55 protein-coding genes, 1 tRNA gene and 1 riboswitch (2 of these 57 only partly in view) are annotated in these 56,445 nt (G+C 66.7%); of the genes, 17 read left to right on the forward strand and 39 right to left on the reverse strand.

From position 1 onward, the window contains the following. The 9 genes in view from CVV68_RS10230 to CVV68_RS10270 are tightly spaced (at most 57 nt apart) and all read left to right on the forward strand, a layout consistent with a single transcriptional unit that may run on beyond the window. Positions 1 to 405 carry the 3' portion of a TetR family transcriptional regulator C-terminal domain-containing protein gene (locus tag CVV68_RS10230; RefSeq protein WP_110500906.1) on the forward strand. Its footprint begins 459 nt before the window's first position, so 405 of the gene's 864 nt are visible here — the last part of the coding sequence; the start codon falls outside the window, past its left edge; its stop codon occupies positions 403 to 405. 57 nt (positions 406 to 462) lie between these two features. Continuing rightward, a complete protein-coding gene (locus CVV68_RS10235) occupies positions 463 to 1,350 on the forward strand; it encodes a beta-keto acid cleavage family enzyme (RefSeq protein WP_110500907.1) in 888 nt (295 codons plus the stop codon). A gap of 3 nt (positions 1,351 to 1,353) precedes the next feature. After that, entirely contained in the window at positions 1,354 to 2,313 is a 960-nt protein-coding gene (locus CVV68_RS10240; protein WP_110500908.1) for a 3-hydroxyacyl-CoA dehydrogenase NAD-binding domain-containing protein, read from the forward strand. Then, complete coding sequence (locus tag CVV68_RS10245) at positions 2,310 to 2,747, forward strand: thioesterase family protein (RefSeq protein ID WP_211320787.1); 438 nt, start codon at positions 2,310 to 2,312, stop codon at positions 2,745 to 2,747. The genes CVV68_RS10240 and CVV68_RS10245 overlap by 4 nt, the downstream gene beginning before the upstream one ends. A gap of 27 nt (positions 2,748 to 2,774) precedes the next feature. Then, positions 2,775 to 4,373, forward strand: coding sequence for an ABC transporter substrate-binding protein (locus CVV68_RS10250; RefSeq protein ID WP_245933459.1), 1,599 nt, complete (start codon positions 2,775 to 2,777; stop codon positions 4,371 to 4,373). Then, positions 4,373 to 5,329 (forward strand): ABC transporter permease, encoded by a 957-nt coding sequence (locus tag CVV68_RS10255; protein WP_110500966.1) that lies wholly within the window; start codon positions 4,373 to 4,375, stop codon positions 5,327 to 5,329. The genes CVV68_RS10250 and CVV68_RS10255 overlap by 1 nt, the downstream gene beginning before the upstream one ends. Beyond that, on the forward strand, positions 5,326 to 6,213 hold the full coding sequence (locus tag CVV68_RS10260; protein WP_211320788.1) for an ABC transporter permease: 888 nt from the start codon (positions 5,326 to 5,328) through the stop codon (positions 6,211 to 6,213). Before CVV68_RS10255 ends, CVV68_RS10260 begins: the two co-directional genes overlap by 4 nt. After that, the gene (locus CVV68_RS10265; protein WP_110500909.1) at positions 6,210 to 7,934 is read left to right on the forward strand and encodes an ABC transporter ATP-binding protein; all 1,725 of its coding nucleotides are present in this window, start codon (positions 6,210 to 6,212) and stop codon (positions 7,932 to 7,934) included. The genes CVV68_RS10260 and CVV68_RS10265 overlap by 4 nt, the downstream gene beginning before the upstream one ends. Positions 7,935 to 7,942: 8 nt before the next feature. Then, positions 7,943 to 9,118, forward strand: coding sequence for a serine hydrolase domain-containing protein (locus CVV68_RS10270; protein ID WP_110500968.1), 1,176 nt, complete (start codon positions 7,943 to 7,945; stop codon positions 9,116 to 9,118). Positions 9,119 to 9,125: 7 nt separating this feature from the next. Here CVV68_RS10270 and CVV68_RS10275 read toward each other — a convergent pair whose 3' ends face one another. The 4 genes from CVV68_RS10275 to CVV68_RS10290 form a co-directional block, all read right to left on the reverse strand. Further along, entirely contained in the window at positions 9,126 to 9,842 is a 717-nt protein-coding gene (locus CVV68_RS10275) for a lipoate--protein ligase family protein (RefSeq protein ID WP_110500910.1), read from the reverse strand. Continuing rightward, entirely contained in the window at positions 9,839 to 10,651 is an 813-nt protein-coding gene (locus tag CVV68_RS10280) for a thioesterase family protein (RefSeq protein ID WP_110500911.1), read from the reverse strand. Before CVV68_RS10280 ends, CVV68_RS10275 begins: the two co-directional genes overlap by 4 nt. Positions 10,652 to 10,671: 20 nt before the next feature. Then, positions 10,672 to 11,214 carry a DedA family protein gene (locus CVV68_RS10285; RefSeq protein ID WP_110500969.1) on the reverse strand — a complete coding sequence of 181 codons (543 nt, stop codon included), beginning with the start codon at positions 11,212 to 11,214 and terminating at the stop codon, positions 10,672 to 10,674. A 145-nt stretch (positions 11,215 to 11,359) separates the two neighbouring features. Beyond that, entirely contained in the window at positions 11,360 to 11,824 is a 465-nt protein-coding gene (locus CVV68_RS10290; RefSeq protein WP_245933469.1) for a DUF4262 domain-containing protein, read from the reverse strand. 282 nt (positions 11,825 to 12,106) lie between these two features. On the opposite strand from CVV68_RS10290, the gene CVV68_RS10295 reads away from it, so the two are divergent. Next, complete coding sequence (locus tag CVV68_RS10295; RefSeq protein ID WP_110500913.1) at positions 12,107 to 13,357, forward strand: FAD-dependent oxidoreductase; 1,251 nt, start codon at positions 12,107 to 12,109, stop codon at positions 13,355 to 13,357. Positions 13,358 to 13,397: 40 nt separating this feature from the next. After that, positions 13,398 to 15,029 carry an AMP-binding protein gene (locus tag CVV68_RS10300; RefSeq protein ID WP_110500914.1) on the forward strand — a complete coding sequence of 544 codons (1,632 nt, stop codon included), beginning with the start codon at positions 13,398 to 13,400 and terminating at the stop codon, positions 15,027 to 15,029. Between the two features lie 79 nt (positions 15,030 to 15,108). On the opposite strand, the gene CVV68_RS10305 is transcribed toward CVV68_RS10300, so the two are convergent. The 5 genes from CVV68_RS10305 to nrdH form a co-directional block, all read right to left on the reverse strand. Beyond that, the gene (locus tag CVV68_RS10305) at positions 15,109 to 15,627 is read right to left on the reverse strand and encodes an NUDIX domain-containing protein (protein ID WP_211320794.1); all 519 of its coding nucleotides are present in this window, start codon (positions 15,625 to 15,627) and stop codon (positions 15,109 to 15,111) included. 63 nt (positions 15,628 to 15,690) lie between these two features. Then, a complete protein-coding gene (gene nrdF / locus CVV68_RS10310; RefSeq protein ID WP_110500915.1) occupies positions 15,691 to 16,668 on the reverse strand; it encodes a class 1b ribonucleoside-diphosphate reductase subunit beta in 978 nt (325 codons plus the stop codon). Between the two features lie 110 nt (positions 16,669 to 16,778). Next, positions 16,779 to 18,899, reverse strand: coding sequence for a class 1b ribonucleoside-diphosphate reductase subunit alpha (gene nrdE / locus CVV68_RS10315; RefSeq protein WP_110500971.1), 2,121 nt, complete (start codon positions 18,897 to 18,899; stop codon positions 16,779 to 16,781). A gap of 14 nt (positions 18,900 to 18,913) precedes the next feature. Next, the gene (nrdI, locus tag CVV68_RS10320; RefSeq protein ID WP_110500972.1) at positions 18,914 to 19,390 is read right to left on the reverse strand and encodes a class Ib ribonucleoside-diphosphate reductase assembly flavoprotein NrdI; all 477 of its coding nucleotides are present in this window, start codon (positions 19,388 to 19,390) and stop codon (positions 18,914 to 18,916) included. Positions 19,391 to 19,515: 125 nt separating this feature from the next. Further along, complete coding sequence (nrdH, locus tag CVV68_RS10325; protein ID WP_110500973.1) at positions 19,516 to 19,770, reverse strand: glutaredoxin-like protein NrdH; 255 nt, start codon at positions 19,768 to 19,770, stop codon at positions 19,516 to 19,518. Positions 19,771 to 20,293: 523 nt separating this feature from the next. On the opposite strand from nrdH, the gene CVV68_RS10330 reads away from it, so the two are divergent. Continuing rightward, on the forward strand, positions 20,294 to 21,226 hold the full coding sequence (locus CVV68_RS10330) for a LysR family transcriptional regulator (protein ID WP_110500916.1): 933 nt from the start codon (positions 20,294 to 20,296) through the stop codon (positions 21,224 to 21,226). Beyond that, on the forward strand, positions 21,223 to 21,669 hold the full coding sequence (locus CVV68_RS10335; protein WP_110500917.1) for an SRPBCC family protein: 447 nt from the start codon (positions 21,223 to 21,225) through the stop codon (positions 21,667 to 21,669). Before CVV68_RS10330 ends, CVV68_RS10335 begins: the two co-directional genes overlap by 4 nt. A gap of 23 nt (positions 21,670 to 21,692) precedes the next feature. Here the strand turns inward: CVV68_RS10335 and CVV68_RS10340 are convergent, their stop codons facing one another. From CVV68_RS10340 to CVV68_RS10395, 12 genes are all read right to left on the reverse strand, one after another. Next, entirely contained in the window at positions 21,693 to 23,147 is a 1,455-nt protein-coding gene (locus CVV68_RS10340) for an aldehyde dehydrogenase family protein (RefSeq protein WP_110500918.1), read from the reverse strand. Between the two features lie 9 nt (positions 23,148 to 23,156). After that, entirely contained in the window at positions 23,157 to 24,011 is an 855-nt protein-coding gene (locus CVV68_RS10345; protein ID WP_211320789.1) for an HNH endonuclease, read from the reverse strand. Further along, positions 23,948 to 24,538: a DUF222 domain-containing protein gene (locus CVV68_RS10350; RefSeq protein WP_110500920.1), complete on the reverse strand. Its 591-nt coding sequence runs from the start codon at positions 24,536 to 24,538 to the stop codon at positions 23,948 to 23,950. Before CVV68_RS10350 ends, CVV68_RS10345 begins: the two co-directional genes overlap by 64 nt. Then, complete coding sequence (locus tag CVV68_RS10355) at positions 24,502 to 24,804, reverse strand: hypothetical protein (RefSeq protein ID WP_146238866.1); 303 nt, start codon at positions 24,802 to 24,804, stop codon at positions 24,502 to 24,504. Before CVV68_RS10355 ends, CVV68_RS10350 begins: the two co-directional genes overlap by 37 nt. Before the next feature lie 241 nt (positions 24,805 to 25,045). After that, positions 25,046 to 27,361, reverse strand: coding sequence for a 5-methyltetrahydropteroyltriglutamate--homocysteine S-methyltransferase (gene metE, locus CVV68_RS10360; protein ID WP_110500922.1), 2,316 nt, complete (start codon positions 27,359 to 27,361; stop codon positions 25,046 to 25,048). Between the two features lie 58 nt (positions 27,362 to 27,419). Then, positions 27,420 to 28,367, reverse strand: coding sequence for a methylenetetrahydrofolate reductase (locus CVV68_RS10365; RefSeq protein WP_110500923.1), 948 nt, complete (start codon positions 28,365 to 28,367; stop codon positions 27,420 to 27,422). A gap of 350 nt (positions 28,368 to 28,717) precedes the next feature. Beyond that, positions 28,718 to 29,506: a hypothetical protein gene (locus CVV68_RS10370; RefSeq protein ID WP_110500924.1), complete on the reverse strand. Its 789-nt coding sequence runs from the start codon at positions 29,504 to 29,506 to the stop codon at positions 28,718 to 28,720. Beyond that, positions 29,503 to 30,519: a vWA domain-containing protein gene (locus CVV68_RS10375; protein ID WP_110500925.1), complete on the reverse strand. Its 1,017-nt coding sequence runs from the start codon at positions 30,517 to 30,519 to the stop codon at positions 29,503 to 29,505. The genes CVV68_RS10370 and CVV68_RS10375 overlap by 4 nt, the downstream gene beginning before the upstream one ends. Further along, on the reverse strand, positions 30,516 to 31,499 hold the full coding sequence (locus CVV68_RS10380; protein WP_110500926.1) for a VWA domain-containing protein: 984 nt from the start codon (positions 31,497 to 31,499) through the stop codon (positions 30,516 to 30,518). The genes CVV68_RS10375 and CVV68_RS10380 overlap by 4 nt, the downstream gene beginning before the upstream one ends. Continuing rightward, positions 31,490 to 32,032: a hypothetical protein gene (locus CVV68_RS10385; RefSeq protein WP_110500927.1), complete on the reverse strand. Its 543-nt coding sequence runs from the start codon at positions 32,030 to 32,032 to the stop codon at positions 31,490 to 31,492. Before CVV68_RS10385 ends, CVV68_RS10380 begins: the two co-directional genes overlap by 10 nt. Beyond that, the gene (locus tag CVV68_RS10390; RefSeq protein WP_110500928.1) at positions 32,022 to 32,867 is read right to left on the reverse strand and encodes a DUF58 domain-containing protein; all 846 of its coding nucleotides are present in this window, start codon (positions 32,865 to 32,867) and stop codon (positions 32,022 to 32,024) included. The genes CVV68_RS10385 and CVV68_RS10390 overlap by 11 nt, the downstream gene beginning before the upstream one ends. A 39-nt stretch (positions 32,868 to 32,906) precedes the next feature. Next, positions 32,907 to 33,905: an AAA family ATPase gene (locus CVV68_RS10395; RefSeq protein WP_211320790.1), complete on the reverse strand. Its 999-nt coding sequence runs from the start codon at positions 33,903 to 33,905 to the stop codon at positions 32,907 to 32,909. Positions 33,906 to 34,054: 149 nt separating this feature from the next. Between CVV68_RS10395 and CVV68_RS10400 the strand changes: the two genes are divergently transcribed. Continuing rightward, positions 34,055 to 34,252 carry a hypothetical protein gene (locus tag CVV68_RS10400; protein WP_110500930.1) on the forward strand — a complete coding sequence of 66 codons (198 nt, stop codon included), beginning with the start codon at positions 34,055 to 34,057 and terminating at the stop codon, positions 34,250 to 34,252. On the opposite strand, the gene CVV68_RS10405 is transcribed toward CVV68_RS10400, so the two are convergent. Together CVV68_RS10405 and CVV68_RS10410 are read right to left on the reverse strand one after the other, a co-directional pair. Then, the gene (locus CVV68_RS10405) at positions 34,249 to 35,523 is read right to left on the reverse strand and encodes an ROK family protein (RefSeq protein WP_438502629.1); all 1,275 of its coding nucleotides are present in this window, start codon (positions 35,521 to 35,523) and stop codon (positions 34,249 to 34,251) included. The two genes, CVV68_RS10400 and CVV68_RS10405, sit on opposite strands and share 4 nt — an antisense overlap. A gap of 119 nt (positions 35,524 to 35,642) precedes the next feature. Then, the gene (locus tag CVV68_RS10410) at positions 35,643 to 36,818 is read right to left on the reverse strand and encodes a class I SAM-dependent methyltransferase (RefSeq protein ID WP_245933460.1); all 1,176 of its coding nucleotides are present in this window, start codon (positions 36,816 to 36,818) and stop codon (positions 35,643 to 35,645) included. A 189-nt stretch (positions 36,819 to 37,007) separates the two neighbouring features. Between CVV68_RS10410 and CVV68_RS10415 the strand changes: the two genes are divergently transcribed. Further along, a complete protein-coding gene (locus CVV68_RS10415; RefSeq protein ID WP_110500931.1) occupies positions 37,008 to 37,964 on the forward strand; it encodes an MIP/aquaporin family protein in 957 nt (318 codons plus the stop codon). A gap of 14 nt (positions 37,965 to 37,978) precedes the next feature. Here CVV68_RS10415 and CVV68_RS10420 read toward each other — a convergent pair whose 3' ends face one another. Beyond that, a complete protein-coding gene (locus CVV68_RS10420) occupies positions 37,979 to 38,365 on the reverse strand; it encodes a YchJ family protein (protein WP_110500932.1) in 387 nt (128 codons plus the stop codon). Positions 38,366 to 38,539: 174 nt separating this feature from the next. Beyond that, positions 38,540 to 39,151: a TetR/AcrR family transcriptional regulator gene (locus CVV68_RS10425; RefSeq protein ID WP_170133148.1), complete on the reverse strand. Its 612-nt coding sequence runs from the start codon at positions 39,149 to 39,151 to the stop codon at positions 38,540 to 38,542. 87 nt (positions 39,152 to 39,238) lie between these two features. Between CVV68_RS10425 and CVV68_RS10430 the strand changes: the two genes are divergently transcribed. Further along, complete coding sequence (locus CVV68_RS10430) at positions 39,239 to 40,189, forward strand: aldo/keto reductase (RefSeq protein ID WP_110500933.1); 951 nt, start codon at positions 39,239 to 39,241, stop codon at positions 40,187 to 40,189. 102 nt (positions 40,190 to 40,291) lie between these two features. On the opposite strand, the gene CVV68_RS10435 is transcribed toward CVV68_RS10430, so the two are convergent. The 13 genes from CVV68_RS10435 to CVV68_RS10495 all read right to left on the reverse strand — a co-directional run bounded on the left by CVV68_RS10435 (position 40,292) and on the right by CVV68_RS10495 (position 55,055). Beyond that, positions 40,292 to 40,367, reverse strand: a tRNA-Ala gene (locus tag CVV68_RS10435). A 154-nt stretch (positions 40,368 to 40,521) separates the two neighbouring features. Further along, complete coding sequence (locus tag CVV68_RS10440; RefSeq protein WP_245933470.1) at positions 40,522 to 41,301, reverse strand: histidine phosphatase family protein; 780 nt, start codon at positions 41,299 to 41,301, stop codon at positions 40,522 to 40,524. A gap of 35 nt (positions 41,302 to 41,336) precedes the next feature. Further along, entirely contained in the window at positions 41,337 to 41,753 is a 417-nt protein-coding gene (gene rsfS / locus CVV68_RS10445; protein WP_110500934.1) for a ribosome silencing factor, read from the reverse strand. 27 nt (positions 41,754 to 41,780) lie between these two features. Next, positions 41,781 to 43,454, reverse strand: a complete 1,674-nt coding sequence (locus CVV68_RS23465; RefSeq protein ID WP_170133144.1) for a hypothetical protein — start codon at positions 43,452 to 43,454, stop codon at positions 41,781 to 41,783. Positions 43,455 to 43,461: 7 nt separating this feature from the next. Then, positions 43,462 to 44,115 carry a nicotinate-nucleotide adenylyltransferase gene (gene nadD, locus CVV68_RS10455; RefSeq protein WP_281268283.1) on the reverse strand — a complete coding sequence of 218 codons (654 nt, stop codon included), beginning with the start codon at positions 44,113 to 44,115 and terminating at the stop codon, positions 43,462 to 43,464. 13 nt (positions 44,116 to 44,128) lie between these two features. Then, complete coding sequence (locus CVV68_RS10460; protein ID WP_211320791.1) at positions 44,129 to 44,377, reverse strand: hypothetical protein; 249 nt, start codon at positions 44,375 to 44,377, stop codon at positions 44,129 to 44,131. Between the two features lie 209 nt (positions 44,378 to 44,586). Next, on the reverse strand, positions 44,587 to 45,936 hold the full coding sequence (locus CVV68_RS10465; protein ID WP_110500937.1) for a glutamate-5-semialdehyde dehydrogenase: 1,350 nt from the start codon (positions 45,934 to 45,936) through the stop codon (positions 44,587 to 44,589). 30 nt (positions 45,937 to 45,966) lie between these two features. Beyond that, on the reverse strand, positions 45,967 to 47,118 hold the full coding sequence (proB, locus tag CVV68_RS10470; protein WP_110500938.1) for a glutamate 5-kinase: 1,152 nt from the start codon (positions 47,116 to 47,118) through the stop codon (positions 45,967 to 45,969). Further along, a complete protein-coding gene (gene obgE / locus CVV68_RS10475) occupies positions 47,108 to 48,715 on the reverse strand; it encodes a GTPase ObgE (protein ID WP_110500939.1) in 1,608 nt (535 codons plus the stop codon). Before obgE ends, proB begins: the two co-directional genes overlap by 11 nt. Before the next feature lie 105 nt (positions 48,716 to 48,820). Next, positions 48,821 to 49,078, reverse strand: coding sequence for a 50S ribosomal protein L27 (gene rpmA / locus CVV68_RS10480; RefSeq protein WP_082357843.1), 258 nt, complete (start codon positions 49,076 to 49,078; stop codon positions 48,821 to 48,823). A 62-nt stretch (positions 49,079 to 49,140) separates the two neighbouring features. Further along, entirely contained in the window at positions 49,141 to 49,449 is a 309-nt protein-coding gene (gene rplU, locus CVV68_RS10485; protein WP_110500940.1) for a 50S ribosomal protein L21, read from the reverse strand. Positions 49,450 to 49,764: 315 nt separating this feature from the next. Then, positions 49,765 to 51,366, reverse strand: coding sequence for a bifunctional hydroxymethylpyrimidine kinase/phosphomethylpyrimidine kinase (locus CVV68_RS10490; RefSeq protein ID WP_110500941.1), 1,602 nt, complete (start codon positions 51,364 to 51,366; stop codon positions 49,765 to 49,767). Further along, a riboswitch (TPP riboswitch) is annotated at positions 51,356 to 51,454 on the reverse strand. It overlaps the preceding gene by 11 nt. 112 nt (positions 51,455 to 51,566) lie before the next feature. Beyond that, on the reverse strand, positions 51,567 to 55,055 hold the full coding sequence (locus CVV68_RS10495) for an Rne/Rng family ribonuclease (RefSeq protein ID WP_245933461.1): 3,489 nt from the start codon (positions 55,053 to 55,055) through the stop codon (positions 51,567 to 51,569). A gap of 448 nt (positions 55,056 to 55,503) precedes the next feature. On the opposite strand from CVV68_RS10495, the gene CVV68_RS10500 reads away from it, so the two are divergent. After that, positions 55,504 to 56,136, forward strand: coding sequence for a vitamin K epoxide reductase family protein (locus CVV68_RS10500; protein WP_245933462.1), 633 nt, complete (start codon positions 55,504 to 55,506; stop codon positions 56,134 to 56,136). Positions 56,137 to 56,325: 189 nt separating this feature from the next. Here the strand turns inward: CVV68_RS10500 and ndk are convergent, their stop codons facing one another. Then, positions 56,326 to 56,445, reverse strand: partial view of a nucleoside-diphosphate kinase gene (gene ndk, locus CVV68_RS10505; protein WP_110500944.1) — the 3' end only. 297 nt of this gene lie beyond the right edge of the window; 120 of the gene's 417 nt are visible here — the last part of the coding sequence; its start codon lies beyond the right edge, outside the window; its stop codon occupies positions 56,326 to 56,328.

Genomic DNA, 56,445 nt, shown 5'->3' on the forward strand with positions numbered 1-56,445 from the left:
TATTCGGTCAAGTTGGCCTACGACCGCCAGTCCGCGGAACTGCAGACCATCACCAGCCCGGTGGCGCGGCTCAAGCGACTAATCGAACTTCAGCTGCCGGCCGGCCCGGACGGCCGTGCGGAATGGTCCATCTGGCTTCAGACCTGGTCCGGGCTGGCCGTGGAAGGGGCCGAGCCGGCCTCCCACACCTCCGGCTACGACCGATGGGCCAACACCGTGCACGAGATCGTCCTGGCCGGCCAGGCCGCCGGGGACTTTGTGGCCGTCGAGGCCTGGATTCTCACGGACGAGCTCACTGCCATGGTCGACGGCCTGGGCATCAAGGTCCTGACCGGAATCCTGACTTCGCGTCAGATGCAGGCCCGGGTCAATGGCTTCATCGAACGGACCATGGTCAAGCACTGACCGGGCCGGCACCCCACTGATTTACGGACTTAACACCCACGCATGGAGGAAACTGATATGAACCGCAAAGTCATCGTCACCTGCGCCCTGACCGGGGCCGGAGACACCACCGGCAAGAGCGAACACGTACCGGTCACCCCCGACGATATCGCCGCCGACGCCATTGCCGCAGCCCGCGCCGGCGCCTCCGTCGTCCATATCCACGTCCGCGACGTGGAGACCCGGCAGGGTTCGCGCGACGTCGCGCTGTACCGCGAGGTCGTCCGCCAAATCCGGGAGTCCGACGTCGACCCCGTCATCAACCTCACCGCGGGCATGGGCGGGGACCTGTTCATCGACCCGGCCAACCCCACGGAGCACCTCCCCGGAACCGACCTGGTCAGCGGACTGGAACGCCTGGCCCACGTCGAGGAACTGCGCCCGGAAATCTGCACCATCGACTGCGGCTCGCTGAACTTTGGCGAAGGCAGCCAGCTGTACGTCAGCACGCCGGACATGCTCCGCGAGGGCGCCGCCCGCATCAAGGAGCTCGGCGTCAAGCCCGAGATGGAAATCTTCGACACCGGCAACCTCTGGTTCGCCAACGTCATGGTCCGGGAGGGCCTGATCGCCCCGCCGCCGCTGTACCAGCTGTGCATGGGCATCCCCTACGGCGCCCCCGTTGACCCGGGCCTCCTCCAGGCAATGGTCAACATGCTGCCCGACGGCGCGCAGTGGACGTCGTTCGCCATCGGCCGCGACCAGCTGCCGTGGGTGGCCCAGTCCGTCCTGCTCGGCGGCCACGCCCGGGTGGGGCTGGAGGACAACCTCTACCTGTCCAAGGGCGTCAAGGCCACCAATGCGCAACTGACGGAACGTGCCATCGACATTGTCCACAACCTCGGCTCCTCCGTGGCAACCCCGGACGAAGCCCGCGACATCCTCAACCTTGAAAAGAAGGTCTGATCCATGAGCAACTACCCGAACATGCACGACGTCGACACCGTGGCCTGCGTGGGCACCGGCACCATCGGCGGCGGCTGGGCCGCGTACTTCCTGGCCATGGGCTACCGCGTCCAGGCCTGGGACCCGTCCCCCGACGCCGCAGAGAAGCTGGGCCGCCTCATTGACGCCGCCTGGCCGGCCCTGACCGAGCTGGGGCTGGCCCCCCATGCGGCCAAGGACAACTGGAGCGTCCATGCCGAGCTGGCCGATGCCGTGGCCGGGGTCGGTTTCATCCAGGAAAGCGCGCCCGAAGACCTGGAGCTCAAGCGGGAGCTGCTGGCGAAGATCGACGCGGCGGCCGCTCCGGGGGTTGTGGTTGGTTCCTCCACCTCCGGCTACGGCATGACCGAAATGGCGACCGCCGCCGCCAGCCCGGCACGCCTGGTGGTGGGCCATCCCTTCAACCCGCCGTACCTGATCCCCCTCGTGGAGGTGGCCGGCGGCGAAGGCACCGACCCCGCAGCCGTTGCCTGGGCCTCCAAGTGGTACGACTTCATCGGCAAGTCGGTGATCACCATGGACCACGAAGTTCCCGGCTTCATTGCCAACAGGTTGCAGGAGGCGCTGTGGCGCGAGGCGCTGCACATGGTTGACAACGGGGAGGCCACGGTGGAGCAGATAGACCTGGCCATCACCGATGGTCCCGGCCTGCGCTGGCCGCTCCAGGGCCCCATGCTCACCTTCCACCTGGCCGGCGGCCAGGGCGGCATGGCCCACATGCTCGACCACTTCGGACCCTCGCTGAAGTCCCCATGGACGCGCCTGGACGCCCCGGAGCTGACCGAGGAACTGCGGGGAAATGTCATTGCCGGCTGTGACGAAGAGGCCGCCGGACGGAGCGTTGACGAGCTCATCGCCCAGCGCGACGCCGGCATCATCGCCGTCCGCCGGGCGCTGGCGGACCTGCCGGGAGGCCCGGCGTGAGCCTGGAACCGTATAGCTGCACGGTCCTGCCCGAATGGATCGACTACAACGGGCACATGTCCGAGGCCTTTTATGTGCTGGCCTTCGGCTTTGCCACCACCGCCGTCATGGACCAGCTGGGGATGGACGGCGCCTATCGCGAAGCCACCGCCGCGTCCCTGTACACCGTCGAGGCACATGTGCGCTACCTCGGTGAGGTGGGTCCCGGCGAGGAACTGTCCATCACCTCGGCCATCGCGTCCTCCGGGGCCAGGAAACTCCACCTGGCCCATGAAATGCACCGGGGCGGCCAGCTGGTTGCCACCGAGGAAATCCTGGGCCTGCATGTCAACCAGGACAGCGGCACCACGCCCTTTCCCGCTGCCGTGCTGGGAGCCATTGGCAGCCACGACTCCCGTGTACCGGAATGGAGCGGCCGATCCATCTCCGCCTGACATTCCCTGCTACGAAACGAGTTTGCCTTGATTTCCCCTGAACCCTACGACCATCGACTACAGAAGGCCGGCCCGGCACACTCGCGCCGCAACGTCCTGGGCGGCATGGTGCTGGGCATGGGCATTCTGCTGAGTGCGTGCACCACCGGTGCAGCCTCCGTCATCCCCGCTCCCGCAGGCCCTCCCGTGAAGGGCGGGCGCCTCCGGGTCGGCCTGGCCGGCGGCGGCTCCGCAGATTCCCTGGATGCCCACGCCCCCGTCAGCACCACCGACATTGCCCGGGTGGTGAACCTCTATGAGGCACTGCTCTACCGCGACGAGAACTTCGCCCTGAAACCGCTGCTCGCGCTGAGCGCCACGCCGGATGACGCGGCACTCGTGTGGACCGTGAAGCTGCGCCCTGACGTCCGCTTCCACGACGGCCGCCCGATGACGGCCAAGGATGTGGTCGCCACCTTCGCCCGGATCACCAACCCCAAGGACCCGAAAAGCTCGGCAGCCTCCCTTTCCATCCTCGATGCGGTTGTGCCGGTCAGCGACTACGTGGTCGAATTCCGGCTCAACACGCCCACCGCCACCTTCGATGACTCATTGGGACAATATGCCCTGGGCATCGTTCCGGGAGACTACGATCCGGCCCGCCCGGTCGGAACCGGCCCGTTCAAGGCCAAGAGCTTTGATCCTGGCCGCCGCAGCGTCTTCGCACGCAACGACGACTACTGGCGCGAAAACGAGCCGCACCTTGACGAACTGGACATCTTGAACTTTAGCGACGACGACGCGTTGATCAACGCGCTGCTCTCCACCCAGGTCGATGCAATCGGCCAAATTCCCCTGGCACTGCTGGATGTCATCGGCGCCGATCCACGGATCAAGATCCTGAATTCAGCCACCGGCGCCTGGATGCCGTTCACCATGCGCGTGGACCAAAAGCCCTTTGACGACGTGCGGGTCCGCCGGGCGTTCCGGCTGGCCGTGGACCGGCCGCAGATGATCGAACAGGTGCTCAGCGGCAACGGCACGGTCGGCAACGACCTCTACGCGCCGTTCGACCCGGGCCATGCCAAAACGCTGCCCCAACGCCGGCAGGACATCCCGGCAGCCAAAAAACTGCTGTCCGAGGCCGGCTACCCCAACGGCATCGACATTGAACTGGTGACGGCACCCATCCAGGCCGGCGCCGTCGAGGCCGCCCAGGTCTTTGCCCAGCAGGCCGCAGCGGCAGGCATCCGGGTGAAGCTCCGCCGCGTGGACACCACCACGTACTTTGGCGACGACTACCTTTCCTGGACCTTCGCCCAGGACTTCTGGTACACCCGCAACTTCCTGCCCCAGGCCAACAGCTCGTCGCTGCCCACCTCGCCGTTCAACGAAACCCACCTTGACGACCCGCACTTCGCGGTCCTCGTCAAGGAGGCCGCCACGGAAATCGACGAGACCAGGCGCAGCGCCCTGATCTCCCAGGCCCAGGAAATCCTCTACGACAGCGGCGGCTACATCATCTGGGGTTTCCCCAACCAGGCTGACGCCTACCAAAGCTATGTGGCCGGCCTGATCCCGAACAAGACCGGGCTGTCCCTTTCCGGCTATGAATTCCGCCGGGCATGGATTGGAGTCACCCGGTGATCGCCAAAATGATATTCCGCCGGCTGCTGGTGAGTGTCGTCATTCTCTTCGCCGCATCGATGCTCGTTTTTGTGGCCACCCTCCTGCTGCCGGGCGACCCTGCCCAGGCCATCCTTGGCCAGCAGGCCACGCCCGCCCGGCTGGACGCGTTGCGCGAGCAGATGAGCCTCAACGACCCCGTCTGGCAGCGCTACCTCAACTGGATCGGCGGGCTGTTCGTTGGCGACCTTGGCTATTCCGCGGCCACAGGCGGTCCGGTCTCGGAGCTGCTCGGCGAACGCATCCAGGCCTCCCTCGTCCTGATGGGCCTGGCCTCCCTGGTTTCCATCCCCGTGGGCATCATTGTCGGCACGTTCTCCGCGCTCAGGCGGGGACGGCCCTTGGACCATGTCGCCACCGGATTCAGCCTGGTGCTGGCCGCACTGCCGGAGTTCGTCGTCGGCATTGCGTTGATCACCCTGCTGTCCACCTCGGTGCTGAAGATTTTTCCGTCGGTCACCATGGCCCCTCCCGGGGAAGCCGTCTGGGCCTATCCGATCCAGCTGGTCCTGCCCACCCTGACCCTTGCCCTGGTGGTCACCCCCTACATCGTGCGGATGATGCGGGCCACCATGCTTGAGGTCCTGGATTCCGGCTTCGTCGAAATGGCCCGCCTCAAGGGCGTACCCGAACGCGACGTCATCCTCAAGCACGCCGTCCCGCACGCACTGGCCCCCGTGGCCCAGGTGATTGCCATCCAGCTGGCCTGGATGGCCGGCGGCGTGGTCGTCATCGAATTCCTGTTCCGCTACCCCGGCATCGGCAGCGCCCTGGTGGACGCTGTCACCAACCGTGACGTCCAGGTGGTGCAGGCCCTGTCGATCCTCATTGCCGCGGCCTACATAGTGGTGAACCTCCTGGCAGACCTGGTGGGAATCCTCACCAATCCGAAACTACGCACGGAGGCAGTCCGATGAGCATTGCCGAAGCCCCCCTGGAAACGGTGGGGAAGGTCAAAAGGCCGCCCCGCCTGTTCGCCCGCATGATGCGCCAGCGCCAGGCACAGCTGGGCCTGGCGCTCACCGTCCTGGTCCTGGCCGTTGCCCTGCTGGGCCCGTTGCTGCTCCCCTGGATCACCGGTTTTACCAGCACCGAATTTACCGGGCGTCCGTTCAAGCCGGTAGGCATGTTCGGCACCGACAACCTGGGCCGCGACGTGCTCTCCCGCTTCCTGGACGGCGGACTGCGCCTGATCGTCTACGCGGCGCTCGCCACCTTGCTGGGCATGGCCGCGGGCGTGGCCGTCGGCATGACGGCGGCCTACTCGGCCGGCCGCCTGGACGGGCTGATCATGCGGGGAAACGACGTGTTGCTGGCCCTGCCACAGTTGGTCTTTGCCCTGCTGGCGATCACCGTGCTTGGCCCCAAGGGCTGGGTGCTGGTTGTGGTCATTGGCATCACCCATGCCCCGCGCATTGCCCGCGTCACCCGCTCCGCCACGGCGTCGGTCATCACCGAGGACTACATCCGCGCCAGCGAAATGTATGCCGTCCCCAAATGGAAGATCCTGGTCACCGAAGTGCTGCCCAACATCACCGGGCCGCTGATGGTGGAACTGGGACTGCGCATGACCTACTCCATCGGCTTCGTCGCCTCACTGTCCTTCCTGGGCCTGGGCATGCAACCGCCCACCGCAGACTGGGGCCTGATGATCAATGAGAACCGGATTGCCCTGGTGGTCCAGCCGTGGGGAGTCATCCTGCCGGTCCTGGCCATCGCGGTGCTGACCGTGGGAACCAACCTGCTGACCGACTCGCTGGCGCGGGCCTCAGCCAACTTGAATGCGGGGAACCAGCCATGAGCACAACTGTGATTGAACAGCACAAGACCACCAGCGCCCTGAGCGCAACGGGGCTGCGGGTCTCCACCGTCACGGGGGCCGAAATCCTCCACGGCATCAGCTTCACCCTCCAGCCGGGCAGGATCCTGGCCCTGGTGGGTGAGTCAGGCTCCGGAAAGACCACTGCCGGGCTGGCCTGCATGGGCCACTTCCGCCAGGGCCTGGAACTCACGGGCGGCTCCGTCACCCTCAACGGAGGCGAACAGGGCAACCTCCTGGAGCTGCCCGAACACCAGCTGCGCACGTTGCGCGGCGGGGAAATCTCCTATGTCCCCCAGGACCCGGCACTGTCGTTGAACCCCGCCATGCGCATCGGCGAACAGATCCTGGAAACGCTGCGCGTCCACCACTTCGGGGACGCGACCGCCGAACGCCTCGAACGCGTGGCGGAGGTTCTGGCCGAAGTGGGCCTGGACAACAGCCGCAGCTACCAGCGCCGCTACCCGCACCAGCTTTCCGGCGGGCAGCAGCAGCGCGTGGGCATTGCCATGGCCTTTGCCTGCCGGCCCGCCGTCATGGTGCTCGATGAGCCCACCACCGGTCTGGATGTCACCACGCAGGCCGTGGTCCTGGAGACCATTGACCAGCTGGCGGAACGCCACCAGGTGGCGGGGCTTTACATCACCCACGACCTGGCCGTGGTGGCCACGGTCGCCGATGAGGTTGCCGTCATGCTCGCGGGCGACATCGTCGAGCACGGTTCCACGGACCAGGTGCTGTTCTCCCCCAGCCACCCCTATACCCGTAGACTTCTGCGGGCCGTGCCTGACCTGGCCGGAAAACGACGGGTCGGCGAGGTGGAGGCCATCACGGGCGAACATCCCCTGGTGGTTCCGGGCCCGCTCGGAATTCCCGACACCACCACGGCAACGCCGCGGGCTGATGACGCGAAGCTGCTGCCCGCCACCGTGGCGGTCCGCGAACAAGAATCCGCACCGCTGCTACAGGTCCGCGGCCTTGCGCTGTCCTATGGCGGGCACAAGGTGCTCAACGGCATCGACTTCGAGCTGATGGAAGGCGAATCCATAATGCTGCTGGGCGAGTCGGGGTCCGGCAAGACCACCCTTTCGCGCTGTATGGCGGGCTTGAATGACAACTACACAGGCGCCGTCGAACTTTCCGGCGCTGAGCTGGCCACCGGCACCCGGAAACGTTCGGCCGGGGACCGCCGCCGGATCCAGTATGTCTTCCAGAGCCCGTTTTCCTCGCTGAACCCGCGCCGCACCATCGCCGAGTCCGTGGGTGTCCCCTTGCAGATGGCAGGCGTGGGCAACCGCAGGGATCGCCGGGCCAAGGTGCTTGAGGCACTTGACCAGGTGCGCCTGGGCGGGAGCTACATGGACCGCCGCCCGGGTGAACTCAGCGGCGGGGAACGCCAGCGCGCGGCCATTGCACGGGCCCTGGTCAATGCGCCGTCTCTGCTGGTGTGCGACGAAATCACCAGTGCCCTGGACGTCTCCGTGCAGGCCTCCATCCTGGACCTGCTGCGGACGCTGCAGTCGGAGACAGGGATGTCCATGCTCTTCGTAACCCACAACATTGCCCTGGCCCGGCACATTTCCCAGCGCCTGGCCGTGCTGCAGAAGGGCAGGATCGTGGATCTGGGCACCACCGAAGACGTCCTGACCAACCCGCAGCACGGCTACACCCAGGAGCTCCTGGCCAACGTCCCCACTTTCTAAGGATGCCCATGAACACAGCACCAGCCATCACCACCCACAACGACGGCCTCCCGGCAGCAGGCTTCGATGGCCTCAAGGATGTGTTTGCCACACACCTGGCCACGGCGGAGGGCGGCATGGCCTTTTGCGTGTACCGCGACGGCGCCCCGCTGGCCCGGTTCTACGGCGGGCGCACCGTGCGCGACGGCGGATCCCCGGCAGTGGGGGCCGGCGAAGCTGCGGACTGGTCGGCAGGCACCATGGCCGTGCTGTTTTCCGGCACGAAGGGCGTGGTGGCCACGATTGCCGCGATTCTGGTGGACCGTGGACTGCTGGACCCGCACGCCACGGTGGCGGCCTACTGGCCGGAGTTTGCCGCAGCCGGGAAGGAATCCGTCACCGTGGCACACATCCTCAGCCACACCGTGGGGCTGGTCTACGTCGATCCCGAGCCTGGCAAAAACCTGCGCTACGACAACAGGGCCCAGGCCGCGCTGCTGGCCGCCCAGGCTCCCCTGTGGACTCCCGGCAGCAGGGTCGCCTACCACGCCCTGACGTACGGCTACCTGACCGCCGAACTGTTTTACCGGGCGACGGGCAAGACCGTGGGGACTCTGTTCAAGGAGCTTGTGGCCGGGCCCCTGGACCTGGAGATCCACCTTGGCCTGCCCGAATCCCTCGACGGGCGGCTGGCCACGGTCTTCCGTTCGGACAACTACGCCATCAGCACGTTCCTCCAGGATCCCGTCCGCCGCAAGATCGTGGACCGGATGTACGGCCAGAGCCTCACCGGAACCGGCGACCCCTTCAACTCTGTGGAGATGCGCCGTGCGGAAATGGCCTCCGGCGGCGGCATAGCCACGGCTGACGCCATGGCGGCCCTGTACTCCGTCCTGGCGGCTCCCGCCGCTGCGCTGGTCTCCGCGGAGACCCTGGCCGCAGCGACCACGACCTGGGCGGAAGGCGTGGATGCGGTCAATGACCGGCCGTTGCGCTTTGGCCTGGGCTATGAACTCGCCGATCCGCTGGGCAGCTATGGTCCCGTCGCCCCGGCCTTTGGGCATTCCGGCGCCGGCGGCGGCCTCCATGGCGCCTGGCCGGACAAGAACATCGGATTTTCGTTCCTGAGCAATGAGATGCTCTCCGAAGACCAGGACCGGCGCGCCAAGGACCTGCTGGCCGCCCTGGCCCGCACCGTCCCGTAGTCCCTGCCTACAGCCCGGTGACCAGCTCGGTGTCCCGGGAGTAGGCGGTCAGGACGGCGGCCTCGACGGCGTCCACGGTAATCCCCGGGGCCAGGTCCTCGGCGGCACCGGCGGTGCGTGGGTCCCAGGCCAGGCCCAGGGCATCATAAGTGTCCACGAGAACCCCCCGGATGGGGGCCGAGTCCTGCACCACTATCACCGAGCTGAAAAGCCAGGCGCCGGCAACAACGCGCTGTGCCGTGCCCACCAGCTTGAGAGGGCCGGGCGTGCCCCGGCCAAATACGCTGAACTCGCCCGGGCAGTATTCGCCAGGGATCTCCCCCACCCCGGCGTCCACGCCGAGGGAGCGGAGAGCGTCGGTGAACAGTTCGCCAAAGAAGCCAAAACGGGCCTTGGCGTCGGCGATGGAATCTTCCTGCGGCTGGATGTGGTCCACGATCAGTGTGCCCCGGTGGTATGCCGCGGCACGGCCGCCGGCGCGGCGCACGGCCGGGATGAAGCCGTGGGCCAGTGATGCCTTCCTGGCCTCCGCGAAGCCCGCCAGCCGGGTGTCCCGCTGGCCGAAGGCCACGGTGGGCTCGGGCCTGTACAGGCGCAGCATGGCGGGAAGCCTCCCCGCCTTCACTTCCGCAAGCAGCTCCAGCCCGCGGTTCAGGTCCGCTTCGGCACCCAGCGACTCCGCCTGGCGGTGCACGGCCAGGCTTGGAGCCAGAAGACGGCTCACTTGGCGTGCGGGATGGGACGCACCGTCAGGATCTGTTCAGCGCGCCCAAATGGCCCGGTGACGTCGTGCAGCACCGAGGACGTTAATCCAATGCCGTCCCCCGCAAACGACACGTGCGTGTCAAGCCCCAGCCATTCGCCGACGGGCTCGCGGTAGACATGCACGGACAGGTCGACGTTGGGGAACATGTAGCTGCCGGCCCCGGGGGCCACTCGGGCGGCAATGCCGTTGGCGCTGTCCACCAGCCCCAGGAGGCGTACCAGCGCGGAGGTGGGCTCGCCGTCGACCATGTCATGGGGCGTGCGCAGCCAGGCACGCCCGTGGCCGGGCCGGTGGCCGGGAACCGTGCGGCCCTCCAGGGAGGCAATGAAGCCACCGGGCCAGATGTTCAGGCCGTGCCAGGACTGGGACTCCGCGAGCGGGGTGAACTGCTCGTCCTCAATGGCCTGCACCGCCGTCGTATCCAGGGTGAGCATGCGCCACGCCGTCACGCGCACCGCGGTGCGGCCGCCGGCAACCAGCTGCGCCTCCAGCAGCTCAATGGTGCGCCCTGGACGCAGCACCGTGGTTTCAATGTTGAATTCGCCGGCCGGAATCAGTCCGAGGATGTCAAAGTTGAACCGTGTCAGCCGCATGCCCTCGCGCGGCTCGAACTGTTCCAGTGCGCGAACCAGCAGGCCCGCCACGGGGGCCATGTGCTGTTCGTGATCGTTCCACGCGCCTTGGGCATGAACGGTGGACTCGTAACGGCCGCCCCCCAGGTGCCGGTAGTACGCCTGTGAGCCGGAGGTTGTGGTGGTTTCGTGCATGGCTACGACTTTACCGCCCGTCAGGGGTGCGTCATTGACCGTGCAACGCCCGGCTCCGGATTCATGACAGGGCAGTCGTCCAGCGCAGTCCGGTCCAGCCTGCGGCGCCGGGAGACGCGGATGAGGTGGATGCCCAACGCAGCGGCCCCGGCAAGCAGCAGCAGCGAAACGAGGGCCAGTGGCGAGCCCGCGGCCGCCGCGACGGCAGCGTCAAACGCCGCCAGGCCGACGGTGGCGTAAATGGCCGCCCAGGCCAGCGCGCCGACAACCGTGGCGGGAACGTAGCGGCGCAGGGGCATCCGCCCCACGCCTGCCGCCAGGTTGACGGCAGTCTGCACGCCGATGGTCAGGAAGCTCACGCTCACGGCGGGAGCGCCCCAGCGGGCAATGGCCTTCTCGGCGCGGAGCACCGCAGGAGAATCAAGGTACTTTTGCATTCTGCTCCTGCGGCCGCCGGCGGCCACACCGCGGCCAGCCCAGTAGGTCGCATTGGAGCGCAGCATGACGACCACAAACAACATCAGGTAGGCCCAAATGAACGGCAGGGAACCGATGCTTTCCATCATTCGTGTGCTGCCCCCGTAAGAAATTCGGCTACTTAAACTTGCGCTAATTGGCTCCCTTCATCGTAGCGAACGCCCGCCGGGTTTCCCTAATGGCCCATTCCTGACCCCGGCCTTCCAGGGCCCACGTGACAGGGGCCGTCATTCAGCCTGCGCCCCACGATGGCGGCAGGATTCCATGCAAGGGTTGCAGGAGCTCCGGGTTGGCATTGGGCGCCCACGGAAACCGCCCCTCTACATCGGTCCACACCAACTGGATGGCCGACATGCGGCACCCGTACAACTCATGGGCCCAGATCAAGACGTCTTCCGGGTGGACAACCTCCAGCGAGTACACCGAGCATTCATCCCCCAACAACGCCAGTCCGGGGACAAACGACTCCTGACCCGAGAGCACCATCGTCGCAAAGAGCGTCAGCATTGCCTGTGCCGCCCTGGCGTCCAGGCCGGTGACCAGCAGTTCCGGGTGCCCCGACTTCGTGAGCCCCATGGTGTAACCGAACGGCGGCGAGCCAGGAGAGCCTTCAACCAGGACAGTGGTGTAGCCGTACCGGGCTATCCGTTTCCTGTTTTGCTCACGAACCTGCTCCCATGACTTTCCGTCGCACATTTCGCACACGTCCCGCTCCTTCCTCCGACCCGTCCAGGGTTCAAGTCTTCCCCTCCGGAAGGAAGGGCAGCAGGCCCGGGCGCCCGATTGTGGGTGCTCCGCCACCTGCCTGGTGCTGTGCAGGCACCATGCACGACGCCTCCCTTTGATTGCAGGCTCCTTGATGGGCACTCCAGTACCTGCCGACCGGGAACGTCACAGACCCGGCACTGCCACACTCCGTCCCTGCGGCGTAGCATCGTAAGGACCAAGCCTGGTTCGGCACGCCCCGGGAGGAACCCCATGACTGAATCTGTTCCGACTGAAGCCGCGACGGAGACCACGTGCTGCATCGTCGGCGGCGGGCCCGCCGGCATGATGCTGGGCCTCCTGCTGGCCCGCGAGGGGGTGGACGTCACAGTGTTGGAAAAGCACGCGGACTTTTTCAGGGACTTCCGCGGAGACACCATCCACCCCTCCACCTTGGACCTGATCGACCAGTTGGGCCTGCGGGGGAAGTTCCTGCAGATTCCCCAGAGCAGCATCACGACGCTGGACATCGTGGTCGGCGGGACACGGCTGACCCCCGTCAACTTCGGCACCCTGCGCGGGCCAAACAAGCGGATAGCGCTCATGCCGCAGTGGGACTTTCTGGACCTGCTCGCGACGGAAGGGCGCACCCTGGGGAGCTTTCACCTGCTGATGGACACCGAGGTGACCAGCCTGCTCCACACCGGTGGGGCCGTGTCCGGCGTGCTGGCGAAGGGACCCGGAGGCCCGCTTCGGCTTAACGCATCCCTGACGGTGGCGGCGGACGGGCGGGGCTCCACGGCACGTGCTGCTGCCGGCCTGAGCCCGGTGGCCCTCGGCGTCCCCATCGACGTGCTGTGGTTCCGCCTTCCCACTCCCCCGTCGCCGCCACCGGACACACTGGGATACCTTCGCAACGGCACCATGCTCATCACCATCCCGCGCACGGACTATTACCAGATGGGCATGCTGATCCCCAAGGGCAGCTTCAGCAGGATCCAGACCGACGGGCTGGACGCCTTCAAGGACAGCATCCGCACCAACGCCCCCTTCCTTGCCGTGGCGGTGGAATCGTTGCGGGACTGGGGCGCGGTCAAGCTCCTGTCCGCGCAGCTGGACCGCCTAAATCAGTGGTGGGTGCCCGGACTGCTGTGCATCGGCGATGCTGCCCACGCCATGAGCCCGGTCTTTGGCGTCGGCGTCAACTACGCGGTGCAGGACGCTGTGGCCGCCGCCCGCTTCCTGGCACCGCCACTGCTGGCCGGCGGCCCCACGGACGAGGCCATGCAGCGGTTGCAGCGCCGGCGCCAATGGCCGGTGCGCCTGATGCAGCCGCTGCAGCAGCAGGTCCACCGGATCCTGTCCGATGCCGGAGCGGCCCGCCTTGACTCGATGCCGCAATGGCAGGCGCGTCTGGCCACCCTCGCCGCCACTGCGGCCCGCCCTTTCACGGCGCGCCTGGTGGGGCGCGGCTTCCTGCCGGAAAGGCTCCGCAGCGGCGCGCGGGAGAAACCTCGAATGTGAGTTAGTACACATTAACCGATTCGGGCATTAGCATCGAACCATGACCAACGACGTTCAAGCTTCCTACACCTCCGGAACTTCCACCACCGCACTGCTCGGCGACACGATTGGCGCCAACTTTGCCCGTACGGCCGCCCGCTTTTCCGAGAGTGAGGCACTGGTGGACGTGCCGTCCGGCCGGCGCTGGAGCTATGGGAAGCTCAATGACGATGTCGACGCCCTGGCCCGCGGGCTCCTCGCCGCCGGCGTCGCCAAGGGTGACCGGGTGGGCATCTGGGCACCGAACGTGCCGGAGTGGGTGCTCATCCAGTACGCCACGGCCAAGATCGGCGCCATCCTGGTCAACGTCAACCCCTCCTACCGCCAGCATGAGCTCAAGTACGCGGTGCGGCAGTCCGGGATGCGCATGATCGTGGCCCTGCCGGAATTCCGTGGCTCGGACTACGCGGGCATGATCGACGCCGTCCACCCCGAGTGCCCCGACTTGGCCGACGTGGTCTACATCGGCACCGGCTCCTGGGACGCGCTCGTGGCTGGCGGCGCGGCGGTGGCGGCGGACGCCGTCGAACAGGCCATGGCGGCCCTGAGCACCGACGACCCCATCAACATCCAGTACACCTCCGGCACCACGGGTTCACCCAAGGGCGCCACGCTCAGCCACCACAACATCCTCAACAACGGCTACTTCGTCACCGAGACCATCAATCTCACCGAGACGGACCGCGTGTGTGTGCCGGTACCGTTCTACCACTGCTTTGGCATGGTCATGTGCAACCTGGGCGCCACCTCCCACGGGGCTGCGATAGTCATTCCGGCGCCGTCCTTTGACGCCGCCGCCACGCTTCGGGCCGTCCAGGAGGAACGCTGCACCGCCCTGTACGGCGTGCCCACCATGTTCATTGCCGAACTCAACCTGCCCGACTTCGCCAGCTTCGACCTCACGAGCCTGCGCACCGGCATCATGGCCGGCTCGCCCTGCCCGGTGGAGGTCATGAAGCGCACCATGACGGAGATGCACATGTCCGAGGTCTCCATTGCGTATGGCATGACCGAGACGTCGCCGGTGTCCATGCAGACCCAGACGGACGACGACGTGGCCCACCGCACTGAGACCGTGGGCCGGGTGCACCCCCACCTTGAGGTGAAAATTGTGGACCCCACAACGGGCCTGACTGCCCCTCGAGGGACCCCGGGGGAATTTTGCACCCGCGGCTATTCCGTGATGCTCGGTTACTGGAACGACCCCGAAAAGACCGCCGCCGCCATTGACTCCGCCCGCTGGATGCACACCGGCGACCTCGCCGTCATGTACAACGACGGCTACGTCAACATCGTGGGCCGGATCAAGGACATGGTGATCCGGGGCGGGGAGAACCTGTACCCGAGGGAAATTGAGGAGTTCCTGTACTCGCACCCGGACATTGCCGACGTCCAGGTCATAGGCGTCCCGGATGAAAAGTACGGCGAAGAGCTGTGCGCCTGGCTCCTGATGAAGCCCGGTGCCCCCGCCTTGGACCAGGCTGGCGTGGCAGCTTTCTGCGAGGGGCACCTGTCGCGGCAGAAGGTGCCGCGCTACGTGCTGGTGGTGGACGAATTCCCCATGACTGTCACCGGCAAGGTGCGCAAGATGGACATGCGCGCCACCACGGTGGAATTGCTGGGCCTCGGCTGATACTGGCAACGGTCCGGCGTTTTCTCGGCGACTTCCCGGCCCTCGGCCGCGGGGCGGCCTCCCTCCTCCTTGACGTCGCCTACGAAAATACCGGGCCGTCGCCTCGCGTATCCAACGGACCAAACCCCGGGGGCAGGCGCACGTTCAGTCCGGGCCAGGACGCAGCGAAGCTTGGGTGCAGCGGCAGCTCAGCAACCTCGTCCTTTGGCACCCACTCGAGAGCCAGGCTCTCGGGGTCGCTGATGGTTGCCTCAAAAGGCGTAACCGCCCGCACGGCGACCGTGGTGTAGCTCCAGTAGCCGACGTCGTACACCGAGGTAAACAGAAGTTCCACGTTTTCCCTGGGCACGCCGGCTTCCTCCCATGCTTCGCGCAGGGCCCCGTCCACGGGGCTTTCGCCCTCGTGCAGGGCGCCACCGGGCAGGCCCCAGGTGCCGCCGTGGTGTGACCAGATTGCCCTATGCTGCAGCAGGACCCCGCGTCCGGCGTCGAACACCAGGAGCCCTGCGGAACCAAACCTGCCCCAGAACTTCCCGGCGTCGCCCTCGACCCAGGCGTCGCCGGGATCCCGGGGACCGGCAATGTGGCCCGGGCGCACAACGGCCGCGGCATCCCGGACGAACCGGGCTGCCGCGGCTGCGGAGTCATGCGTGGACAAGGGCTAGAAGTCCCAGTCGTCGTCTTCGGTGTTGACCGCCTTGCCGATCACGTAAGAAGATCCTGAACCGGAGAAGAAGTCGTGGTTCTCGTCCGCATTCGGCGAAAGCGCGGATAGGATGGCCGGGTTCACATCGGTGACGGCCGAGGGGAACATGGCCTCGTAGCCCAGGTTCATCAGCGCCTTGTTGGCGTTGTAGTGCAGGAACTTCTTGACGTCCTCGGCCAGACCGACGGAGTCGTAGAGGTCGTGCGTGTACTGAACCTCGTTTTCGTAGAGTTCATACATGAGCTCGAAGGTGTAGTCCTTCAGCTCAGCCTTGCGCTCCTCGGAAAGCCCTTCCAGGCCCTTCTGGTACTTGTAGCCGATGTAGTAGCCGTGCACGGCCTCGTCGCGGATGATCAGGCGGATCAGGTCGGCGGTGTTCGTCAGCTTGGCGCGCGAGGACCAGTACATGGGCAGGTAAAAGCCGGAGTAGAACAGGAAGGATTCCAGCAGCGTGGAGGCGATCTTGCGCTTAAGTGGATCGTCGCCGTAGTAGTAGGACTCAATGATCTGAGCCTTCTTCTGCAGGTTCGGGTTCTCCACCGACCAGCGGAAGGCCTCGTCGATTTCCTTCGTGGAGCACAGCGTGGAGAAGATCGACGAGTAGCTCTTGGCGTGGACCGATTCCATGAACGCAATGTTCGTGTAGACGGCTTCCTCGTGCGGCGTGATGGCATCCGGGATCAGCGAGACAGCGCCGACGGTGCCCTGCAGGGTGTCCAGCAGGGTCAGGCCCGTGAATACGCGCATGGTCAGCAGCTGCTCGTCCGGGGTCAGCGTTGCCCACGACTGGATGTCGTTGGACAGCGGCACCTTTTCCGGCAGCCAGAAATTGTTGACCAGGCGGTTCCAGACTTCCACGTCCTTCTCGTCCTCGATGCGGTTCCAGTTGATGGCCACAACATGGCTCGCCAACTTCAGCTTTTCCGGTGTCATCGTTCTTCTCTTTCCACTAAATCCTTGGGGCTCCACGGAGCCAGCTCAATCCTAAGCCGAAGGCACGACGGCGGGAAGCGCCCGCCGTCGTGCTCTTCAGTGATGCAGCGTCACAGCATGCAGGAGACGCAACCCTCCACCTCAGTGCCCTCTAGCGCGAGCTGGCGGAGACGGATGTAGTAAATGGTCTTGATGCCCTTCTTCCAGGCATAGATCTGGGCCTTGTTGATGTCCCGCGTGGTGGCGGTGTCCTTGAAGAACAGTGTCAGGGACAGGCCCTGGTCCACGTGCTGGGTGGCAGCTGCGTAGGTGTCGATGATCTTTTCGAAGCCGATTTCGTACGCGTCCTGGTAGTACTCCAGGTTGTCGTTGGTCAGGTAAGGCGCCGGGTAGTACACGCGGCCCAGCTTGCCTTCCTTGCGGATCTCGATCTTCGACGCCACCGGGTGGATGGAGGAGGTGGAGTTGTTGATGTAGCTGATCGAACCGGTGGGCGGCACGGCCTGCAGGTTCTGGTTGTAAATGCCGTGCTCCATGACGGAAGCCTTCAGCTCACGCCAGTCGTCCTGGGTGGGGATGTGGATGCCGTCAAACAGCTCGACGACTCGGGCAGTCTGGGGAACCCACTCCGCATCCGTGTATTTGTCGAAGAACTCGCCGCTGGCGTACTTGGACTTCTCAAAGCCCGCGAACGTGGAACCGGTCTCCATGGCGATCAGGTTCGATGCGCGGAGGCAGTGGTACACCACCGTGTAGAAGTAGATGTTCGTGAAGTCCAGGCCCTCATCCGACCCGTAATGGACCCGCTCGCGGGCCAGATAACCGTGCAGGTTCATCTGGCCCAGGCCAATGGCGTGCGACTGGTCGTTGCCCTTGGCGATGGACGGCACGCTGGTGATGTTGGACATGTCCGACACCGCGGTGAGCGTGCGGATGGAGGTCTCGATGGTGCTGCCGAAGTCCGGGGAATCCATGGCCTTGGCAATGTTCAGCGAGCCCAGGTTGCAGGAGATGTCCTTGCCGGTGTCCGCGTAGGAAAGATCGTCGTTGTAGCTGGTGGGCGCGGAAACCTGGAGAATTTCCGAGCACAGGTTGCTCATGATGATCTTGCCGTCAATCGGGTTGGCCCGGTTCACGGTGTCTTCAAACATGATGTAGGGGTAGCCGGATTCGAACTGGATTTCGGCAAGGGTCTGGAAGAACTCGCGGGCCTTGATCTTGGTCTTCTTGATCCGGGCGTCGTCCACCATCTCGTAGTACTTCTCGGTGACTGAGATGTCCGAGAACGGCACGCCATACACTTTTTCGACGTCGTACGGGGAGAACAGGTACATGTCCTCATCGCGCTTGGCCAGGTCAAAGGTGATGTCCGGGACCACAACACCTAGGGAAAGGGTCTTGATGCGCACTTTCTCGTCCGCGTTCTCGCGCTTGGTGTCGAGGAAACGGTTGATGTCGGGGTGGTGGGCGTGCAGGTACACGGCTCCCGCACCCTGGCGGGCACCGAGCTGGTTGGCGTAGGAGAAGCTGTCTTCGAGGAGCTTCATGACAGGGATGACGCCGGAGGACTGGTTCTCGATCTGCTTGATCGGCGCACCCACCTCGCGGATGTTGGTCAGCGCAAACGCCACGCCGCCGCCGCGCTTGGACAGCTGCAGGGCCGAGTTGATGGAGCGGCCAATGGATTCCATGTTGTCTTCAATGCGAAGCAGGAAGCAGGAGACGAGCTCGCCGCGCTGCTTCTTTCCGGCATTCAGGAAGGTGGGGGTGGCTGGTTGGAAACGGCCTTCGATGATCTCGTCGACCATCTTCAGGGCCAGCTGCTCGTCACCGCGCGCCAGGTGGAGCGCCACCATGCACACGCGGTCCTCGTAGCGCTCCAGGAAGCGGTTTCCGTCGAATGTCTTCAGCGTGTAGGACGTGTAGAACTTGAACGCACCCAGGAAGGTCTCGAAGCGGAACTTCTTCTTGTACGCGTGGTTGTAGAGCTCGCGGATGAAGTTCATCGTGTACTGGTCCAGCGTCTCGCGCTCGTAGTACTCGTTCTTCACCAGGTAATCCAGCTTCTCCTCCAGGTCATGGAAGAACACCGTGTTGTTGTTCACGTGCTGCAGGAAGTACTGTCGGGCTGCGGCGCGGTCGGCGTCAAACTGGATTTCGCCGTCGGCGTTATACAGGTTGAGCATGGCATTCAACTCGTGGTAGCCAAGGCCTTCCCACGCGGCCGGCATGTCCTTGGACGCCTTCACTGCTGCGCCTGTTTCTGAGACAATCGTGTCCAAAATTCTTCCAATCCTTCGTGAACGCGGTCCACGTCCTCCGACGTGCCCATCAATTCAAAACGGTAGAGATGCGGTACCTGGCATTTGACCGAGATGATGTCCCCGGCCAGACAATACGTTTCACCAAAGTTTGTGTTCCCCGCGCCAATGACCCCGCGGATCAACTCACGGTTCGATGGGACGTTGAGGAACTTGATGACTTGTTTCGGCACTGCCCCGTGCCCGGAGTCCCCGCCATAGGTGGGCAGGACCAGGACGAATGGTTCAAGGGCCAAAAGCGTCTCGTCACGGGTGTAGACCGGCAGCCTTGCCGCATCCGTGGCGAGCTTCTCCACAAACCGATGCGTGTTCTCGGATATTGAGGAAAAGTAGATCAGGCTGCTGGAGGTGTGCCGGCCGGTTTCCCGGTCCACAGCTGGTGTTGCTGCTACGGCTGACATGGTCATCGCTTCCTGCGGTACTTGCTTGCTGTTGTGGGGCCGACGTCTTTGGCGGTCGGCCCCACCCGTGTGCACTTGCGGCACATGAAGTTTCGTGGTCCCGCAGGCACTTGTCCCGCCGGGGTTTACGCTACGTTCGACGCTTCGTTCCCGGCGCCCTGGCTGATGGCGGCGATCTTGTCCGGGCGGAAACCGGACCAGTGGTCGGCGTCGGTGATGACGACCGGTGCCTGCTGGTAGCCAAGGCTGAGAAGGCGTTCCAGCGCAGCGGGATCTTCGGTGATGTCCACGCTCTGGTACGTGACGCCCTTTTTGTCCAGGGCCCGGTACGTGGCGTTGCATTGAACGCAGGCGGGCTTGGTGTAAACCGTAACGGTCATGATCGAGATCCCCTTGTCATAAAAGCTGTGTGGAATTTGCATTTGCGTCCCGCGTACGGCGCGCTCACTGTCGGTGGGGCCAGACAGCTGTTGCGACGGCCTCGCCAGCGTTCCGGGCACCGTTTTGAACTGCTGCCCGAACTGCTTGATTTGCTGTACTAGATACTACATGTAGTGCACGCCCACGGAAGCGACCCCAAGATGATGTATTACAAGTATGTCATTTTATGCACCAGTAGTCCACAGCTTCGTGAACTTAAAAGCGCAGGAATCCAACGTTTAAGCCACTGCTGTCCACAGGCTGTGGAGTAGTTACCCACTTAATTTCGGACGGCGTGTCGACGGCATCCGGCGTGTCGGCAGCATTGCCACACACGCACCTCCCGCCGGCACCGCACGGATGCCATGCCGGACGCGTCCCGGGGCACGGCTCACCCGTCCCCGGGCCCACGGCACACCCGTCCCGTGGTCCGGACACATATGCTTGCAGGACAGGCCACGACAGTGCGACAAGGAGCATGCGGTGATCAATCCGATCCACCTGAAAACCCTGCTGGAGGTAGTCCGGCGCGGCTCGTTTGCCTCTGCCGCCACCGCCCTGGGCTACACGGCGTCGGCGGTTTCACAGCAAATGTCCGCGCTGGAGCGCGACACCGGCGTCACGCTGTTCCAGCGCTCGGCACGCAGCGTGCTGCCCACGGATGCCGCCCTGGTGATGAGCCGGCACGCCACCAAGGTCCTGACGGACATTGACGCGTTGTTGGCTGCCAGCTCCCGGACCGACCGTGGCACGAGCCAGGAACTGCGGCTCGGTATTTTTCCGTCGCTGGCCACCTATGTGCTGCCCCGGCTGCTGCGGAGCCACGACTGGCCGGATCTGGGCATCAACCTGCATGTGTCCGTAGGCGAGCCCCAGCAGACCATTTCCGGGCTGCGCATTGGCGGCGAGCTGGACGTGGCCCTGGTGTATCAGGTGGGCCAGGCCGGCCTTGCCTGGCCGCACACCATCAACCGGCAGTGGGTGGGAGACGACAATTTCCGGGTGGTGCTCCCCAAGTCCTGGGGGATCCGGCCGGGGGCCAATGTTGCCGCCGCCCAGCTCTCCGACATGCCATGGATCATGCACCATCCTGGCACCAGTGATGCCACCGTGATCGAGCGGCTCTTTGCCAGCTGCAACCTGCACCCGCGTGTGGCCGCGTACAGCGACGACTTCAATGCCAGCCTGCAGCTGGCCTCGGTGGGCCTTGGCGCAGCACTCGTGCCCGAACTGGCGCTGACGCGCCGCCCGGACAATGTGGTGGTGCTGGACGTGCCCGAGATCCGCCTGGCCCGCAATATTTTCGCCCTCATCATCAATGACGGGCGCACGGCACGGATCGAAGTGTTCATGGACAAGTTGGCCGGTATTTTGGGCGAACTGACGCGCACCAGCTCGCTGGACAGTCCCGCATGAGCGTCCACTTTCGTGTTGAAACAACGAGCGCCCTGCCGCGGGAAGTCCTGTTCCGGCGTTCCTCGAGCATCGACGACCATGTGGCGTCCATGGCCGCTTCCGGTGAGCGCGCAGTGGGAGGGGTGCTCACCGGCCAGATCGGTGAGGGCCAAACAGTAACATGGCATGGCCGCCACTTCGGCGTCCGCTTTCGGATGACCTCCCTGGTGACGGAAGTGGAACACCCCCGTCGATTCACGGACCGGCAGGTCAGGGGGCCCTTCAAGGAGTTCCGTCACGTACACACCTTCACCTCGGCAGGCGGGGTGACCACCATGGTCGACGAAGTCACGTTTACCGCACCGTTCGGACCGCTGGGGCGCCTGGCCGAGCGCCTGGTCCTGGACCGCTACCTCCGCCGCCTCATCGCCGAGCGGAACGCCTTCTTGTGCCGCCCGGCCTGACGCCTGCCACGGCGTGAGGGCGCCTATTTTCTGCGGAATTTCCTGGCTGGGGCAACCAGCCGCTTGATGACCTGGTTGGTCAGCCGCCCGAACGGAGGGTAGATCAGGGACAGGGTATCCGGGGACAGCGGCTTTTCCAGCACGGCTTTTTGATGGGAGAACGTCTCAATGGAGTGCTGGCCGTGGTAGCTGCCCATGCCGCTCTCCCCCACGCCGCCAAAAGGCAGCCCCGGCACCGTCAGGTGCGCCACCGGCACCCCGAAGTTCAAGGCGCCCGACGACGTCTGTTCCGTAAATGCCGCCCGCACCCCGCGGTCTTCGCTGAAGACGTACAGCGAAAGCGGCTTGTCCCGGCCGTTGATGAACGCGATGGCTTCCCCGACGGACTCCACGGCCACCAGCGGCAGGACGGGTCCAAAGATCTCCCCGTCCATGAGTGCCGCCTTCGCATCCACGTGGAGCACCGTGGGCTCGATGTACCGCGTGGCGGCGTCGATCCTCCCACCGCTGACCAACACCGAGCCTGCGTCCCCGCGCAAGTCCCGGTGCAGAAGTCCGGCAACCCGGTCGAAGGCACCGTCGTTGACCATGCGGCCATACGCCAGGCTGTCGGATGGTTCGGCGCCGTACAGGGCCCGGATGGCGTGGGGCAGCTCGTCCGCAAGCATGGCCAGTGCCGTGCCCGTGCCCAGAACATAGTCCGGCGCCACGCACGTTTGCCCCGCATTCATGAACTTCCCCCAGGCGATGCGCGCGGCGGCAGCCTTCATATCGACGGTGTCGTCGACGTACACGGGCGACTTGCCACCCAATTCCAGGGTGACGGGAGTGAGGTTCCTGGCCGCGGCGGCCATGACTATCCGGCCCACCCTCCCGTTGCCGGTATAGAAAATGTGGTCGAACTGCTGCTCCAGAAGTGCAGTGGTCTCCGGGACCCCTCCTTCGACAATCGTCACCGCACCGCCGAGGTAGTGCGGGACCCACCTGGCCAGCGCTGCAGAGCAGGCCGGCGCCATTTCGCTGGGCTTGGCCACCACGGTGTTCCCGGCGGCGAGCGCGCCGATGACTGGTGCCAGGAGGAGCTGGATGGGATAGTTCCACGGTGCGATGACCAGGACGACGCCCAGGGGTTCGAGGACGGTGTGGGCCCTGGCCGGCTGAAGGGCCAGCGGAACGGCGGCCCTGCGTGGGGCGAGCCAGTGTTCGAGGTGTTTGAGGGTGTGGGCGAGTTCGGCGGTGAGGAAGCCGAGCTCGGTCAGCCATGACTCGGAAGGGTGTTTGCCGAGGTCGGATGCGAGCGCAGCGGAGAAGTCGTCGCGGTGGTCCAGGAGCATTTGGTTCATGGCCTTGAGCTGGTCCCGGCGCCAATGGATGGCCCGGGTGGTGCCGGAGGTGAAGACTCCCCGGGCAGCCGAGACCGCCTCGTGGATGGGATCTGTGAAGCCAACGTCGGCCCGGGCGGTCTCTGGTGCGCTCATGGCACCAATCTACTCTGGCATTTGATCCACCACCGGACTCACCAGGCCCGGCGGCGGGTGTGGGCCCGGCGGGCCGGCCTGTCGGGCTGTTCCCGGCAGGACCGGCCGGACCGGCCGGACCGGCCGGACGGAATTGTAGCTGTGCCCCGTCGGCGTCCGGGTGATGGTGAACGGCCGCCCATCCGGGCCGGTGGACACTTCACTGCTCCAGCCGGGGGCTTCCTTGGCCAGGTTACAGCGTTGGCAGAGACCCTGCCCGTTGGAAATGGAAGTGGCTCCGCCGGACATGAACGACTTGACGTGGTCGTAGTTCCTGATCGGGGCACCGCACCACGAGTTGGCGCACAGCTGGTCCCGGTCGGAGAGGAAGCGCTTCATGGTGTCGGTGAACAGCCGGCTTCGCGTGTCCATGGACATGAGGGCCCCGGATTCCGGATGGGTGTAGAGCCGGCGCAGCCAAACCTGTGCCTGTCCCGCCGTGTTGACGACCATTGCCCGCCCTGTGGGCGCCGGAATGGGACCGTACCCGGTGAGGATGGCCGGGTCGGCCGCGCCGTCGAACAACGCCCTGTCCGTCATGATCAAGTCAAGGTGGATGTCCGTTTCTCCTGCCGTGAGGCAGTCACTGCCCCCGGCGCCGGAGACAGTATCGGTGTCCGGCCCTGCGCCTCCACCCGGGACAGCACCCGTGCAGGGAAGGTGCTGGCGAAGCCGGTGCGTGAGGACGTCCGCCATCAGTTGCCCCTTGGTCCGGGTGTCCCCGGCACTGCGCGCGGCGTCCGCCACTGCGGTAAGGGTCTTCAGAACGGCTGCCCCCTGCCTGAGAGGCAGCAGCGCCTTGAGCGCAGCCATGCCATCTGCCACGGGTTGCAGGCTGACATGACGCTCCGACCCCCCCCCTTTTGAAGGCACTTCGTAAATGCTTCACGGTCAAGTTCGTAGGCAAACCGCTTGACCGTGGTGTCAAGTTCCCTGTCCCCCAGGGCCTCCAGTGTCTTAATGTCGCCGGCTACCGCCTCGTCCACGGCAAGCCGCTGTTCAGGGGTGAGGAATTCAGTGCCGGCTTCGATGATTGCCGCCCTGCGCTCCGTTAGAACACCGTTCGAACACGCTTCCATGGTCCGGGGCATTTTCCGGACTATCCGGGTGGCCGAGGCGACATGCCTGGCGGCCATCCACTGTGACTCCCGGCGGGCCAGAGCCACTGCAAGGACGGTTCCCCTCCCGAGTGCGCTCCCCTTGACCCCGGCCTGTACCTGCCGGGTCCGTTCAACCACCTCGAACAGCACCTCTGCCTTCGCCTGCGACGCACTGGCTGCGTTCTTGACGTTCTCCAGCTCCCTGATGACATCAATCAAGGCCGCACCTGCCGCCTTGACAACCTCGCGCACCCCTCCGTCAACAGGAACTTGCTCCCCGTGCGTCCACCCGCAGCCAGCTCCTCCGCATCCGCGAACTGCCGGTCCGCCACCTCCAGCAGGGGTGCACCGAGCCCCTCCCCCACGCCGTCAAGAAAGACGCGGGCCTGCTCAACCATGTCTGCTGCCGAACGGGCCAGGGACCACCCGTCCAGCAGCGGAGCTTGGGGCACGATGCCGGAAATGGGCGGGGCACCATCGACACTGCCGTCTCCCGCCAACCACTCCGGCATCTCCATGTCCCGCACCTCCCTTCCACCAGCATTCCCATTCGGACCTGCCCAACGGCCTCCGCCTTGGGTCCTTCCATCCATCATCACCACCGGCATGAATGCGCGGAAAGCCCCCGCTTCCACAATGTGCACATCCGCTACCGCAGCACCCCGTGTGGAGGAGGTAGCGCCCGTTAAGCGCCCGACGGCGGCCCCGTCCCCCCACAGGGAGACAGGGACCGTCGTCGATCATCTGGCCCGCAGGCGGCTAGACGAGCTGGGCGCGGACTTCCCTGGTGGCGGCCACCAGGTTGCGCAGGGATTCCTCGGTCTCGGCGTAGCCGCGGGTCTTCAGGCCGCAGTCCGGGTTGACCCAGAGCTGGCGGACCGGGACATGCTTGACCGCGGTGCCGAGCAGTTCGGAGACCTCCGCCTGGCCGGGCACGCGGGGGCTGTGGATGTCGTAGACACCCGGGCCCACGCCGCGCCCGAAGCCGTGGCTCTCCAGGTCGTTCACAACCTCCATGCGGGAGCGGGCCGCCTCAATGGAGGTCACGTCCGCATCCAGCCCGTCGATGGCGTCGATGATGACACCGAACTCGGAGTAGCACAGGTGTGTGTGGACCTGCGTGCCGTCGGCGGCACCGGCGGTGGCCAGGCGGAAGGAATTCACGGACCAGTCCAGGTAGGCGGGCTGGTCTGCGCGGCGCAGCGGCAGCAGCTCGCGCAGCGCGGGTTCGTCGACCTGGATGACCTTGATGCCGGCGGCTTCCAGGTCGGTAATTTCGTCGCGCAGTGCCAGTGCCACCTGGTTGGCGGTCTCGCCCAGGGGCTGATCGTCGCGGACAAAGCTCCACGCCAGGATCGTGACGGGGCCCGTCAGCATGCCCTTCATGGGCTTGGCCGTCAGCGACTGCGCGTAGGCGGCCCACTCGACCGTGATGGCCTTCTCACGGGTGACATCACCCCAGAGGATCGATGGGCGGGTGCAGCGGCTGCCGTAGGACTGCACCCAGCCGTGCACCGTGACGTCAAAGCCCTCAAGGTTCTCGGCAAAGTACTGGACCATGTCGTTGCGCTCGGGCTCGCCGTGGACCAGCACGTCGAAACCCAGCTCTTCCTGCAGGTCAACCACGCGCTTGATCTCTTCCTTCATCAGGCGCGTGTAGTCCTCGGCCGTGATGGCGCCCTTGTTGGCCCGGGCGCGGGCGGAGCGGATTTCACCGGTCTGCGGGAAGGAACCGATGGTGGTGGTCGGCAGCGGCGGCAGGTCAAGGGCCTTCTCCTGGGCTGCCTCACGCACCGGGTAGGCCGAGCGGTTGAAGTCGTCCGTGGTCAGCGCGGCCAGGCGGGCACGCACCCTGGGGCGCCGCACGCCGGCTGCCGCGGCACGGGAGGCGATGACCGAGGTGGCCGACGCGATGGCGGAGGCGGCCGACGCCGGGTCCCCGACGTACGCTGCCAACGTCACCACTTCGCCGACCTTCTGATCGGCAAACGCCAGCCAGCTGCGCAGCTCGGCGGGGAGCTGGGTTTCCTCTTCGACGTCGTGCGGGACGTGCTGGGTGGAGGTCGAGGTGGAGACGGCCACGTCCAGGCCGGCTGCCTTCAACGCGTCCAGGCGGGCAGCTGAAGCGGCCAGGTCGTTGCGCCAGATGTTGTGGCCGTCGACCACGCCGGCCACGACCGTCTTGCCGGCCAGCAGCGCCAGCTCCCCGGCGGATGGGAGGGCACCCTTGAATGCATCGATGTGCAGGGCCTCTATGTTGGTAGCGGCCAAGGTGGGCAGCAGTTCGCTCAGGGCGCCAAACGGGGTGGAAACCAGGATGGCGGGGCGTTCGGTGGCGGCGGTAAGTACCTCGTAGCTGCGGGCCACGGCGGCCTGAATGTCCGCGAGGGGAACATCCTGGTCGGCCACCAGGGCCGGCTCGTCCAGCTGCAGCCAGGTGGCGCCGGCCGCGGCCAGCCGGGAGAGCAGCTCAACATAGACAGGCAGGACATCCTCGAGGCGGGAGAGCGGCGAGAAGCCGGAAGGCGCGTCGTCGGAAGCCTTGCTCAGCAGCAGGTACGTCACCGGGCCCACCAGGTAGGGGCGGGTTACAAAACCGTTGGACTTGGCGAATTCAAACTGCTCCACAATGCGGTTGGAAGTGACGGAAAAGTCCGTCTCCGGGCCGATCTCCGGCACCAAATAGTGGTAGTTCGTGTCAAACCACTTGGTCATTTCCAACGGCTGGATCTCGGCGGTGCCGCGGGCCAGCGTGAAGTAGGCGTTGAGGTCCAGCTCGCCGGCGGCGTTACGCAGCTCGCCAAAGCGGGCGGGAACGGCGCCGATGTGTGTGGTGGCATCGAGCACCTGGTCATAGTAGGAGAACGTGCCGGGAATCGCAGCGGCTTCGCCCAGGCCCAGGTCAAAGAGCCGGCGGGCGCCCGTAAGCTGGATTTCCTTGGCGGCGGTGTCCAGGGCGGCTTCATCGATCTTGCCGGCCCAGAAGGCTTCCACGGCTTTTTTTAGTTCGCGGCGGCGGCCGATGCGCGGGTAGCCGAGGAGGGACGCTGAGGGGAATGCGGGGCTGTTGCTCATGGGGAAAGTTCCTTACGGTAATGGTTGATCAATGTCTAAAGCGGGCCAGGAAGGTTTTCTAGGCCTGCACAAGTTCGGGGGCTGGGGCGCGGCGTGCCGGGCGCAGCAGTTGGAGCTTGTCCAGCACGTCCAGGGCGGCGGCATGCTCGTTGAACGTGTAGAGGTGGATGCCGGGGGCCCCGGCGTCCAGCGCGGCACGCGCCAGGTCCACGGTGGCCGACACGCCAACGCGCCGGCTTTCGGCGGCATCGCCGGCACGGCCCAGCGCGTCCAGCAGCTTCGGTGCCGGGTCGACGCCGGTCAGCACGCCCAGCCGCCGGACCCGGCGCAGGCTGGTCAGCGGCATGACGCCGGGGATGATGGGGATGCGGACACCGGCGCGTCGCGCCCGGACCACCAGTTCCCGGTATTGGTCGGCGTGGAAAAACACCTGGGTGATGGCGAAGTCGGCGCCGGAACGCTGCTTGGCGAGCAGCACTTCCACGTCGTGCTCGACGGACGGCGATTCCGGGTGCTTGGCCGGGTAGGCAGCAACACCGATGGCAACCTTGCCGGCGCACAACAGGGCGGACCGTCCCTGCTCAACGCGGCGGATGAGTTCGATCAGATCCTGGGCATGCCGGAGCGAACCCTGCCGCGGGCCGTCGCCCGGGTCCCGGGGCAGATCGCCGCGCAGGGCGAGAATACCGCGCACACCGTGGTCCAGGAGTTCGGAAATGATACCGGACAGTTCATCGGCCGTGTTTCCCACGCAGGTCAGGTGGGCCAGGGGCCGCAGCGTTGTTTCGCGCAGGAGCCGGTTGAGAAGTTCGACGGCGGTGCCTCGGTTGCTGCCGTTGGCCCCGTAGGTGACCGAAACGTAGTCAGGGTTGGTGCCCTCCAGCTCGCGGATGGTGTCCCACAGGGACGCCGCGGCCTTTTCATTGCGGGGTGGGAAGAGTTCATAGGAAAGGGCGATGGGTGCTCCGGCGCCTGACGGCGCCTGAGGGAGGCCTGGTGGGGACACTTGCTGATCCTTGGCGATGGGTCGCCCAAGCCCCGTGCGGCATCAGGAACACCGGGGGGACAGGGCGGTTTTTCGGGAGGTGGAGGCGGACACGCACCACCGAAACCGCTCAAGGCGGGTCGGCGGCGTGCTCCGCGAAGCAAATGTCAGGCCCACATGGGGGCACCCACACCCTTGAAACGTCGAAGGGTCGCTGACACACGTTGGGAAACTTACGCGCTTTCCACACTACGCACGGAGTTGGTCCACAACAAGTCCGGGGTCGAAGTTTTCCACGCTTTTACGGATTGTTACCGCCGATTTGGACTATGTTGCCTACGGAATGGCCCTGCCAGCCGAATTAACCGCCACTACCAGGGCTTGCCGTATTCCGCAGGCGGGTCCTGGTCCCCGCGTTGCTGGAGGCCCTTGGCCCGCTGCCTTTGGGCACCCTGTCCCCGGTTGTCCAGTTGGTCAATCTTGTTTTGTGGCGGCGCCGGGACCCCGGAGGGGTCCTCCGCCTTGCCGGACTGGGCTTGATCTCCTGCCTGCGCCCGGGACCTTTGTTTCTCCGCCAGCCGCTCGCCGGCCTGCCTGAGCCTGTCTCCCTCGCCGTCCTTGTTCCCTCCTTCGTGGGGGATAAAGCAGCCCCGGGGGGCCTGTGCCACTTCGGAGGCTCCTGCACGGAAGTGGTTGGCGGCCGACGCCGGGTCCCCGGCTTTTGCCGCCGCGTCACCGAGTTGCTCCAGGGTGAGCACCAGGTTGACCCTGACCTTGCAGGCCGCCGCTTCCGGGGCAAGGGCCAGGGCGGCGGCGAACTCGTCCCGTGCCGCCGGGTATTCGCCGCGGAGGACATGGCCGTCGCCGGCGGCAAAAGGTGCCTTCCAGCGTTCGACGACGTTTGCGGCGCCCATGACCCGCGCCGCCCGCAGGGTGCCGTCGCCGTTTCCCAAGCCGAAGGAATGCGCGGCCTGGCCGGCGAAAATCGGCAGGCTTAGCAGCTTGCAGGCCAGCAGCAGTGCGAGCAGCAGTACCGGCGTGGAGAAAAGCAGCAGTTTGCGGCGTCTATGGCGCAGCGCCTCGGCGCAGGAAGTGACCGCAGCCGGCCCGTTGGCGGCGACAGGGACAGCGATGGGGGCTGAAGTGGTGGGGATGCTCATGCGGCGGATTCCTTCCTGGGCCGCAGGCCGCGGCAGCTACGCATCAAGGAAGCCAGTTCCCATAAAGCCACGCCGAATGCGGCCAGGGCCGGAAGCCAGTACAGCTCCACGCGGCCGGGCCGGACACCCTCGGGGCCGCCCCGGTCGGCCGCCGTCCGCGGTGCGGCGTCGACCAGGGCGGCCCCGATGCCGGCCGGTGCCACCCGGTGCACATAGGGCACGCCGAGCTGGCCGGCGATGGCCCGCAATTGCTTTTCGTCGATAACGGATACGGCAGGCTGCCCGCCGTCCGTGGACCTGTCCAGGATGTAGGGCGCAGGGGCCCCGGAGCCGAAGGTGGAGTCGCGCATTTTCCCGCCGGCGGCCGTTCCATAGCCCAACACGGCGCCGCCGTCGATCAGCCCGGCGCCTTCCTTGAAGGGTTCGGGGGCGGCCGCCGCCGTTTGTTCGCCGTCGCCGAGGTAGAACACAAGGCGTGGCCGCTGCGGGTGCGCCTTCCCCGAGGCAGCCAGCTGCCGGGCGAGCAGCCCGCGGGCGCTGCTCACACTGCTGCCCTGAGATGCCTGGGCAGTCTTCGGCGAGAGCACCTCTGCGGCGGTCCGCAGGGCGGTGGCGTCAGTGGTGAGGGGAAGGGCCACCGTGGCTGTGCTGTCAAAGGTGAGCAGGGAAAAACGGGCCCCGGCCAGTTCGGTGGCAATCGCGTTGATGTCTTTCGTGATGCCGGCCATGCGTGTCTGGGTGCCGTCATAGTCCTCCGCGGCCGAGCTGGGCGTGGTGTCCACCACAAAGAACACGTTCAGCTCGGTGGCGGCTGCAGGGACGGTTCCGCCGGCCAGGCCGGGGCGCGCGGCCGCCATCAGGACCAGCAGCACCAGGACCGCGAAGCGGCGTCGCGCCGCCCTGCCGCTGCCCCTACCGGCAGGGCATTTGCGGAGAAGGCTTCCGGCGGCACAGGCCAAAAGGGCGGCCACCGGCCAGAACAGCCACGCGGGCAGGATGGGCAACAGCGTCATTGGCGTACCTTCCATACTGCGGCGCCCAGGCCCGCCAGGGACAGGAGGGCCAGGCCCAGCGGCAGTGCGGGCTGGTCGGAGAGGGTGCGCACCGCGGCGCCCTGCAGCCTGGCTGCCTCGGTGGCCTGGACCTTGTGCGCAATGGACTTCACGGCGGCCGCGGATTCAAGCGCGTAGTAGCTGCCGTCCGTTGACGTTGCCGCCGTTTTAAGTCCGGACGCGGCCACATCCGGGTAGTCCGCGCTGCCGTAGTCATTGGGGTTCAGGGCATGGACGCGCACATTGGCCTTTTTGGCCAGGCCGGCAGCCTCCGCCAGGGTGAAGACGGGCCGGCCCGCCAGCATGTTGTCGGTGGCAAGGATGACCGAGCGGGACCGCTTCGCACCGCTCTCCGGCGGGAACCCGCGAACGCAGCTGGCCAGGCCGTCGCCGATCAGCGACGAGCCGGGAACCTCATAGGTGCCGTCAAAGAAGTCAAAACTCTTGGTGTCCTGATTCAGGGCCTTCACCGCCAGTTCCAGCTGCCCGGCAACGAAGCCGTAGTCATCGGTCAGCGGGAACACCTGCACCGCTGTGGAGTCGAAGATGGTCAGGCCGATGCGTTCCCCCTTGAACCTGGTCACCAGCTCGGCAAAAACGGCCACCACCGCCTCATCGGTGTCGACCATGGACCCGGAGACATCCAGGCAGAGGATGATGTCGCGGTTGAGTTGTTCGGGCACAGTGGTGGCTGCCTGGACCGGACGCGCGGCCGCCGCCAGCACGGACCCGGCCAGCAGCAGGACGCTGGCCAGGCCCACGGCGAGCCAGCGCCGCTGCACGGCCACTGCCCTTTGGTAGGAGGGCAGGGCCGTCAATCGGTCGGCGTGGGCCACGGGCACCCGCCCGGGGGTCTGCCGGGTCCGGCGCCACAGCCGGAACACCACGGCGGCGATCGCGGCCACGCCCAGGGGCAGCAGCCACCAGTATTTCAATGCCACGAGGCCACCACCGCCCTGGCCGTGGCGGCGGAGGCGGCCACACCGGGCCCGGCCTCCGGGATGGGCCCCCCGTCCGCAAGGTCATGCGCCCCGGAATCAGCGGGCCCGAATTCGGCCGGGTAAAACGCGGCGACGGCGTCGGCCACCAGCGGCAGCTGGCGTTCACGCAGCTCCGCCAGGGTCATGCGCTGCGCCGGCACCCCCGTCATCTCATGGACGAAGGAGCGCACGGCCGCGCTGAACCCAAGATGCGCCGCCCGCGCGGTCAGGGCACCGGCGTCGTACCGGGACTGAAGGGAGTCGATCAGCGCCAGGAACCTGGCCCGCACGGTTTCCGGGTCGCGCGGAACCGCAAAGGCGGGAACGGCGGCGTGGTTTCCCGGACGAGTGTGCACCAGCACCCAGGCCACCCAGCCCAGGCAGAGCAGGAGGACGGCAGTGCCTGCGATCGGCCACCAGGCGGAGTAGCGTTCCGGGGCGTAAAACTGGTTGCCGCCAATAAGGGCCCGCGCCAGCGTCGCGTCACCGGGCACGGCGGTGCCGCTCCAACAGGCCAAAGATGCCGCCGACCACCTCGGAGGTGTGCCCGAGCCGGACCAGGGCGATGCCGTTCCCCTGCAGCAGCGCCGCCAGGGCGCGGTGCCGCTGCGCGACAGCCTGTGCATAGTCGTCCGCCAGCTTGGGGTCCTGTGCCAGCAGAGTCAGCACGGGGCCCAGGCCAGCCACGTCGTAGCCCCGGGCTGGTGCGCCCGGGCCGGCCAGTTCGGCGTCGTCCAACTGCACCCACAGGATTTCGTGCTGGGCGGCCAGGCGGCACAGCACCCTGGCGCAGCGCGCGTCCACGGCCACTTCGTCGGCCAGCACCACCACGAGCCTGCGGCCCCTGACGTGCCGTGCCGTGTATTCCAGCACGGCGGTGAGATCGCTGGGCGGATCGGAGACGTCCACGGCATCCATGCGGCACAGCAGCCGCTCCAGGTGGCGCTCGTTCCCACGGGCAGGCAGCTGTCCCGCGGACCGGCGGTCCCCGTGAACCAGGCCCACGGGGTCCCCATGGTTCAGCGCCAGGGACCCCAGGACGCCCATGGCCAGGACGGCGATGTCCTTCTTCACCTCCCCGCCCCGGGCCGCTGCGGCCATGTTGCGCCCGGTGTCCGCGACGAACATGACCTGCTGGCGGCGCGTGGCCACGTAGCGCTTGACCAGCGGAACGCCGGTGCGGGCGGTGGCCTTCCAGTCAATGTCCCGGACCTCGTCGCCGGGGACATAGGCGCGAAGCTCGTCAAAGTCCAGGCTGCGGCCGCGGAACACTGACGCGTATTCGCCGTCGAGGAGGCCGAGCGCCAGGCGGTGCGCAAAGATGTTCATTCGCGACTTCACCGCAGTGAGCAGGGAGGGCACGCTTCCCTAAGGTGTCTGGACGGAGCCGACGATGGCGTCGATGACAGTTTCCACCGGAATGTTCTCCGCCACCGCCTCAAAGCCAAGGATGATCCGGTGCCGCAGCACGCGCGCCGCCAGCGATTTCACGTCCTCCGGAATCACGTGATCGCGCCCCTGCAGCACCGCCAGGGCCCGGGCGGCCTGGGTGAAGGCAATGCTGGCGCGGGGGCTGGCGCCAAACTCGATCAGGCAGGCCAGCGCCGGATCAATGTACTTCTCCGCATGCCGGGTCACGTACACCAGGCCGACAATGTAGTGGACCAGGGCCGGATCCAGGTAAACATTCCTGACGGTCCGCTGGATCATCCGGACATCGTCCAGGCCGGCGACAGCAGTGGGGGTGGCCTCGGCGGAAAACACTCCGGCGTCGATGCGGCGGACCATTTCCACCTCCTCCACGGGGCTGGGATAGTCCAGCACGTCCTTGAGCATGAACCGGTCCATCTGGGCCTCGGGCAGCCGGTAGGTGCCCTCCTGTTCGATGGGGTTCTGCGTGGCCAGCACCAAAAACGGCGAGGGCAGGGAGTAGTTTTGCCCGCCGATCGTGGTTTGGCGCTCCTGCATGGCTTCGAGCATCGCGGACTGGGTCTTGGCGCTGGAGCGGTTGATTTCGTCCAGCAGGACAATGTTCGCGTGCACCGGGCCCAGCTGGGTGACAAAGGTTCCTTGGGCGGCGTCGTATATCTGGGTGCCCACAATGTCGCTGGGCAGCAGGTCCGGGGTGCATTGGATCCGGTGGAAGGCTGCGCTGACGGAGTCCGCGATGGTCTGTGCCGCCGTCGTTTTCGCCAGGCCGGGTACCGATTCCAGCAGCACGTGCCCGCCGGTGAGCAGGGAAATCAACAGCGTTTCGCGCAGCCGTGACTGCCCCACCACCTTCGCCTCAAAGCTGCGGGAGATGCCGGCCACGATTTGTTGGACCCGGGCCAGTTCTGCCGGCTCGATCCGGGCGGCGGTGCTCATTTGCAACAATTTGCGTTCCTTTCAAGGGAACCGGGACAGGCGTGGAACAATCCTTCCCCACCAGTCCACCGAATCCCTGCCGGTCCCGCAATGGGGAGAACTCCCCTTGCCCCCTGTCCACCCCGGGACTGCCGGACTAGTGTGGGGGCATGAAACAGTTACCGGAGTCGTACATGGTGTATCTGGAGGGCAGGGACGAGGCCTTCACGGACACCGTAATGCCCATCATGCAACAGTCCGCTGCCGACCAGCTCCACGGCGTCAAGGTGGTCAAGCTGCCGCACGGCTACCAGGCCCACCTGGATGACACCATCCCCTTTGGCGAGGTCCGCGAGGCCGTGGACTAACCGCTTGCGGGCTTCGCGTCGAGCAGCAGCTGCGCGGCGTTGGGGCTGAAGGTTTTTTCCATGACGAGGCAGGCCGCGCCAAAGGCTCCCCCGCCCGGATGCAGCCGCGTGCCGGCAATGTCCACGGCGTGGACGTTGCCGGTGACGCTGCGCTGGCGGAGCAGACCCGGGACCTGCGCCAGGTAGGTAGCCGAAAGTGCAGGCCACAACGGACCTCCGAAGACGACCTTTTCCACGTCCAGCAGGTTGGTCAGCACCGACACGGCACCGGCCATGCGGTGGGCGGAGCGCGCCAGTATGTCCGCGGCCGCCACGTTGCCGTCCGCAGCGGCGTCGGCCAGTGCCGTCACGTCCTGCGGCAGGGTGGAGGGGTTGCCCGGGTCGGGGGCGGGCAGCACGCCCAGTTCCCGGGCCTCTGCCACCAGGGTTTCGGGCATGCAGGTGACCTTGACGCAGCCGCGGCTACCGCAGTCACAGTCCGGACCGTACGGGTCGGTGATGATGTGGCCGATCTCGCCCACATTGCCCGAGGATCCGCGCACCACCTCGTCGCCCAGGATCAGCCCGGCACCAATGCCGGTTCCGATGTAGACGTATATCAGATTGGCGGCGCCGCCGGTGGACCCGGTCCAGAGCTCGGCCACGGCGGCCGCGGTGACGTCCTTGTCCATGACCACGGGAAGGCCTGTTACCTCCGCCAGAATGCTGCGCAGCGGAACCCGCAGCCAGCCGGGCATGTGCGGAGGGTCAACCACGGTGCCGTTGGCGGCGTCAATGGGGCCCGGGGTGGCCACGCCCACGCCGGCAATGCGGTGCCGGTCGACGCCGGAGCGCTCAATGATGGCGAGGATTTCCCGGCCCATCGCCGCAACGGCCTCGTCCGGCGGGCTGGCCAGGTCCGTGGGCTGTTCCAGCGATTCCAGCACGGTGCCCACGGCGTCCACCAACGCAAAGCTGGTCAGGGCCGGGTCGATGTGGACCCCGACGGCGAACATGCCCTTGGGGTTCAGGCGCAGGATGGTGCGCGGCTTGCCGGGGCCGGAGGCTTCCTTGCCGGCTTCGACGATCAGTTCGGCGTCCAGCAGGCGGCGGCAGATGTTGGAGACGGTCTGGGCTGCCAGGCCGGCCGAACCGGACAGTTCCACCCGGCTCAGGCCCTCTTCGGCGCGGCGGATGGAATCCAGGATGACGGCTTGGTTGAAATCGCCCATCTTGGGCAGGTTGGTGCCGCGGTGCCGCTGCGACACCCCCACTTCGGGAACACCCAACATTAACTCCTTGCGAAAGAATCCAACGGGAAGGCGCCCGGCGCCCCAATGCCCCCGGCTGAAAGACTACCTCCTTGCCGGGCGCCGGGCACGCAAGCCATGGCTGGGGTCCGGGGGCGGTCTCAGTTCTTCGTCGAACGCGCAACGGAGAACTTGGGGTTGCGCCCCATGACCTGCGTGGGCCCCACCCGCTCTTCGAGCTGCGGCCGGTAGTCCAGGTGCCTGTTGTAGACGGTCCACAGCTCCCCTCCCGGCGCCAGGACCCGCGACGCGGCGTCAAAGAGCTTCAGCGCGATGCCGGCGTGGACGGAGGCCCCCACATGGAAGGGCGGGTTGAGCACCACCAGCTCGGCGGACGCCATCGGGAAGCCGGCCAGCGCGTCGTCGCGCACGGCGGCGATCCGGTCCCCCAGCCCGTTGGCTTCCGCCGTGGCCGCTGCCGACGCCACCGCTGAGGCGGATTGGTCGGTGGCGCACACGCGCAGCCCCGGCCTGGCCTTGGCCAGGGCGGCGGCTATCGTGCCATTGCCGCAGCCAAGGTCAATTGCCGCCGCAGTGCTGCGCATCTCGGGAATAAACTCGAGCAGAAAGCGCGTCCCAAGGTCGAGCTTGGTGCCGCCAAACGTGGCACCGTGCGCACACAGCCACAAGCCCAGCGCATCGTTGAATTCCTGGCGCGGGAAGTCCGACGCCGGTGCCTCCTGCCGCGGCCCGACCACCCTGAGCAGGCGGGACTTGCGCCATGCCCGGCCCGGCACAACGTCCTGGAAGTGCCTGGCCAAGACGGTGTTCATGGCCAGGGCCATGTGCTTGACCCGGCCGCCGGCCACCACCTGGACCCCTGGTGCGCCATGGGCCCGGATGAGTGCGGCCGTCTCCTCCAGTTCGTCCAGGCTCCGCGGCAGCTGCCACAGCACCACGGTGGTGCCGGCAAAAAGTTCGGCCGTCAATGGCAGCGAGCGGTAGCTGTGCGACAGGCCCAGGCGTTTCGCGTTGGCCGCCAGGGCCAGCTCGCCGGAGAGTGCATCCTGGTGGACGCGGAGTCCGGTGAGGCCGTGGATGGCCGCCGCACCCAGGGCCAGCGCACCGTAACGGTCGCCCACCACGGCCACGGATCCGGCGTCGGGCGTGGCGGCAAGGGCAGCCAGAAACCCGCCGGCGCCGGTCAGGATCAGCTCGTCGGTGGCGTCGTGGGCAAAGAGGTTGGCGGCCTCGACGTCGGGAAAGCGGCGAAGCGCGGAGAAGTCGAAGCCGTCCGCGGCGGGCCTGCTATGGCCGGGGTGCTGCATGCCGTTCATGGCGCCCTTTCCTCGTCGCCCCGCCGCCCGGGGCATCCAGTCAAGTTTAGCCGCCGGTCCCGGGCGGATTCCGGCGTTGGACAGGTGTGACAAATCCAACATGTGCTTTACATCACGGACGCCCTAGAATCAAATCAGTCACTCAAGTCAACAGCGATGTCGCCGTCAACGACGACCTAAGGGGCCATCATGAGCGAAATAACACCATTGAGAAACGCCGTTCGAAATGGAAGCGGTCTCAAGGGTCTCGGGGGAATCTGGGGCGAGATGCTCGGGGAATTTCTGGGCACCTTTGTCTTGATCTGTTTTGGCGACGGGGTGGTCGCCATGGCCGTGGCGGCACTGCCCGGCAGTGGCCGTGCCGCGACCGACACCACCATCTTCATGGCGGCCGGTGACTGGCTGCTCATTACCTGGGGATGGGCGCTTGCCGTTGCCATGGGTGTTTACGTAGCCGGCGGCGTCACCGGCGCTCACCTGAACCCCGCCGTCACCCTGGCCTTTGCGGTCCGGCGGAAGTTCGCATGGAACAAGGTCATTCCGTATATCGTCGCCCAGGTCGTGGGCGCCTTTGCCGCCGCCGCACTGCTGTATCTGGTCTATTTCAATGCCATTGACGCCTTCAATGCCGCATCCAAGACCCAAAGAAATGAGCCGGGCGGCTTGGCCACCTTCTCCATCTTCGCCACCTTCCCGGCACCCTATTTCCATGGCAACCTGACCATTCCGCTGGTTGACCAGATTGTGGGTACGATGTTCCTGGTTTTGCTTATCGCAGCGATCGTGGACATGCGGAACTTGGCGGTGCAGGCCAACCTCGGGCCACTGATCATTGGTTTTGCGGTCGCAGCGATCGGCATGTCTTTTGGCGCCAACGCCGGGTATGCCATCAATCCCGCCCGTGACTTCGGTCCCCGGCTGTTCGCATGGATGGCCGGCTGGGGTGATGTCGCCCTGCCGGGCACCGTGGCGGGGTCCTTCAGTTGGTACTTCTGGGTGCCGATCGTCGGGCCCCTGATTGGCGGGGTGGTGGGCATCGTGGTTTACGACCTGTTCATTGGCGATGTTCTGCATGCCCGCCGCAAGCTCGCGGAACTGGCCCAACCCGGGCCTGGTACGGAGGAAGGGCCGGAGGACATACCCTGACAAGCACACTGGCCCTAGCTGTTCTTCAGGGGCTCCACGTACAGCCACTGCCTGCCGATCCGCACAAAGCGGCTATTTTCCCTCAGGCTGTCGCGGGCGCCCCGGCGGCGGAAGTGGGCCTCGAAGGAGACCCCTCCGTCGTTGTCCCAGGGGCCGCCGCGCACGGTGTCAAGGATGTCCAGCCGGTACCACTGCTGACCCGGGTCCAGTTCCAGTGAAGCCGGCCGCGTGTCCGGGTGCCAGGTGTGCAGCAGGTAGGCAGTGTCGCCGGTGGCGAATGCGGTGTAGCGCGAGCGCATGAGCGCCTCCGCCGTCGGCGGGAATGCCGTATCTGCGGGTGCGTCCAGGAATCGGCCGCAGCAGCCCTCCAGGGTGTCGCCGCTGTTGCACGGGCATCTCATGGCCGGCACCTCACCGCAGGGTCCGCGTCTGCGCGAGGTCGGCCACCGGGAAGTGGCGGGTTGCCATGGGGGCTGGTTCGTCGGAGGGCACGGGACCATTCTTGCATTGATTGACAGCAGCGCCGCGGCGGCATTGCGGTGCCTGCCCGCGCCTTGGGGCGGGCAGGCCCGGACCTATGGCAGCGGCGTTGTGCCGCCACGGCTCCGGAGACCATCGACAAGCAGGTCCAGCACACGATCGCGCTGCGCCGCGTCCGGCGCGCCGGCGGTCGCCAGGAACGCGCCAACGAGCGCCGTCACGACATCATCGGCGGCCACGTCGTGGCGGAGTGTTCCATCCGCCTCCCCCGCCTCGAGAAATCGCCCAAGGGTCCCCCTGATGCGCTGCCGGGTCTCGGTTGGCGCAACCACACCCGCCGAAAGCAGGCCCTGGAGCGTCTCCGCCATTCCATGTTTTGTGGCGAAGAACGTGGCGTAACGGTCGATCCAGAGACGCAGCGCCACATCGGCCGGGTTCCCCCCCAGCACCTCATCCGCGCTGGCTGCCACCTCATCGAGCTCGGACCGGTACACCGCCTCAACGAGCGCCTGCCGCGTGGGGAAGTGCCGGTACAGCGTCCCGATCCCGACGCCCGCGCGTCGCGCGAGCGTATCAAGGGCAACATTGCCTTCTCCTGCGGTGAATGCGTCGCGTGCCACCACCAGCAGCCGGGCGCGGTTGCGCACGGCGTCGGAACGCGGACGGGGCGCGTTCGCCACCGTCACGGGTGGCGGATCTATAGTCATAGCGGAGGATCCTCCGTTTAGTGGTATCGTCTTTCTCAGCGGAGGTCCCTCCGTTTAGTCCAGTATCCCATAAGGACGGGAACCACCATGGCCACCACCACCAAGCAACCACCAGGGCCGCCGGCCGGCGCAGCACTCGCGGGGCGGAGCATCGCCCGGATTGGATATGGCGCCATGCAGTTGGAACGCCACCACGCGGATCCCGCTGCGGGCGCCGAGGTGTTGCGGCGAGCCATTGAACTCGGCGTAAACCACATCGACACAGCGCATTTCTACGGCGACGGCTTCGTGAATGGACTGGTACGCCGGGCCGTCGGGGATGCGGATGTGCTCGTAGCCTCAAAGGTCGGGGCCGCACCGGACCCGAACGGCACGCTCCCGCTCCGCCCGGCCCAGCGGCCGGAGGAGCTGCGTGCGGGCGTTGAGGACAACCTCCGGAGCCTCGGCGTCGACACGATCCCCATCGTGTACCTGCGCCGTCTCGAGGTAGGTCCGGGCCTCGCGGCCCAGGGCGGGCAGGTCGTCGACATCGACGACCAGCTCGCCGAGATGACGGCCATGCGCGACGAAGGGAAGATCGGTGCGATCGGGCTCAGTGCCGTGACGACCGACACGCTGCGCCACGCGCTGCCAGCGGGCATCGCGTGCGTGCAGAACCCCTATAACCTGCTGGACCGCCGCTTCGAGGACGCGCTAAGCCTGTGCCGTGAACACGAGATCGGGTGGGTGCCGTTCTTCCCCCTCGGCTCGGCGTTTCCCGGCATGGCGAAGGTTGCAGAGGAGCCCGCCGTCCGGGAGGCAGCGTCCCGGGCCGGCGTCACCGCCTCGCAGCTGGGACTCGCGTGGCTCCTCAGGCACGCGGAGAACGTGTTTATCATCCCCGGCACCGGGAACACCGTTCATCTCGAGGAAAACATGGCGGCCGGCGGCATCGAGTTGGACGCGGTCACCCGCGCCACGCTCGACGCCGTTGGGGCGGCCTCCGTCTCCGCCCCGGTCCTGGCACCCAGCTGGCCGAGCGGCACCGGCTCCGACTAATCGCCCGCTCCCGCCCAGGAAGCGTATCCGAAAGCCGGAAACCAAAAAGGTCCGCACCGTGCCCGGTTTTTCGACCGGTGCACGGTGCGGACCTCTTGCTTTTGGTGGAGCTGAGGGGACTCGAACCCCTGACCCCCTGCATGCCATGCAGGTGCGCTACCAGCTGCGCCACAGCCCCAAACAGTTGTTTTCACCTAGACCAGGCGGTCCTGGCCGAAGCAACTCGTCTATCCTAGAACACCTTTCTCCAGGTTGCCAAATCGTGCTCCCCCGCCCCGGATTTGCGCCATTTACGGCCCGAAACGGCCCCCGGGTCATTGACGGTTTGCCCTCTAGTCCTCCACCGGCTCGGCCAGGTCCTCGGGCGCCTCAAAGGGCTGCGGCAGGGTGCCCACATTGTGCTCGGTGAGCCGCCAGTGCCACTCGCTGGCGCCGGCCAGGGAGGGTTGGGACTGTTCCACCACCGACCAATGGCAGTTGGAGAGCCCCGACAGCGTGCGCCAGAGATTTTCGGGGAGCCCCAGCAGCTTCGCCAACGCCACGCGGGTCGCGCCGCCGTGGGTGGCCACCACCAGGGTGCCGCCTTCGGGCAGGCCGGCCATCGCCTCCAGGATTGCGGCCACCATGCGTGAGGCCACGTCCGTGCGGGTCTCGCCTCCTCCCGCCCGGACATTTGGCTCGTCCAGCTGCCACAGCTTGAGCTCCGCCGGATGTGCCCGCTCGATTTCCTCGAAGGACAGCCCTTCCCACCTGCCTCCATAGGTCTCCCGCAGGCGCCGGTCCACGCTGATGGGCACGCCCGTCAGCACGGAGAGGGCCTGCGCGGTGGAGAAGGCGCGGGCCAGGTCGGAGGAGATGATCCGCACGGCCCCGGGCGCCGGGAGCGCGGCCAGCTTGCCGGCCAACAACGCAGCCGATCGCTCGGCCTGCCGTTCGCCCACGTCGTCCAGTGGGATGTCGCTTTGGCCCTGGAACCGGCGGGCGGCATTCCAGGCGGTGCGCCCATGCCGCCAAAAGATCACCCTCCGGCGCGGACCGGCGGGCTGCAGAACGGACTGCGTGCCCCCGGCAGGGGCGGAATCCTCCAGGGGACCGGAGGCGGGAGGATTCACCAATGCGGGCACCTTACCTTCGCGGATCTCAGCTCCTACTCGGCGTCCACGCTCTCCTGCGGGCCGTCGGCCTGCCGGAGCGACGGATCGGAGGCGGCAAGCTGCAGGTCCACCACGGGGCAGTCGGCGTAAAGGCGCTCCAGGGCGTAGAAGATCCTGTCTTCCTCATGCTGGACGTGCACCACGATGTCGGCGTAGTCCAGCAGGACCCAACGGCCACCGGAACGGCCTTCACGGCGGACCGGGCGCATGCCAAACTTGTGCAGTTCGTCTTCAATGCCGTCGACAATGGCGTTGACCTGGCGTTCAGTGGACGCGGAGGCGATGAAGAAGATGTCCGTGATGGCCAGCCTGTCGCTCACATCCAGTGCGATCAGGTCCTGCGCCAACTTGTCCGACGCCGCCCGGGCAGCTGCACGGACCACTTCGATCGAATGTTCTGTTGCGGTCACTAACGTATCCTTTGATATTTCCGCCAACTAGCGGGCTATGGCGGTGATGAACATGACGGCTCCGACAACAAGTGCCGCACCGCCAAGAATGATGCTGCCCCATTGAATGAGCAGATTTCGCTTGGTGCGCCCCAGTCCCGCAGTGACGGCGTCCAGCGGCTCAAGCCCGTGGGCGTAGTCCGCGGGCATGGGCGGCATTTGGGTGCGGGCCGCGGATTCCGGCTGGGCCGGTGTCTGGGGCGGGACGACGGCGACCATCGCCTCCGCGCGCTGCAGGGTTCCGCTGTGCCCTCCCCCCGTGAGCGGGCGGTGGCCCGGGCCGGGCCGGTGGACGGTACGGGCTGTCAGCGCGGCGTCGAAACGCTCGGCGTTGGCATCGCGTGCGGTGGCGGGCTTTCCGGAGGAAGCCTTCCCGGAGGCGCCGGGAACCCTGCGTGGCGGGGACACCTTGGGCGTGGACCTTGTCACGATCGGCACATGTGTGGTCGACGGCGGACGCATGACAGGGCGTTCAACGCCGGGCACGTCAAGAAATTCCAGCGGCGTGACCATGGCCAGGTTGTTCGTGGCCGTGGGATCCGCGGCCGTGCGCCTGCTCTTCGCGCTCTCCTGGGCCAGCCGGTCGCGGGCCTGGGCGCGCTGGCCAAGGACGGCGGCACGGTCCTCCTGGGCCCGCTGCCCGGCCAACAACCGCAGTTCCTCGGTGCTCGGGGGCCTTCCGCCCGGCGGAATGGGCCCTGCGGAGTTCGAGGGGTAAGGTCCGGCGGGCGCGGTCCCGGCGACGGGTGCCTGCGGCGGGGCGCCCGTGCTGGACGAATGGGCCCCTGTGTGGCCCGCCCCGGGGCCCGCTGCCGGCACTTCGGCCGTGGGGGCGGCCGACGCCGCTGAGTTCCCTGGCAGGGCATCCGGCGCGGCGGCGGTGGCGCGGCGGCCCCCACGGCCGCGATGGCCAGAGTCCGGCGTCACTGCCTTGGGCCCTGTCGTTGGCTGCGGCACTGTCGTTGGCTGCGGGCCCGGCCGTGCGGGCGCATCCGCGCCGGAGGGCAGTGCGGCGGCAGGTGAAGTCGATGACGGTGATGCAGGGGCCGCCATGGGAGAAGTCCTTGCCGGATTGGACTTCGACGGCGCTGCGGGCCGGGCGGACCCGGCCGGCACTGCCGGTGTCACCGCGGGCGGGACTGGACCGGGCGCCGTCGTCGGGGCTGGCGCCACCTTTGCGGGGCGGGCAACTGCCGGGGGAACCACTGGGTTGATGCTGGTGACGGGCGCGCGCTCTGCATCCAGCTGCGCCTGGCGAAGGGCACGGCGGGAGGGCAGCGGGCTGGCCTCCTCCTTCCCGGAGTCAACAAGTTCCTTGTAGGCACGCAGCGCTGCGCGGTCCCGGGCACGCGTCTGGGACGATCGCTCCCGCGGAACACGTGTCCCGGCGTCGTTCGTTGAAGCGTCGTTCGTGGCGCCGTCGTTCGTGGCGGCGCCGCTCCAAGAACTGTTGCCCGCCGGACTTCCGCCCGGCCAGGCCGGGCCGTCTGCGGGTCCACCGGGGTCGGAAGGCTGGGTGCGCCGTCCGCGCCGGTCCACGGCGGGGGTGGCGGGCGTAGGCACAAGTGGCACCGGCGGGTATGCCGCCGCGCCTTGCGTTTGCTCCGAGTTCGCCTCCCGCAATTCCCTGCGAGTGCGAACCGGCTCCGTTTCCTTGCTCATCACTTACTCATTCAGTACTAGAAGTCACCGGCAGGACATGTCCGCCCGCGTCGCCGTCCGGTTGAACGTAAAGCCCGTATTTGGCTATGTATTGCACCACACCGTCGGGGACCAGGTACCATACGGGGTTTTTCTCCTGGACCCTGGTGCGGCAATCCGTGGAGGAGATTGCCATGGCGGGCACTTCCAACAAACTTACGTCGGATCGCCCCATGTCGTCGAGTACGTGTCCCGGCCGTGTCACGCCCACAAAATGTGCCAGGTTCCACAACTCGTCATTGTCCTTCCACGACATGATCTGGGCCATGGCGTCCGCGCCGGTGATGAAGAACAGGTCCGCCTCCGGGCGCATCCGCTTCAGGTCCCGCAGCGTGTCGATGGTAAACGTTGGCCCGGGCCGGTCAATGTCCACCCGGCTGACAGTGAACTGTGGGTTCGCCGCGGTGGCTATCACCGTCATCAGGTAGCGGTGCTCAGCGGCGCTGACCCGGCGTTTCGCTTTCTGCCACGGTTCCCCCGTGGGCACAAAAATGACCTCGTCAAGCTTGAATACACTCGCAACCTCACTGGCTGCAACAAGGTGTCCATGGTGGATTGGATCAAATGTGCCACCCATGACTCCAACACGGAGACGGTTGCCGGCGCCCCCGGCAGGGGCCACCTTGTGCGTTCCCCTAGTGATCGGAGGACGCCTGGCCGTCGTGGTGCATGTGCTTGGCGGTGTGCTGCTTGTGGGGGTCGTCGGTGGCTTCGACGGCGTCGTGGCGGTTGCCCAGGTTCATAAAGGATACGCAGACAAACATCAGCAGCAAAAGGATGGCCAACACGGATCCGCCAATCACGTACGGCGGCGCAATCAAGGGCCACGGCTCTTCATGTGCGGCTGCTTCGGCCAGGACGACGCCGGCAAGCTGGGTCAGCATTATTACTCCCCTATGGGTTGGTGGACGGCCGCACTGAAATGCGCATCCGGCCAATCGTTGCTTTGATTCCTTCTAATGGTACGTGGTAACCGTTGCGACTGGCACACGGCCGCGCCGTGGGCCCGTTTCAGCCACAGCTCTGGGCCCACGCGCCCGATGGGCCGCGAGGGCCCCGCTGCGAGCTTCCGAGCAGTGGGAGCGGCTGGGGACTATCCCCGGACTTGGCCTTCGCCCTGCACGATCCACTTGGTGGTGGTCAGTTCCGTCAGCCCCATGGGGCCGCGGGCGTGCAGCTTTTGGGTGGAAATGCCCACTTCGGCGCCCAGGCCCAGCTCCCCGCCGTCGGTAAAGCGGGTGCTGGCGTTGACGATGACGGCGGCCGAGTCGATCTCCGCAATGAACGTCTCTGCGTTGGCGAGGTCGTTGGTGAGGATGGCCTCCGTGTGGCCAGTGCTCCAGGTGCGGATGTGCTTGATGGCCTCAGGGAGCGAGTCCACCATCTTCACGGCGAGATCCAGGTCCATGTACTCGGTGGCCCAGTCCTCGTCCGTGGCCGGGAAGCTGGTTGCCCCGGCGGGGACCAGCGGCGCAACGCGCTCATCCACGTGCAGCCGCACCCCGGCGTCGGCCAGGGCCTTCAGGACCGCCGGAACCACGGTGGAGTCCTTGTGGACCAGCAGCGTTTCCACCGTGTTGCACACGCTGGGACGCTGGGTCTTGGCATTGAGCAGGATGTTCACGCACATCTCCTCCTTGGCGCTGCTGTCGATGAAGATGTGCACATTGCCCTCGCCGGTCTCGATGACCGGCACGGCGGAGTTCTGCACGACGGTTTGGATGAGTTCGCGCCCGCCCCGCGGAATGAGCACGTCCACCTGGCCGCGGGCCTTCATGAGAAGATTGGCACCCTCCCGGCCGTATTTGTCCACGGACTGGACGGCGTCGGCGGGCAGGCTCACGGATTCCAGGGCGTCGCGCAGCAGTCCCACCAGTGCCTCGTTGGTGTGTGCCGCGGCCGTTCCGCCGCGCAGGATCACGGCATTGCCGCTCTTAAGCGCCAGGCCGGCGATATCCACGGTGACATTGGGGCGGGCCTCGTAAATGGCCGCCACCACGCCCATGGGGACGTTGATTTGGCGCATTCGCAGGCCGTTGGGCAGGGTCTGTCCACGTACCACGTTGCCCACCGGGTCCGGCAGTGTGGCCAGTTTTTCCAGGGCGTCGGCCAGTCCCTGGATGCGCGGCGGGGTCAGCGTGAGACGGTCCAGCATGGCGGCTGTGGTGCCGTTGGCCCGGCCCGCTGCGACGTCAAGGGCGTTGGCGGCAAGGATGCGGTCCGCCCGGGCGAGCAGGGTTGCGGCGATGGCGCGCAGGCCCTTGTCCTTCCAGGCCCGGTTTGCCCCCGCCATCTTGCGGGACGCCCGGCGGGCCCGTTCCGTGACGGCACGGACCTCGGTGGCAGCGGCCTCAGGCGCGCCGGCGGCCGGCTCGCCTGAGGTGCCGACAGTGGGGACTTCGCCAACGGAAGCCGTGGATTGTTCAACAGTCTGCTCGGTCATGGCTTAAGTCTAGGCCACGCGGCACTTTCGTTACGGGTGCAGAAGGACCAGGTCGTCCACGTGGACCACCTCGCGTTCATATTCGCGGCCCAGTTCCTTCGCCAGCGCCTTGGTGGAGCGGCCCAGCATTTGCGGCAGGTCCCCGCACGGGTAGTTCACGAGCCCGTGCGCTATGACCCTGCCGGCGGAATCGGCAATCTCCACGGCATCCCCGGCGTCGAAGTCGCCCGTGACGGCCGTGATGCCGGCAGGCAGCAGCGACTTGTGGCGTTCACACACGGCCCGGACGGCACCGTCGTCGAGCACCAGGCGCCCGCGGATGTCCGCCAGGTGCGCCAGCCACAGCAGCCGTGCGGGGCGCTTGCTGCCATTGATGCTGAACCAGGTCCCCACGTCCTCCCCGGACAGGGCGTCCGCGGCGTTTTCGGTGGAGGTGACCAGGGCCGGGATTCCGGTCTCCGCGGCGATCAGCGCCGCCTGGACCTTGGTCGCCATGCCGCCGGTGCCTACGCCGGCCCTGCCGGCACTGCCGATGACGATGCCTTCGAGGTCCTCGGGAGAGTCGACGATGCTGATGCGCCGGGCGCCCTCCATGGGCGGCCCGTCATAGAGGGAGTCGACGTCTGAGAGCAGCACGAGGGCGTCGGCCTTGACGAGGTGCGCCACGAGCGCGGCCAGCCTGTCGTTGTCGCCCACGCGGATCTCATGCGTGGCCACGGTGTCGTTTTCATTGACAATGGGCACCACACCCAGGTGCAGGAGACGTTCCAGTGCCCGGTGGGCGTTGACGTACTGACGGCGCCGGGTCAGGTCCTCGGCGGTCAGCAGCACCTGCGAGACTGTCACCCCGTGCCCAATGAACGCGTGGTTGTAGTGGGCCATCAGCAGGCCCTGACCCACGCTGGCCGCGGCCTGCTGTGTGGCCAGGTCCTTGGGGCGCCGGGCCAGGCCCAGGGGCAGCAGTCCGGCGGCGATGGCGCCGGAGGAGACCAGGATGACCTCCGTGCCGGCCAGCCGCCGGCGTGCCAGGACGTCCACCAGGTTCTTCAGGGCCACCTCGGAGATGCCGCCGGCCACGGACGTCAACGACGACGAGCCCACCTTGACCACGATTCTCGCCGCGGTGGCGATCGCCGAGCGCGTGCCGGCGCCGGCCTGTGCGGCGGATCCGCTAGAGCCCATCGTTGCCCGCTGCACCGCCGTCGGCGTCGAGATCTTCCTTGATGCCCAGGTTCCTGGCATGCTGGCGGTTGGTTGATTCGGTCCAGATGCCTGCCTTGCGCTCGGATTCGAGCTCGGCACGTGCGGCTGCCTTGGCGTCGCGGCGTTCCTGCTGCTCCTCACGCTTTTGGGCACGGGTGGGGCGGTCCCCGATGTCGGTCAGGCGCAGGTCCTCGCCGCGGGGTCCGGCCAGATGCTCGGCACCGCCCATCATGGTGGGCTCCCAGTCAAAGACCATGCCGCCTTCTTCACCAATGATCACGGTGTCGCCGGGGGTGGCGCCGGCCTTGAACAGGCCCGCTTCAACGCCGGCCTTCGCCAGGCGGTCGGCCAGGTAGCCGATGGCTTCCTCGTTTTGGAAGTCCGTCTGCTTCACCCAGCGTTCAGGCTTTTCACCCAGGACGCGGAACAGCGGCTCGAGGTTCTTTTCCTCCCGGCGGATGGTGAACGGCGTGGCGTTGACGGCGCGGGGGCGCAGGATTACGGGGGTGGCCTTCACAGGCGCGGCAGCGATCGCGTCGCGTGCCTGCTGGACAATCTCGGCCATGGCGAAGCCGAGCTGGCGCAGGCCTTCGTGGCTGGCCGCGGAGACCTCAAAAACGCGGTAGCCGCGGGCCTCGAGGTCGCCCTTGACGAACTCGGCCATGTCGCGGCCGTCCGGGGCGTCAACCTTGTTCAGTGCCACGAGCTTGGGGCGCTCGTTCAGGGGGACCACGTCGCCGTCGGCCCCGGCAAAGCTCATGTCCACGGCGTAGCGGTCCAACTCCCGTTCAATCACGGCCAGGTCGGAGATGGGGTCACGGTCCGCCTCCAGGGCGGCGCAGTCCAGGACGTGCACCAGGGCGGCGCAACGTTCCACATGGCGCAGGAAGTTGTGGCCCAGGCCCTTGCCTTCGCTGGCGCCTTCGATGAGCCCGGGGACGTCGGCAATGGTGAAGCGGACGTCGCCGGACTGCACCACTCCCAGGTTCGGCACCAGCGTGGTGAACGGGTAGTCGGCGATCTTGGGGCGGGCGGCGGACATGGCCGCGATGAGGCTGGACTTTCCGGCGGATGGGAACCCGACCAGGGCAATGTCGGCGATGGACTTCAGTTCCAACACGATGTCGCGTTCGCTGCCCTCAACGCCGAGCAGGGCAAAGCCGGGGGCCTTACGCTTGAGCGAGGACAGGGCTGCGTTGCCGAGCCCGCCCTGGCCGCCGGCGGCCGCAACGAACTCGCTGCCCACGCCGACAAGGTCGGCAAGGACGTTGCCGGCCTTGTCCTTGACCACGGTGCCGTCGGGGACGTCGAGGATGAGCGTTTCGCCAATCCTGCCGTCGCGCCAGTCACCCATGCCAGGGCCGCCGTTGGTCCCGTGGCGGTGGGGTGCGTGGTGGTAATCAAGGAGTGTGGTGGTTTGCGCGCTCACGCGCAGGATGACGTTGCCGCCGTCGCCGCCCTTGCCGCCGTCGGGCCCACCCAGTGGCTTGAACTTTTCGCGTTTGACAGAGACGCAGCCATGGCCGCCAGTCCCGCCGGATACATGCAAAACAACCCGGTCAACAAAGCTGGCCAATGAAATCTCCTTGATTAGTACTGCCCTTGCGCACTTATTCTAGTCCGCGTGTTAAAACACAGTGGAGCGAGCCATGCGGCCCGCTCCACTGGAAAAGCTTTGGTATTAGACCGCAGCTGCAACGATGTTCACAACGCGGCGTCCGCGGCGCTGGCCGAACTCGACCGCACCGGCGTCCAGTGCGAACAGCGTGTCATCCTTGCCGCGTCCCACACCCTCGCCCGGGTGGAAATGGGTGCCGCGCTGGCGAACGATGATTTCGCCCGCCTTGACAACCTGACCGCCGAAGCGCTTGACGCCCAGGTACTGAGCGTTGGAGTCACGACCGTTGCGAGTGGAACTCGCACCCTTTTTATGTGCCATTTGAAATGCCTACCTTTTGACTTTGAAGACTGTATAAGAGGATCTACGTACGAACTGCGTAATTACGCGATCGAGGTGATCTTGACCTTCGACAGTTCCTGACGGTGGCCCTGACGCTTCTTGTAGCCGGTCTTGTTCTTGAACTTCTGGATAACGATCTTCGGTCCACGAAGATCCTCCAGCTTCTCAGCCGTAACCTTTACATTTACCAGGTCCTTTGCGGCGGTGGTGAGCTTCTCACCATCAACCAGGAGCAAAGCGGGCAGCTCAAGCGTGCTGCCAACTCCACCGGGGACGCGGTTCATGGTCACGTAGTCTCCGACGGAAACCTTTTCTTGACGGCCGCCTGCGCGGACAATCGCGTACACCACTGGGGAACTCACTTCTCTCGACGTTTATTACAAAGAATTATTGTGCCTCAACGCCGTGGACCTCAATGGAGTTCTACCATGGAGTGGTTGCCCTTAGTGTTGGCGTAAGCACCGAAGATCAAGAATACGCTAATTCCTGTCCCGGCCGCAAATGAGACTGGTTCCGCGCCACCGCAGCCGCCGCAAACTGGCCTTCACCTGTTCGCGCCTGCCCGTTCAACGAAACCGTGCACCACCACTTTAGCGTGCCCGGCTGCCCGGAGCCGCGCCATTGAGTGTGGCGCGGCGCATTTTTTTACTGCACGGCAGGTGGTGTTAATCACGCCGGGCAAGCGGGGCTAACCAGGCGTACAGCCGAGGCGCGTCGAAAAAGTCCACCTCGTCGTGTGCCGACTGCACAAACGCCGCCCTCATCCGATCCCGCTCCAGGGGCGAGCCCCGCCGGGCCGCGGCATCCACAATGGCGACGGCCCGGGCGGTGGCCTGGGCAAAGGCGTCGTCCGCGTAGCTTTGAAGCCACTCACCGTACGGGTGCGCGCTGCCGGTGGCGCCGCCGTCGTGCTTGAGGTAATCGGCATGAAGCACCCGGCCCACTTCCGCATACAGCCAGTAGCAGGGCAGCACGGCGGCGGCCACTTCGCCATAGCTGCCGGAATACGCCACGGCCTGCAGGTGGTTGACGTAGTGCCTGGTTACTGGCCCCATGGCCACCTCCAGGGGGTGCCTGCTGAGCCAGTCGCGGTGCAGCGAGAGTTCCACGGCCAGGCAGTTTTGGGCGCCGGCGGCCCAGAAACGCTGTTCGTCCTCGTTGGGGGCGAGGGCACTGGCACGCGCCAGCACGCGCGCATACGCGCTGAGGTACTGCGCGTCCTGTGCCAGGTAGTACGCAAAGTGCTGTCCATCCAGCGTGCCGGCGGCCAGCTCCTTGATGAACGCCAGCCCAAAGATGGCCTCGCGCTGCGGTGCAATGTCCGACCACAGGGACCGGCTGAAGTCGTCCCCCGCAGGACCGGCGGATGCCCAGAGTTCATGGAAATGGTTCAGCGGCCCGTGCCCGTGCCCCACCGACAAGGGACCGGATTCGCGCAGGGCGCCGGTGAGCCAGTCCTTGGCCCGGCGCACGCTGGCCGGCCAATTGCCCGTGCGCACCTGCAGCGTGGCCAGTGCCGCGGAGAGCGAGCAACCTGTGCCGTGCGTGTTGGGTGTCCCCACGCGGGGGCCATCGAACACTTCCACCGAGCCGTCCGGACCGAGCAGCGCGTCGGGGCAGTCGTCCCCGTCCAGGTGCCCTCCCTTGACCAGCACATGGGTGCCGTGTGCGGCGGCCAGGGACTTGCCCTGCTGCAGGGCAGCCTCCCACGTTGCCGCTTCGGGTTCCCCCACCAGCACGGCCAGTTCGGCGATATTGGGCGTGGCCAGGTGGGCGTGGGCCAGCAGGCGCAGCAGGGCCGTGCGCGCGTCTTCGCGCATCAGTGCGTCACCGCTGCTGGCCACCATCACCGGGTCAAGCACGACGACGGGCGGGCGGGTTTTCGCCAGCCACTCCCCCACCACGTCCATCACCTCGGCGTTGGCCAGCATGCCGATCTTAACAGCGTCAATGGAAATGTCTGCGGACAGGGATTCCAATTGCCGGGCCAGGAAGCCGGCCGGTGGAACGTGGACGTCCTGGACGCCCCGGGTGTTTTGCGCCGTCAGGGCCGTGACGGCAGCCATGGCGTAGCCTCCGTGCGCGGAGATGGACTTGATGTCCGCCTGGATTCCGGCGCCGCCGGAAGGATCCGATCCGGCGATGCTGAGCACGCGCGGGTGCCGCGGCGCAGCGGAGGTGGGCCGGGTCGGGGGTGCCGCGGGCCGGGCCTGGCTCGCCGCGGGCGGGGCCGGTGGTGGTTGGTACGCCGTCGGTGGCTGACTCATTGGACATCCCTTCGCCGGTGCTGGCCGGACAGGTTCAACGGGTGTTTTCTCAGCCGGCCCTCATGGCCTGGCACCCCGTGTCGTTCCCCACCCTAGTCCCGCGGCCTGGCCCTAACGAAAAATGACCCGCAGTTGTGGAGAGAAAAAACAACAAACTCGTTGAATTTTCGACCACTACTGCGGGTCAGATATTGCCCTGTCTAGAGCTCCGAAGCGGGGACGCCTACGCCGAGCATGATGATCGGCGCCGCTGCCTTGGGTGCCGCGACTTCCGCCTTTGCGGCCGGCAGGGCCGCCGCACTGCTGTGCGGGGTGCTCCCCTGCCCGGCGGCGGCTTCCGAGGTGTCAACACTCATGTCCGCCCCACCCTGCGCACTGCGCGCGCTGCGGTTGCGGCGGGCCCGGCGGGTGCGGCCCCGGTTGACAGAGGCCGAGTCGTGGTGATCGTCGGTTGCACCGGACTCCGGGTTGGCGGATGCCGTCCTGGCCGGCTCCTGCGGGCCGGACAGCTGGTCCAGTGCCTGTGCCAGGCCGGCCAGCGCCGCCGCCTGCCCGGCGTGGTGCGCGGCGTCGTCGTGGTGGTTGCCGCGGGGCAGCGCCACTGCCTCGCCGCCGAGCGTGACAGTCGCGGTGTCGCCCGTACCGGCTGGCTGGGCCTGGGCCCCCACGGCGTCGGCGCCCGCACCGGCGTCGCGGTGCCCGCCGGCGTTGTGGTGCGCGTCGGTGTCGTGGTGCGCAGCGGCGGCTGCGGCGGCAATGCTGGCCAGGGCAGCCCTGGCCTGCGTGGCCTTGTGCAGGCGCTGGGCCTCGGTGGCCTCGTCGACGACGGCGGGTGCCTCGGCCGGCTCATGCGCGTCCGTGTGGTCGCCGTCCTGGAGCTGGCTGCGGTTGCGGTTGCGCTTGCGCTCACTGCGGGTGGAACGGTTGGCCGTGCGGTCACTGTCGTGGTGGTCGTTCCTGCCCGGCTGCGGGTGGTGCTGCTCGGCGGCCACCGTGTGCACGCGGCGGTGCTCGACGGGGATTTCGTGCGTGACCATGCCCCGGCCCGCGCAGGTTTCGCACTGCTCGCCGAAGACCTCCAGCAGGCCGGTGCCCATGCGCTTGCGCGTCATCTGCACCAGGCCCAGGCTCGTGACCTCGGCCACCTGGTGCTTGGTCCTGTCCCGGCCCAGGCACTCGACCATGCGGCGCAGCACCAGGTCGCGGTTGGATTCAAGGACCATGTCGATGAAGTCGATGACGATGATGCCGCCAATGTCGCGCAGGCGCAGCTGGCGCACCACCTCTTCGGCGGCTTCCAGGTTGTTCTTGGTGACGGTTTCTTCCAGGTTTCCGCCGGAGCCGGTGAACTTGCCGGTGTTGACGTCAACCACTGTCATGGCCTCGGTGCGGTCAATGACCAGCGAGCCGCCGGAGGGCAGGAACACCTTGCGTTCCAGCGCCTTGGAGATTTGCTCGTCGATGCGGTGGGCGAGGAAAATATCCTCGTCCTTGGTCCACTTCTCCAGGCGGTCCAGCAGGTCCGGGGCCACATAGGTCACGTAGGCCTCAACGGTGTCCCAGGCTTCCTCGCCGGAGACGATCAGCTTCGTAAAGTCCTCGTTGAAGACGTCGCGGACCACCTTGATGGTCAGATCCGGTTCGGCGTACAGCAGCTCCGGGGCAAGCGTCTTGTGCGAGGTGGCACTGTTGTTGATGCCTTCCCACTGGGCGCGCAACCGGTTGATGTCGTTGGTAAGCTCCTCCTCGCTGGCACCTTCGGCTGCGGTACGCACAATGACGCCCGCGTTGTCCGGCAGGTGGTCCTTGAGGACCCGCTTGAGGCGGTTGCGTTCGACGTCCGGCAGCTTGCGGGAGATGCCGGTCATGGAGCCGCCCGGCACGTAGACCAGGTAGCGTCCCGGCAGGGAGATCTGGCTGGTCAGTCGGGCACCCTTGTGGCCCACCGGATCCTTGGAGACCTGCACCAGGACGGAGTCCCCGGACTTCAGCGCGTTCTCGATCCGGCGCGGCTGGCCGTTGAGCTTCGCGGCGTCCCAGTCGACCTCGCCGGCGTACAGCACGGCGTTGCGGCCGCGTCCAATGTCCACGAACGCCGCTTCCATGCTTGGGAGGACGTTCTGGACCTTGCCCACGTACACGTTGCCGATGAGCGAATCCTGCTGCGTCTTGGACACAAAGTGCTCAGCGAGGATGCCGTCTTCGAGCACGCCAATCTGGATCCGGTCGTCACTTTGGCGCACCACCATGATCCGGTCCACGGATTCGCGGCGGGCCAAAAATTCCGCCTCGGTGATGACGGTGCGCCGGCGGCCGGAGTCGCGGGAATCGCGGCGTCGCTGCTTTTTGGCTTCCAGGCGGGTGGAGCCGCGCAGGCTCGTCACACGGTCGGAGGAGCTCGACGACGGTTCCACCGGCGTACGCGGCGCCCTCACCTTGGTCACGGTGTTGGGCGGGTCTTCGTCGGTGCCGCCTGTCAGTTCCAGATCGGCATCCCCGCGGCGGCGGCGACGGCGTCGGCGGGAGGTGACGCCCTCGGAATCGGACTCCTCGGGGTGGGAATCGTCAGCAGCTTCTTCGGTTTCGGCGGGCTTGTTGCGGCGGTTGCGGTTGCGTCCCCGGCCGCGGCGGTTCTCATTCGTTTCGCCGGCATCGCCCGAGTCGTCGCTGTCCTGATCGTCCTCGGCGGAGTGGGCCGCCGCTGGGACTGGAATGGTCAGGCTGAGGTCGGGGGCCAGGAACAAGGCGGAAACTCCGGCGGCGGGCGACAGGAACAGCGACTCTGCGGCGGAAGCCGTCTCGGTGGCGGGGGCTTCCCGCGCGGGCTCGACGTCGGCACCGGCGGTTTCCGTGCGCGCTGCAGCGTCCGCGGTGTGAACCGGTTCTGCTTCTGCGCCGGCGGCGGGTGCGGAGGATTCCGGGGCCGCGGCGGCTGTCGGTGTTTGGTCAGCTACGTCCGATTCGGCAGTCGCGGCCGATTTCCGAACCGCAGGCTTGCGGCGGCTGCGCGTGGTCTTGGCGGCGGGAGCGGCTGTTTCCCCGGCGGTTTCCTGCACGGGCTCAGCCTGACCGGGAGCGGAGGGGGCTTCTTCCGCCGGGGCGTCGGTTGTCTTGGCGCGGCTGCGACGGGCGGGCGCCTTCCGGACCGGCGCGGCGGACTCTGCGGGCTGCGCTGCCGTGGCTGCGGCATTTGCGGCTTCCCCGCCAGTGGCCGGGTGGTCCAGGGACAGTTCACCCTGCACGGCTTCGGCGGCAGGCGCGGTGACGGGGGCGGTCGCGCGCCGGCGCGGCGCACGCTTGGCGGGGGCCTTTTTCGGTTCCACAGCAGTGCCGGGAGCAGTGGCGGCGGGCTCTGCGGAAGCGGCCGGTGCCGTGGCGGGAGTCGTGGCCGGAGCTGCCAGCCCGTCCAGCAGGTTCGGGGCGTCCCCTCCGGCAGCCTTCTTCGCCCGGCCGCGCCGCACGGGTGCCTTCTTGGCTGGCACCTCTGCGGCAGGGGTGCCAGCGGCGGGAGTCCTGATGGCGGGTGCCTGGGATGCATCAGGGGCCGGCACATCTGCGGCAGCGGCAGCTCCCGGTGCAGTGGCTGCGGAGGTATCGGTCACCTTGGCAGTAGCGCGGCGGGAGCGTCGCACCTTGGCGGGGGCCGGCGTCGTGCCGTCAGTGCTTGTGCTGCCCGAGGCGGCACTCACTGCCGACACACTGCCAACAGTTGTTGCGTTTGATTCTGTTGCGGACTGTTCATTATCCATTTGTGGCGTTACTTTCGCACCGCTGCCACGCCCCCACATCGGGCGCCGCGAACGGCAGATGTGCCAGCACCCGCGGGCGCTGGCGGAAGTCGTCTAATTACTCTCCGGGCGGCACCGCCTTTATACGGGTGCGCAAGCTCCAAGAAAGCCAATGGCCTGCCGCACTTGCTCTGCGTGGGACGGCCCGGTGGATGGCTTCCATGGAATGGAGCGTCGTCACCGGCAATCCCGAGGGCCTGCCATTGGACCGAACGGCGCATGTGGATCGCCAAACAGCCACCTTCATTGTCTCATACGCGGCCGCCCCCGGGGCCGCAAGAGGCACGGCGCGCCAAGTTTGCCACGCTACAATCAGGACAACATTCCCGATCCCCGTAGAAAGGCCATGATGCCGAGCTCCAGCGTTTCAGCGCGCCCGTCCGATGCCGCCCTGCCCGCCCTGGTGCGGGCCAAACCCTTCGGCTGGTTCCTGGTCATTGCCGGTGCGGTTGCCTGGGTTGCGTCCGCCACTCTGGTGTTGGAGCGTCTGGACCTCTACACCAACCCGAACGCTAAGATCAGCTGCGACATCAACTCCTGGATCTCCTGCGGCGACGTCATGAAAACATCCCAGGCGGCCATCTTCGGCTTCCCCAATCCGTTCATCGGGATCGTTGCGTTCGCCGTCGTCATCACCACGGGAATGGTGCTGCTGGCCGGTGCGGAACTCAGGCGCTGGTACTGGATCGCCCTGCAGGTGGGCGTCACGCTCGGAATCGTGCTCATCTGCTGGTTCTTCACACAGGCCGTGTATGTGCTGGCGATCCTGTGCCCGTACTGCATGGTGGTGTGGGCCATGATGATCCCGCTGTTCGTGTGGATCACCGTGCGCAACCTCAGGCACGGCGTCATCCCGGCCCCGCCCGCCGTCACGAAGTTCGCCGCGGACTGGGCCTGGGTGGTTGTCGGGCTGGCCTACGTGGCGGTCGTCGCAGCTATCTTCTTCAAGTTCATGGGGCTGATCATCCCCTCCAACGCTTAGTTCCTCAATGGGCCCACGCCCGCGAGGGTCCCGCTGCGAGCTTGCAAGCAGTGGGAGCGGGTGGATGGGCCCACGCCCGCGAGGGTCCCGCTGCGAGCTTGCAAGCAGTGGGAGCGGGTGGGGACGATGATGAAAGGGCACCTCCCGGCTTGGGAGGTGCCCTTTCGCCGGAGCGGGGCTTGGCGGCGTTTAGGCGAACCAGATGCCAATCTCGCGTTCGGCCGATTCCACCGAGTCCGAGCCGTGCACCAGGTTTTGCTGGACCTTCAGGCCCCAGTCGCGGCCAAAGTCGCCGCGGATGGTGCCCGG

This window comes from Arthrobacter livingstonensis, assembly GCF_003219815.1.
Classification (GTDB): Bacteria; Actinomycetota; Actinomycetes; order Actinomycetales; family Micrococcaceae; genus Specibacter; species Specibacter livingstonensis.

What these genes read in the sequence shown, in the direction of transcription:
- metE (WP_110500922.1), bottom strand. Translation starts at nt 27,361, where the DNA reads ATGAGCAACAGCCCCGCATTCCCCTCAGCGTCCCTCCTCGGCTACCCG.
- CVV68_RS10490 (WP_110500941.1), bottom strand. Translation starts at nt 51,366, where the DNA reads ATGAGTCAGCCACCGACGGCGTACCAACCACCACCGGCCCCGCCCGCG.
- rpmA (WP_082357843.1), bottom strand. Translation starts at nt 49,078, where the DNA reads ATGGCACATAAAAAGGGTGCGAGTTCCACTCGCAACGGTCGTGACTCC.
- CVV68_RS10410 (WP_245933460.1), bottom strand. Translation starts at nt 36,818, where the DNA reads ATGAACGGCATGCAGCACCCCGGCCATAGCAGGCCCGCCGCGGACGGC.
- CVV68_RS10265 (WP_110500909.1), top strand. Translation starts at nt 6,210, where the DNA reads ATGAGCACAACTGTGATTGAACAGCACAAGACCACCAGCGCCCTGAGC.
- CVV68_RS10375 (WP_110500925.1), bottom strand. Translation starts at nt 30,519, where the DNA reads ATGACGCTGTTGCCCATCCTGCCCGCGTGGCTGTTCTGGCCGGTGGCC.
- nrdI (WP_110500972.1), bottom strand. Translation starts at nt 19,390, where the DNA reads ATGTCAGCCGTAGCAGCAACACCAGCTGTGGACCGGGAAACCGGCCGG.
- CVV68_RS10500 (WP_245933462.1), top strand. Translation starts at nt 55,504, where the DNA reads ATGCCGAGCTCCAGCGTTTCAGCGCGCCCGTCCGATGCCGCCCTGCCC.
- nrdE (WP_110500971.1), bottom strand. Translation starts at nt 18,899, where the DNA reads ATGCCGGCCGCGTGGGAAGGCCTTGGCTACCACGAGTTGAATGCCATG.
- CVV68_RS10400 (WP_110500930.1), top strand. Translation starts at nt 34,055, where the DNA reads ATGAAACAGTTACCGGAGTCGTACATGGTGTATCTGGAGGGCAGGGAC.
- CVV68_RS10420 (WP_110500932.1), bottom strand. Translation starts at nt 38,365, where the DNA reads ATGAGATGCCCGTGCAACAGCGGCGACACCCTGGAGGGCTGCTGCGGC.
- CVV68_RS10370 (WP_110500924.1), bottom strand. Translation starts at nt 29,506, where the DNA reads ATGAGCATCCCCACCACTTCAGCCCCCATCGCTGTCCCTGTCGCCGCC.
- CVV68_RS10300 (WP_110500914.1), top strand. Translation starts at nt 13,398, where the DNA reads ATGACCAACGACGTTCAAGCTTCCTACACCTCCGGAACTTCCACCACC.
- CVV68_RS10270 (WP_110500968.1), top strand. Translation starts at nt 7,943, where the DNA reads ATGAACACAGCACCAGCCATCACCACCCACAACGACGGCCTCCCGGCA.
- CVV68_RS10415 (WP_110500931.1), top strand. Translation starts at nt 37,008, where the DNA reads ATGAGCGAAATAACACCATTGAGAAACGCCGTTCGAAATGGAAGCGGT.
- CVV68_RS10285 (WP_110500969.1), bottom strand. Translation starts at nt 11,214, where the DNA reads ATGGAAAGCATCGGTTCCCTGCCGTTCATTTGGGCCTACCTGATGTTG.
- CVV68_RS10390 (WP_110500928.1), bottom strand. Translation starts at nt 32,867, where the DNA reads ATGAACATCTTTGCGCACCGCCTGGCGCTCGGCCTCCTCGACGGCGAA.
- CVV68_RS10240 (WP_110500908.1), top strand. Translation starts at nt 1,354, where the DNA reads ATGAGCAACTACCCGAACATGCACGACGTCGACACCGTGGCCTGCGTG.
- CVV68_RS10295 (WP_110500913.1), top strand. Translation starts at nt 12,107, where the DNA reads ATGACTGAATCTGTTCCGACTGAAGCCGCGACGGAGACCACGTGCTGC.
- nrdF (WP_110500915.1), bottom strand. Translation starts at nt 16,668, where the DNA reads ATGACACCGGAAAAGCTGAAGTTGGCGAGCCATGTTGTGGCCATCAAC.
- CVV68_RS10430 (WP_110500933.1), top strand. Translation starts at nt 39,239, where the DNA reads ATGGCCACCACCACCAAGCAACCACCAGGGCCGCCGGCCGGCGCAGCA.
- CVV68_RS10340 (WP_110500918.1), bottom strand. Translation starts at nt 23,147, where the DNA reads ATGAGCGCACCAGAGACCGCCCGGGCCGACGTTGGCTTCACAGATCCC.
- CVV68_RS10355 (WP_146238866.1), bottom strand. Translation starts at nt 24,804, where the DNA reads ATGGAGATGCCGGAGTGGTTGGCGGGAGACGGCAGTGTCGATGGTGCC.
- CVV68_RS10335 (WP_110500917.1), top strand. Translation starts at nt 21,223, where the DNA reads ATGAGCGTCCACTTTCGTGTTGAAACAACGAGCGCCCTGCCGCGGGAA.
- CVV68_RS10465 (WP_110500937.1), bottom strand. Translation starts at nt 45,936, where the DNA reads ATGACCGAGCAGACTGTTGAACAATCCACGGCTTCCGTTGGCGAAGTC.
- CVV68_RS10260 (WP_211320788.1), top strand. Translation starts at nt 5,326, where the DNA reads ATGAGCATTGCCGAAGCCCCCCTGGAAACGGTGGGGAAGGTCAAAAGG.
- nrdH (WP_110500973.1), bottom strand. Translation starts at nt 19,770, where the DNA reads ATGACCGTTACGGTTTACACCAAGCCCGCCTGCGTTCAATGCAACGCC.
- CVV68_RS10235 (WP_110500907.1), top strand. Translation starts at nt 463, where the DNA reads ATGAACCGCAAAGTCATCGTCACCTGCGCCCTGACCGGGGCCGGAGAC.
- CVV68_RS10395 (WP_211320790.1), bottom strand. Translation starts at nt 33,905, where the DNA reads ATGAGCACCGCCGCCCGGATCGAGCCGGCAGAACTGGCCCGGGTCCAA.
- CVV68_RS10290 (WP_245933469.1), bottom strand. Translation starts at nt 11,824, where the DNA reads ATGTGCGACGGAAAGTCATGGGAGCAGGTTCGTGAGCAAAACAGGAAA.
- CVV68_RS23465 (WP_170133144.1), bottom strand. Translation starts at nt 43,454, where the DNA reads ATGAGCAAGGAAACGGAGCCGGTTCGCACTCGCAGGGAATTGCGGGAG.
- CVV68_RS10460 (WP_211320791.1), bottom strand. Translation starts at nt 44,377, where the DNA reads ATGCTGACCCAGCTTGCCGGCGTCGTCCTGGCCGAAGCAGCCGCACAT.
- CVV68_RS10280 (WP_110500911.1), bottom strand. Translation starts at nt 10,651, where the DNA reads ATGCACGAAACCACCACAACCTCCGGCTCACAGGCGTACTACCGGCAC.
- CVV68_RS10425 (WP_170133148.1), bottom strand. Translation starts at nt 39,151, where the DNA reads ATGACTATAGATCCGCCACCCGTGACGGTGGCGAACGCGCCCCGTCCG.
- proB (WP_110500938.1), bottom strand. Translation starts at nt 47,118, where the DNA reads ATGGGCTCTAGCGGATCCGCCGCACAGGCCGGCGCCGGCACGCGCTCG.
- CVV68_RS10405 (WP_438502629.1), bottom strand. Translation starts at nt 35,523, where the DNA reads ATGTTGGGTGTTCCCGAAGTGGGGGTGTCGCAGCGGCACCGCGGCACC.